The organism is Rubritalea tangerina (assembly GCF_042683245.1).
GTDB classification, from domain to species: domain Bacteria; phylum Verrucomicrobiota; class Verrucomicrobiia; order Verrucomicrobiales; family Akkermansiaceae; genus Rubritalea; species Rubritalea tangerina.
In genome coordinates this window covers 1-57,671 of the sequence record NZ_JBHUJB010000089.1, presented here as the reverse complement: position 1 = coordinate 57,671, position 57,671 = coordinate 1, and the positions used below count along the sequence as shown (strand labels likewise).

50 protein-coding genes and 2 tRNA genes (1 of these 52 running past the window's edge) are annotated in these 57,671 nt (G+C 49.5%); 26 read left to right on the top strand and 26 right to left on the bottom strand.

Annotation, left to right across the window (positions count from 1 at the left end):
- From ACFSW8_RS17365 to ACFSW8_RS17350, 4 genes are all read right to left on the bottom strand, one after another.
- Positions 1–56: the 5' end (the start) of a sodium:solute symporter family protein gene (locus ACFSW8_RS17365; protein ID WP_377091524.1), read on the bottom strand. 1,936 nt of this gene lie to the left of the window's left edge; the window shows 56 of its 1,992 coding nt (coding positions 1–56); it begins with the start codon at positions 54–56; its stop codon lies off the left edge, out of view.
- Positions 57–182: 126 nt separating this feature from the next.
- Positions 183–764, bottom strand: a complete 582-nt coding sequence (locus tag ACFSW8_RS17360; protein WP_377178885.1) for a thioredoxin family protein — start codon at positions 762–764, stop codon at positions 183–185.
- A gap of 103 nt (positions 765–867) precedes the next feature.
- On the bottom strand, positions 868–1,476 hold the full coding sequence (locus tag ACFSW8_RS17355) for an NUDIX hydrolase (RefSeq protein WP_377089805.1): 609 nt from the start codon (positions 1,474–1,476) through the stop codon (positions 868–870).
- Between the two features lie 17 nt (positions 1,477–1,493).
- Entirely contained in the window at positions 1,494–3,338 is a 1,845-nt protein-coding gene (locus ACFSW8_RS17350; protein ID WP_377085543.1) for a DNA topoisomerase IV subunit B, read from the bottom strand.
- 179 nt (positions 3,339–3,517) lie between these two features.
- Here ACFSW8_RS17350 and hisS point away from each other — a divergent pair, with 179 nt between their 5' ends.
- Genes hisS through aspS form a run of 3 tightly spaced genes read left to right on the top strand, consistent with a single transcriptional unit; the run spans position 3,518 to position 7,036 of the window.
- Positions 3,518–4,768 (top strand): histidine--tRNA ligase, encoded by a 1,251-nt coding sequence (gene hisS / locus ACFSW8_RS17345; RefSeq protein WP_377178883.1) that lies wholly within the window; start codon positions 3,518–3,520, stop codon positions 4,766–4,768.
- Positions 4,769–4,808: 40 nt separating this feature from the next.
- A complete protein-coding gene (locus ACFSW8_RS17340; protein WP_377085538.1) occupies positions 4,809–5,180 on the top strand; it encodes a four helix bundle protein in 372 nt (123 codons plus the stop codon).
- 26 nt (positions 5,181–5,206) lie between these two features.
- On the top strand, positions 5,207–7,036 hold the full coding sequence (gene aspS / locus ACFSW8_RS17335; protein ID WP_377085536.1) for an aspartate--tRNA ligase: 1,830 nt from the start codon (positions 5,207–5,209) through the stop codon (positions 7,034–7,036).
- A gap of 48 nt (positions 7,037–7,084) precedes the next feature.
- On the opposite strand, the gene ACFSW8_RS17330 is transcribed toward aspS, so the two are convergent.
- Positions 7,085–8,017, bottom strand: coding sequence for a hypothetical protein (locus tag ACFSW8_RS17330; RefSeq protein WP_377085534.1), 933 nt, complete (start codon positions 8,015–8,017; stop codon positions 7,085–7,087).
- Positions 8,014–8,592, bottom strand: a complete 579-nt coding sequence (locus tag ACFSW8_RS17325) for an aspartyl/asparaginyl beta-hydroxylase domain-containing protein (protein WP_377085532.1) — start codon at positions 8,590–8,592, stop codon at positions 8,014–8,016. The genes ACFSW8_RS17330 and ACFSW8_RS17325 overlap by 4 nt, the downstream gene beginning before the upstream one ends.
- Positions 8,593–8,746: 154 nt before the next feature.
- On the opposite strand from ACFSW8_RS17325, the gene ACFSW8_RS17320 reads away from it, so the two are divergent.
- The 5 genes from ACFSW8_RS17320 to ACFSW8_RS17300 are packed head-to-tail and all read left to right on the top strand — an operon-like array spanning position 8,747 to position 11,706.
- On the top strand, positions 8,747–9,505 hold the full coding sequence (locus tag ACFSW8_RS17320; protein ID WP_377085530.1) for a sulfotransferase: 759 nt from the start codon (positions 8,747–8,749) through the stop codon (positions 9,503–9,505).
- A complete protein-coding gene (locus ACFSW8_RS17315; RefSeq protein WP_377085528.1) occupies positions 9,502–10,008 on the top strand; it encodes a hypothetical protein in 507 nt (168 codons plus the stop codon). Before ACFSW8_RS17320 ends, ACFSW8_RS17315 begins: the two co-directional genes overlap by 4 nt.
- A 32-nt stretch (positions 10,009–10,040) precedes the next feature.
- Positions 10,041–10,604, top strand: coding sequence for a phage tail protein (locus ACFSW8_RS17310; protein WP_377085527.1), 564 nt, complete (start codon positions 10,041–10,043; stop codon positions 10,602–10,604).
- A gap of 31 nt (positions 10,605–10,635) precedes the next feature.
- On the top strand, positions 10,636–11,376 hold the full coding sequence (locus ACFSW8_RS17305) for a PEP-CTERM sorting domain-containing protein (protein ID WP_377178881.1): 741 nt from the start codon (positions 10,636–10,638) through the stop codon (positions 11,374–11,376).
- 18 nt (positions 11,377–11,394) lie between these two features.
- The gene (locus tag ACFSW8_RS17300) at positions 11,395–11,706 is read left to right on the top strand and encodes a hypothetical protein (protein WP_377085521.1); all 312 of its coding nucleotides are present in this window, start codon (positions 11,395–11,397) and stop codon (positions 11,704–11,706) included.
- Between the two features lie 294 nt (positions 11,707–12,000).
- Here the strand turns inward: ACFSW8_RS17300 and ACFSW8_RS17295 are convergent, their stop codons facing one another.
- A complete protein-coding gene (locus tag ACFSW8_RS17295; protein ID WP_377089804.1) occupies positions 12,001–13,485 on the bottom strand; it encodes a TrkH family potassium uptake protein in 1,485 nt (494 codons plus the stop codon).
- 12 nt (positions 13,486–13,497) lie between these two features.
- Complete coding sequence (gene trkA, locus ACFSW8_RS17290) at positions 13,498–14,844, bottom strand: Trk system potassium transporter TrkA (RefSeq protein WP_377085515.1); 1,347 nt, start codon at positions 14,842–14,844, stop codon at positions 13,498–13,500.
- Positions 14,845–14,994: 150 nt separating this feature from the next.
- On the opposite strand from trkA, the gene hprK reads away from it, so the two are divergent.
- The 5 genes from hprK (at position 14,995) to ACFSW8_RS17265 (ending at position 20,721) form a co-directional block, all read left to right on the top strand.
- Complete coding sequence (gene hprK, locus ACFSW8_RS17285) at positions 14,995–15,975, top strand: HPr(Ser) kinase/phosphatase (protein WP_377178879.1); 981 nt, start codon at positions 14,995–14,997, stop codon at positions 15,973–15,975.
- 100 nt (positions 15,976–16,075) lie between these two features.
- Entirely contained in the window at positions 16,076–16,339 is a 264-nt protein-coding gene (locus tag ACFSW8_RS17280) for an HPr family phosphocarrier protein (RefSeq protein WP_377085512.1), read from the top strand.
- Positions 16,340–16,419: 80 nt separating this feature from the next.
- Positions 16,420–18,189, top strand: a complete 1,770-nt coding sequence (ptsP, locus tag ACFSW8_RS17275) for a phosphoenolpyruvate--protein phosphotransferase (RefSeq protein ID WP_377178877.1) — start codon at positions 16,420–16,422, stop codon at positions 18,187–18,189.
- 90 nt (positions 18,190–18,279) lie between these two features.
- Entirely contained in the window at positions 18,280–19,761 is a 1,482-nt protein-coding gene (locus ACFSW8_RS17270) for a carboxypeptidase M32 (protein ID WP_377085506.1), read from the top strand.
- 51 nt (positions 19,762–19,812) lie between these two features.
- Positions 19,813–20,721: a sugar phosphate isomerase/epimerase family protein gene (locus tag ACFSW8_RS17265; RefSeq protein ID WP_377089801.1), complete on the top strand. Its 909-nt coding sequence runs from the start codon at positions 19,813–19,815 to the stop codon at positions 20,719–20,721.
- Between the two features lie 83 nt (positions 20,722–20,804).
- Here ACFSW8_RS17265 and ACFSW8_RS17260 read toward each other — a convergent pair whose 3' ends face one another.
- Genes ACFSW8_RS17260 through eda form a run of 4 tightly spaced genes read right to left on the bottom strand, consistent with a single transcriptional unit; the run spans position 20,805 to position 24,503 of the window.
- The gene (locus ACFSW8_RS17260; protein WP_377178875.1) at positions 20,805–21,356 is read right to left on the bottom strand and encodes a hypothetical protein; all 552 of its coding nucleotides are present in this window, start codon (positions 21,354–21,356) and stop codon (positions 20,805–20,807) included.
- A gap of 12 nt (positions 21,357–21,368) precedes the next feature.
- Positions 21,369–22,781 carry a sulfatase family protein gene (locus ACFSW8_RS17255; protein WP_377178873.1) on the bottom strand — a complete coding sequence of 471 codons (1,413 nt, stop codon included), beginning with the start codon at positions 22,779–22,781 and terminating at the stop codon, positions 21,369–21,371.
- A 7-nt stretch (positions 22,782–22,788) separates the two neighbouring features.
- Entirely contained in the window at positions 22,789–23,883 is a 1,095-nt protein-coding gene (locus ACFSW8_RS17250; RefSeq protein WP_377089798.1) for a PfkB family carbohydrate kinase, read from the bottom strand.
- 14 nt (positions 23,884–23,897) lie between these two features.
- Positions 23,898–24,503, bottom strand: coding sequence for a bifunctional 4-hydroxy-2-oxoglutarate aldolase/2-dehydro-3-deoxy-phosphogluconate aldolase (eda, locus tag ACFSW8_RS17245; RefSeq protein ID WP_377178871.1), 606 nt, complete (start codon positions 24,501–24,503; stop codon positions 23,898–23,900).
- 337 nt (positions 24,504–24,840) lie between these two features.
- Between eda and ACFSW8_RS17240 the strand changes: the two genes are divergently transcribed.
- From ACFSW8_RS17240 to ACFSW8_RS17190, 11 genes are all read left to right on the top strand, one after another.
- A complete protein-coding gene (locus tag ACFSW8_RS17240; protein WP_377089796.1) occupies positions 24,841–25,596 on the top strand; it encodes an IclR family transcriptional regulator in 756 nt (251 codons plus the stop codon).
- 19 nt (positions 25,597–25,615) lie between these two features.
- On the top strand, positions 25,616–27,856 hold the full coding sequence (locus ACFSW8_RS17235; protein WP_377089795.1) for a glycoside hydrolase family 88 protein: 2,241 nt from the start codon (positions 25,616–25,618) through the stop codon (positions 27,854–27,856).
- A gap of 10 nt (positions 27,857–27,866) precedes the next feature.
- A complete protein-coding gene (gene kduI / locus ACFSW8_RS17230) occupies positions 27,867–28,697 on the top strand; it encodes a 5-dehydro-4-deoxy-D-glucuronate isomerase (RefSeq protein WP_377178869.1) in 831 nt (276 codons plus the stop codon).
- A 24-nt stretch (positions 28,698–28,721) separates the two neighbouring features.
- Complete coding sequence (locus ACFSW8_RS17225; RefSeq protein WP_377178867.1) at positions 28,722–29,759, top strand: TRAP transporter substrate-binding protein; 1,038 nt, start codon at positions 28,722–28,724, stop codon at positions 29,757–29,759.
- Between the two features lie 21 nt (positions 29,760–29,780).
- Complete coding sequence (locus tag ACFSW8_RS17220) at positions 29,781–30,254, top strand: TRAP transporter small permease (RefSeq protein WP_377089793.1); 474 nt, start codon at positions 29,781–29,783, stop codon at positions 30,252–30,254.
- On the top strand, positions 30,251–31,546 hold the full coding sequence (locus ACFSW8_RS17215) for a TRAP transporter large permease (protein WP_377089792.1): 1,296 nt from the start codon (positions 30,251–30,253) through the stop codon (positions 31,544–31,546). Before ACFSW8_RS17220 ends, ACFSW8_RS17215 begins: the two co-directional genes overlap by 4 nt.
- A 22-nt stretch (positions 31,547–31,568) precedes the next feature.
- The gene (locus ACFSW8_RS17210) at positions 31,569–32,324 is read left to right on the top strand and encodes an SDR family oxidoreductase (protein ID WP_377089791.1); all 756 of its coding nucleotides are present in this window, start codon (positions 31,569–31,571) and stop codon (positions 32,322–32,324) included.
- A 35-nt stretch (positions 32,325–32,359) separates the two neighbouring features.
- Positions 32,360–35,356, top strand: a complete 2,997-nt coding sequence (locus ACFSW8_RS17205; RefSeq protein ID WP_377178865.1) for a chondroitinase family polysaccharide lyase — start codon at positions 32,360–32,362, stop codon at positions 35,354–35,356.
- Positions 35,357–35,372: 16 nt separating this feature from the next.
- Complete coding sequence (locus ACFSW8_RS17200; protein WP_377089789.1) at positions 35,373–38,396, top strand: chondroitinase family polysaccharide lyase; 3,024 nt, start codon at positions 35,373–35,375, stop codon at positions 38,394–38,396.
- A 175-nt stretch (positions 38,397–38,571) separates the two neighbouring features.
- Positions 38,572–38,862, top strand: a complete 291-nt coding sequence (locus tag ACFSW8_RS17195; protein ID WP_377089788.1) for a hypothetical protein — start codon at positions 38,572–38,574, stop codon at positions 38,860–38,862.
- Entirely contained in the window at positions 38,831–39,235 is a 405-nt protein-coding gene (locus tag ACFSW8_RS17190; RefSeq protein ID WP_377178863.1) for a PEP-CTERM sorting domain-containing protein, read from the top strand. Before ACFSW8_RS17195 ends, ACFSW8_RS17190 begins: the two co-directional genes overlap by 32 nt.
- 248 nt (positions 39,236–39,483) lie before the next feature.
- Here ACFSW8_RS17190 and ACFSW8_RS17185 read toward each other — a convergent pair whose 3' ends face one another.
- From ACFSW8_RS17185 to ACFSW8_RS17160, 6 genes are all read right to left on the bottom strand, one after another.
- Positions 39,484–40,176 carry a hypothetical protein gene (locus tag ACFSW8_RS17185; RefSeq protein WP_377089786.1) on the bottom strand — a complete coding sequence of 231 codons (693 nt, stop codon included), beginning with the start codon at positions 40,174–40,176 and terminating at the stop codon, positions 39,484–39,486.
- Positions 40,177–40,320: 144 nt separating this feature from the next.
- Positions 40,321–41,445 (bottom strand): RICIN domain-containing protein, encoded by a 1,125-nt coding sequence (locus ACFSW8_RS17180; protein ID WP_377089785.1) that lies wholly within the window; start codon positions 41,443–41,445, stop codon positions 40,321–40,323.
- Positions 41,446–41,936: 491 nt separating this feature from the next.
- On the bottom strand, positions 41,937–43,025 hold the full coding sequence (locus ACFSW8_RS17175; RefSeq protein WP_377089784.1) for a WD40 repeat domain-containing protein: 1,089 nt from the start codon (positions 43,023–43,025) through the stop codon (positions 41,937–41,939).
- Positions 42,985–44,247 carry a serine/threonine protein kinase gene (locus tag ACFSW8_RS17170; protein WP_377089783.1) on the bottom strand — a complete coding sequence of 421 codons (1,263 nt, stop codon included), beginning with the start codon at positions 44,245–44,247 and terminating at the stop codon, positions 42,985–42,987. The genes ACFSW8_RS17175 and ACFSW8_RS17170 overlap by 41 nt, the downstream gene beginning before the upstream one ends.
- Entirely contained in the window at positions 44,153–44,680 is a 528-nt protein-coding gene (locus ACFSW8_RS17165; RefSeq protein WP_377089782.1) for a protein kinase domain-containing protein, read from the bottom strand. Before ACFSW8_RS17165 ends, ACFSW8_RS17170 begins: the two co-directional genes overlap by 95 nt.
- Positions 44,670–45,380, bottom strand: a complete 711-nt coding sequence (locus ACFSW8_RS17160) for an RNA polymerase sigma factor (RefSeq protein ID WP_377089781.1) — start codon at positions 45,378–45,380, stop codon at positions 44,670–44,672. The genes ACFSW8_RS17165 and ACFSW8_RS17160 overlap by 11 nt, the downstream gene beginning before the upstream one ends.
- Before the next feature lie 207 nt (positions 45,381–45,587).
- On the opposite strand from ACFSW8_RS17160, the gene ACFSW8_RS17155 reads away from it, so the two are divergent.
- Positions 45,588–50,225: an immunoglobulin-like domain-containing protein gene (locus ACFSW8_RS17155; RefSeq protein WP_377178860.1), complete on the top strand. Its 4,638-nt coding sequence runs from the start codon at positions 45,588–45,590 to the stop codon at positions 50,223–50,225.
- Positions 50,226–50,486: 261 nt separating this feature from the next.
- Here the strand turns inward: ACFSW8_RS17155 and ACFSW8_RS17150 are convergent.
- From ACFSW8_RS17150 to nusA, 8 genes are all read right to left on the bottom strand, one after another.
- Positions 50,487–50,561: transfer RNA gene (locus tag ACFSW8_RS17150), tRNA-Asn, on the bottom strand.
- Positions 50,562–50,657: 96 nt separating this feature from the next.
- Positions 50,658–51,044 (bottom strand): holo-ACP synthase, encoded by a 387-nt coding sequence (acpS, locus tag ACFSW8_RS17145; RefSeq protein WP_377089778.1) that lies wholly within the window; start codon positions 51,042–51,044, stop codon positions 50,658–50,660.
- A gap of 6 nt (positions 51,045–51,050) precedes the next feature.
- Positions 51,051–51,797, bottom strand: coding sequence for a pyridoxine 5'-phosphate synthase (locus tag ACFSW8_RS17140; RefSeq protein WP_377089777.1), 747 nt, complete (start codon positions 51,795–51,797; stop codon positions 51,051–51,053).
- Positions 51,798–51,886: 89 nt separating this feature from the next.
- Positions 51,887–52,546: a phosphatase PAP2 family protein gene (locus ACFSW8_RS17135; RefSeq protein ID WP_377178858.1), complete on the bottom strand. Its 660-nt coding sequence runs from the start codon at positions 52,544–52,546 to the stop codon at positions 51,887–51,889.
- A gap of 158 nt (positions 52,547–52,704) precedes the next feature.
- The gene (locus ACFSW8_RS17130) at positions 52,705–53,214 is read right to left on the bottom strand and encodes a DUF3592 domain-containing protein (protein ID WP_377178856.1); all 510 of its coding nucleotides are present in this window, start codon (positions 53,212–53,214) and stop codon (positions 52,705–52,707) included.
- A gap of 71 nt (positions 53,215–53,285) precedes the next feature.
- A complete protein-coding gene (rbfA, locus tag ACFSW8_RS17125; RefSeq protein WP_377089774.1) occupies positions 53,286–53,654 on the bottom strand; it encodes a 30S ribosome-binding factor RbfA in 369 nt (122 codons plus the stop codon).
- Positions 53,655–53,719: 65 nt separating this feature from the next.
- Positions 53,720–55,834 (bottom strand): translation initiation factor IF-2, encoded by a 2,115-nt coding sequence (gene infB / locus ACFSW8_RS17120; RefSeq protein ID WP_377089773.1) that lies wholly within the window; start codon positions 55,832–55,834, stop codon positions 53,720–53,722.
- 65 nt (positions 55,835–55,899) lie between these two features.
- Positions 55,900–57,168, bottom strand: a complete 1,269-nt coding sequence (gene nusA, locus ACFSW8_RS17115) for a transcription termination factor NusA (RefSeq protein ID WP_377089772.1) — start codon at positions 57,166–57,168, stop codon at positions 55,900–55,902.
- Positions 57,169–57,490: 322 nt separating this feature from the next.
- Here nusA and ACFSW8_RS17110 point away from each other — a divergent pair.
- A tRNA-Lys gene (locus ACFSW8_RS17110) sits at positions 57,491–57,563 on the top strand.
- The last annotated feature ends 108 nt before the right edge of the window (positions 57,564–57,671 follow it).

Sequence of the window (57,671 nt, the reverse complement as noted above, 5' to 3'; positions counted from 1 at the left end):
CCGAGTATTGCCATATCGATGCCAGCTAGACTTCTTACTGCTGCTAATACATTCATGAGTGTGTTGTAGATAATGTGAGTCGGCAAACTAGGAAACCCACTAGCCGCCGACAATCAAATTTATAAAAAAGTGATAGATATCAGCCGAAATGATCAAATAGTGATCATTATTGTGTCACGACTCTAGCCAAAGTAGGCTGGCTCATTGCCAGGCTTCCACTTGATGTTACAACCCGTCGCTGGCTTCGTCTCCAAAATCGGGCTCCCACCTTCTATCAGTTGTCGAATGGCAATCTTCAAATCACGCCCATCAATCGCGAGATCATTCTTCGGCCGAGAATCATCAAATTGCCCAGCATAAAATAAACAACCATCCTTATCCAATAGGAAGAAGTCAGGCGTACAGGCGGCATGGTACGACTTAGCAACCTCCTGGCTTTCATCATACAAATATGGAAAGTTCCAGCCGTACTCTTGCGCAAACTTCACCATTTTCTCAGGACTATCCTGAGGGTACTTTTCAATATCGTTAGAGCTAATCGCCACCGTATTGACCCCCCATGCCTCCATCTCTGCAGCCATCTCCCCAACCTGCTTCGCCAAATGCACTACAAAAGGACAATGGTTGCAAACAAACATCACCATAGTTCCCTTCTTTCCTAGAAGGTCCCCTAATGAATACTCCTCACCTGCTGGATTGGGTAACGTAAACTCAGGAGCTTTGTCTCCTGCCTGCAAAGTGAATGTTGATGGAACCTCAGCCATGCCGCGTATTCTAGCACCCACAGCTGGGGGTCAAGACCCTTCTTATCTCCCTTCTCCCGAAATACAGATTTATCCCCCCCTCGCTGACATCCATAGGCCCCCTCTAGTCAATAAGCGTGGCTTTACCTTCATTCTTAAAATAAACATAGCCATCTATAATATCGCGGGCTAATACCCTATCCTCGGATAACTCAGGTAGTGCATCGATACCAAAGAACCCAATCTCAGAAACCTCCTTGTTCAGCTCAGCCACACCTCCAACCACTACCCCAGTAAAAAACATCTTATAAATACTCACCGGATACTTCGGCTCATAAGCATGCCTATCCCGGTCTCGCACTGCATATAGCGACTGAATTTCAACATCAAAACCAGACTCCTCCTTCACCTCACGTAATACCCCCTCACGGGGTGATTCATTCTGATCCGCCCATCCCCCCGGCAGAGTCCAGAGCCCATCAGATCGCTCTCTGACTAGAAGAACTTCTTCACCTCTGAAAATACAAGCCCGCAAATCAACCTTAGGCGTTGCATAGCCAGTCTCAGGAAAGAAAAACTTTTCAACCCCCGCTAGATCCACATCGCTCAATTCCGCATAGAGTGCATTTGAGATCTCTATGAGCCTCTCGAATCGCTCCCTATCATATGGATCCTTCGTGTACTGCAAAGCCGATTGAGACAACGCTCGCATCTCTCTAATCAACTCATGCATCACTTCCGCATTAAATTTTAAACCTCGTCACGCACAACCTCCTCACGAAGGTTATCGATGATGTAGAGCTGTCGGTCAGGCGTATTCTTGCCCATGTAAAAGGCTAACATCTCTTTGAGTGTCTTACCTTCCTCCATGGTCACTGGATCGAGACGCATGTCATCCCCAATCATGAATGCAAACTCGTCTGGTGAAATCTCACCCAAACCTTTGAATCGCGTAATCTCAGCGGTCTTACCACACTTTTTGAGAGCTTCTTCACGCTCCTCGTCATCGTAGCAATAAAATGTGTGCTTCTTATTTCTAACTCGGAACAATGGCGTCTGAAGAATATGCACGTGTCCCTCTCTAACGACTTCAGGGAAGAACTGTAGGAAAAATGTCAGTAACAAAAGGCGAATGTGCATACCGTCTACATCGGCATCCGTCGCAACCACAATCTTGTTATATCGCAAGCCCTCGAGGCCGTCTTCAATGTTCAGAGCGTGCTGTAATAAGTTGAACTCCTCGTTCTCGTACACAATCTTCTTAGTCAAACCAAAGCTATTCAATGGCTTGCCTCGTAAGGAAAAGACTGCCTGAGTCTCAACGTCACGACACTTCGTAATCGATCCTGATGCAGAGTCACCCTCAGTGAGAAAGATCGTCGTTTCCTCTCGACGCTTGTGTTTAGTGTCGAGGTGCGCCCGACAATCGCGCAACTTCTTATTATGTACCTTCGCTTTCCGTGCACGCTCCCGTGCTAACTTCTTCACCCCAGATAGCTCTTTGCGTTCCTTTTCTGAGAGCAAGATACGCTTCTGCAAAGCTTCAGCCACGGCTGTATGCTTATGCAGGTAGTTGTCGAGATGCTCTTTCAAGAAATTGAGCACAAATGTACGAACGGTCTCCCCATCCGGTGACACCGTGGTGGATCCTAACTTCGTCTTCGTCTGAGACTCAAATACTGGTTCCTCCACCCTGATTGAAATGGCAGCCTCTATCCCAGCTCGAATATCCGATGGGTCATATTGCTTCTTAAAAAAGTCCCTTAGGACTTTCACCACGGCTTCACGAAAAGCCGCCAAATGTGTCCCACCCTGAGTCGTGTGCTGACCGTTGACAAAGGTGTAATAGTCCTCAGCACTGCTCGCCGTGTGAGTGAAACAAATATCTAAATCCTTCCCACTCAACATGATTGGCTCATATATCGCCTCTTCATCCATCTCCTCCCTAAGAAGGTCTAATACCCCGTACTTCGATTTAAATTTCTTCCCATTGTAGATGACACTCAAGCCTGGGTTCAGATAGGCGTAATAACGACACATCTTCTCCACATATTGCTCTCGGTACTTTGTCTTCTTCGGGAAAATCTCTCTATCAATATCAAAGCAGATCCGTGTCCCATTCGGTGCCTCGTCCTTGCGGGAACGCTTCATCTCCTGCACCACTTCACCACGGCTAAACTCAATAGCCTTGGTCTGACCATCACGCCAGGCTTGTATCTCAAAGAAAATCGACAAGGCGTTCACCGCCTTGATACCTACCCCGTTCAAGCCCACGGACTTCTTGAATGCTTCCGAATCATACTTCGCACCCGTGTTGATCTTCGCCGCACAATCCATCAGCTTGCCCAGGGGTATCCCACGACCATAATCACGTACTTCGACACGACCTTCCTCATCAATGTTCACGTGAATCTCCGTGCCGTGCCCCATCACAAACTCATCAATCGAGTTGTCCATCACCTCCTTGAGGAGAATATAAATACCATCCTCAGGATTCGACCCGTCAGCTAACTTCCCGATGTACATCCCAGGTCGGAGGCGAATGTGCTCCTTCCAATCCAAACTCTTGATATCGTCTTCTGTGTAACTTGCCATGGGTGCGTCTAATCTGCTGCTCTAATGCTTAACTTGCCTAAAATATCAGCATCACGCAACATCAATTAGAGGGGAATCCTCCCCAACAGATTCTCACCACCTTCAAGAATCCACAGAGTCAGCGTGGATCGCGACAGTTGAACCTTGAAAATCTCGATAGATCATGCAACCACACGCGCATGGCCGACAAGCGCTTCAACTCACTTCCTGGATTCCGTGACTTTGCTCCCAATGACTGTGCAATTCGTAATTACCTTTTTACGACCTGGCGCAAAGTAGCACATCGCTATGGCTTCCTTGAATACGAAGCTCCCATCCTAGAGGAAACTGCCCTCTACCAGAAAAAAACTGGCGACGAGCTCAACACACAGCTTTTCCGCTTTGAAGACCAAGGTGGCCGCGATGTCACCATGCGCCCAGAACTCACAGCGTCGCTTGCGCGTATCGTTTCTGGTAACCAGCGCAACTACCCGAAGCCGATGAAGTGGTTCGAGATTGGCCCCTGCTTCCGCTACGAGCGCCAACAAAAAGGCCGCACCCGCGAATTTATCCAGTTCAATGCCGACATCATCGGCGAGAACAACCCAGCAGCTGATGCAGAGCTCATCGCTGTTGCGATCGACACCATGCTCGAACTCGGTTTCACCGAAAAGGATTTCGTCATCCGCGCCTCCGACCGACAATCCTGGCTCACCTACTGTGAAGACAAAGGCATTGAGGATATCACAGGCTTCCTCGGTATCATCGACAAGATCGAGCGTATGAAGCCAGAAGTCCTCGCTGAAAACCTCCAGAAGTACAATCTCACTGAGGAAGAAGTCCGCGGCTTCATCGAAGATCCTGCCAATGCGTCCGAGTCCTTCCAGCAAATCCAGCAAAACCTCGAAGCGCGTGGCCTCGGTAAGTACCTCAAGCTCGACCTCACCATCGTCCGTGGTCTCGCTTACTACACTGGCACCGTGTTCGAAATTTTCGACACATCCCACAGCATGCGCGCCATCGCAGGTGGTGGTCGCTACGACGACCTTCTCAAGGTCCTCTCCGACGGAGTCGTCGACCTTCCCTGCACCGGCTTCGCCATGGGAGACGTCGTCATCCGTAACTTCGTCGAAGAAACTCCACACGCGAAAGCCAAAATGGATGCCTGGCTCAAGACCCAAGCGCCATGCGACATCTATGTCGTCATTGCCGATGAAGATCAGCGCCTCAACGCACTCGGCGTCATCAGCGCACTCCGTAACGCGGGCCACAAAGTCGACTACTCCATGGTCGAAGCGAAATTTAACAAACAATTCAAGACCGCTGAAAAGCTCGGCGCCACTCACACCGTCATCGTCGGCTCCGAGTTCCCACAACTCCAGCTCAAAAACCTCGCAGTGAGATCCGAAGAAACAAAAGAAAACGTCGAAGAGCTAATCGCAGCTCTTTAACGTGTTATGTTTTAGGTTTTATGTGTTATGCATAAAAGCTATGTCGTTTCACAGTTTTGAAGACCTAGAGGTCTGGAAAAAGTCATGTCAGCAATCGGTAGCCACTATAGAAGCACTGAAAGGATTTAAAAATCGTACTTTGCTTGACCAAATGACGCGATCTTGTATCTCAGTCCCATCAAATATCGCTGAGGGTCAAGGCAGAGACGCCCCAAGAGACTTCATCCGATTTCTAAATATTGCACAAGGCTCCAACTATGAACTGCGTACTCAGTTCTACATCAGCCAGAAAGCAGGACTCTTAGATAAGGAAACAAGTTGCTCTCTCATCGAGGAAAATAAGAAAATTTCATCCATGCTCCACGGGCTCATCCAGTCGGTGAAACGGCGGACCAAGGAACATAACACCTAACACTTAAAACATAACACTACGTAGCCATGCGCAGTCACACTTGTAACGGCATCAGCCGCTCAGATATCGGTAACACAGTCACCCTCATTGGTTGGGTGAAGTCCAAGCGCGACCAAGGCGCTGGCCTCATTTTCATCGACCTTCGCGACCGTGAAGGCGTCACTCAGGTAGTGTTCAAGCCAGAGATCAACAAAGAAAACTCTGAGCTCGCTGAGTCCTTCCGCTCCGAAGACGTGATCCAGGTCACAGGGACTGTCGAAGAACGTCCAGAAATTGACGGCCAGTCCACATTCAACACCGAGATCGCGACTGGTGAAGTCGAACTTATCGTTTCCGAAGTCAAGGTGATCAACCGTGCAGAAGTTCTCCCCTTCCCACTCGATAAGCCAGTAAGCAACGAAGACCTCCGTCTCAAGTACCGCTTCCTCGACCTGCGTCGCCCAGCAATGGCACGCAACATGCAGCTTCGTCACCGCATCACTAAGACCACACGTGACGTGCTCGATGAAGATGGTTTCCTCGAAATCGAAACACCAATTCTTTCCAAGTCCACTCCTGAAGGGGCACGCGACTTCCTCGTTCCGGCACGTCTTCACCCAGGTGGTTTCTACGCACTTCCTCAGGCGCCGCAGCAGTACAAGCAGCTCCTTATGTGTGGCGGTGTAGAAAAGTACTTCCAGATCGCACGTTGTTTCCGTGATGAAGATCTCCGCGCTGACCGTCAGCCAGAATTCACACAGATCGACATCGAAGCATCCTTCGTTGAACAAGACGACATCATCGGCCTCATCGAGAAACTTCTCGGCCGCGTATTCAAAGAGTCCATCGGCGCAGACGTTCCTGCATCTTTCGACCGCATCACTTACCAAGAGGCAATGGACACCTTCGGTTCTGACAAGCCAGACCGTCGTTTCGGGCTTCACCTCACTGACATCGGTGACGTGTTCGCTAACTCCGAGTTCAAGGTATTCTCCGGCGCACTCAAGTCCGGTGGCGTGATCAAGGCAATCAACGCAAAGGGCCTCTGCGGCGCTTCTGTTGGTCAGATCGACAAAATGACCAAGGCTGCTATCGAAGCTGGTGCTAAGGGCCTTGCATACATCCAAGCACGTGGTCCTGAGCCAGCTGACTGGCGCTCCCCAATCACGAAGTTCCTCTCCGAAGAAGAACTTCAGGGTCTTAAGTCCAAGCTCAACATCGAAGAAGGCGACCTCGTTCTCTTCGGTGCTGGCGACTGGGACACCGTATGTGACGTACTCGGCCGCGTTCGCCTCATGTGTGCAGACTACCTCAACCTTCTCGAAGGCAACGAGGAACTCAACTTCCTCTGGGTCACTGATTTCCCACTCCTTCACTTCGACAAGGAAGAAGGCCGCTGGCACGCAGTGCACCACCCGTTCACACGCCCAGTCCCAGAAGACGAAGCAAAGCTCAAAGCTGGTGAATACGCAGGTCTCCGTGCACAAGCATACGATGTGGTTCTCAACGGTTACGAGCTCGGCGGTGGTTCCATCCGAATCCACGAAGCTGACCTTCAGGACGCGATGTTCACCGCTCTCGGTGTCACAGAAGAAGAGAAGAAGACCATGTTCGGTCACATCCTCGATGCCTTCTCCTTCGGCGCACCTCCACACGGCGGCGTAGCTCTCGGTCTCGACCGCGTTGCAATGCTCGTTTGTGGTGTCGACTCCATCCGTGAAGTCATCGCTTTCCCGAAAAACAACAAGGGCTCCGACCTCATGTCCGATTCCCCAGCTGAAGTCGACTTCAAGCAACTCCGCGAACTCTACATCCAGAGCACAGCGAAGAAGGACAAAGATAAAAAAGGCCAACCACAACCAGCCCAAACGAAGTAAAAATCACTCCTATCTAGAAGCGCTTCCAGATCACTGGAGGTGCTTTTTTTATGCCCATTCACCTATCCCGTGCTCTCTCCGTAATTCTTCTAACTGAAGAAATTGTTCATACAATTTCCCTTCCCTCACAGCTTTTCTCCCCTCACCACCAAAGAACTCCTGAGGCCGCTTGGAATGCCGCATCGCTCTCTCCCCCATTGCTAGAACTTCCCCAGCACTCAAGTCGAGGGATAGAAAGTCGATTAAATCACGCCACACAAGCTCCGGAAGCTGGTCGTATTGTAATAACTTCAATCGCCCCTCACTCGCAAATTCGATGGCTCGACCGTACAGTGCCTCTAACACCTCTCTGCAATAAGCATCTAAGTCGTGGTATACCACCTCTAATTCCACTCCCATTGCAGCATAATCCACAACACCCGGAACCATCTGCCCCCCGCGTTGAATCTTGTGAGACTCCATGATGGCACCGGGCTCCCGATACAGAAACAACATAGGCACATCTGGGTAAGTCTTCTGAATCACTGGCAGATGAAACAAATGCCAAGAATCCAACTTTACAAACAGATGACGCTCCCTCCCCCCTCGCCTCTGACCGAGAGCTCGAATCACTCTCTTAAAGATCCACTCTTCACTACTTGCATAGCCCAAAGCTGCATCAATCACCGGAGCCTCAGAAACTACAATATGCTTTTCAGATTCACCTAACAATTGCCCCATCAAGGTAGATCCACAACGCGAGGCATGGAAAATAAATGCCCTAGGCTCCAAACAATCTAAATCATCAACCTCAGAGATCGCAGCTACTTCCAATTCCCTCTTTTCTGGACCCATTCCCGCTGTGGCTACCAAAGAATCGGCAAAAAATGGCTCAACGAAACGGTGTGCTCCTACATACTGCCACCCCATAACCAAACCTCTCACAGAAGCCCGAATATCTGTGGGAGCCCACTGCCACAATGATGGTGAGCTCTGCTTCACACCACACTCTCAGTTCCCATAAATGCATGCACAGCAGGAGTCACGGGTGCATCAACCACTAAATGCACACGCCGTATGTCACTGCCATTCTCCACTGAGTGTGGGTCACTCAGACGGAGATACCAACATTCCCCCTCACGCATCATCACCCTCTCACCATTAAGTATAAACTTCACCCGCTCATCCGTACGCACAGGAATATGCAAACGCACCGCACCATCCTCAATCGATAAATCGTGATCACAATGCTCCTTAATACGTGACCCTGCCGAGAGCGCCATCAATCGCACAGAATGCAACTCAAAGGGAAATGACTCTAATACTTCCCTAAAATAAGGACACTCAGCCAAAAATGGCGTGTCCTCAAATTGCCGACAACCCGGATCCGAATACGCCATCATCACCGGATGCTCTGCCCCCTTCGGCCCCCTCAATGGTAAAACATCCCATTCCCCCTCATAGTTTTGCCTCACAAAATGCTCAATCCATTCCAATTTCTCCAAGCTCTCTAAATCCCTCACCAAGCCTTCCTTCGAGAATTTTACTGGAAGTTTCACCCTGTCTACCTTTCGCATACCCACCTAATACTGAAGCTAACAGATAAAATAAACAGAAAAAAGGTTAGACTAACAAAAAGAAAAACTCTAGTGGTGTTTTCCAGCATCCCCTCACTTACCTCTCCCAACAAAAAATACCTACTCTCAAATCACACAAAACTCACAACCTAACATGTTTCCTGTTATCGTACTATCTCCCATTGTGAGATCGGGCTCAACTTTGCTGCAGAGATTGCTCTGCTCAGCTCCGAACACTCTAATCTATGGAGATACCGTAGGACAGGAAATCGAATTTCTAGCAAATTACGCCACGACGAGGGAACTCATGCTTCGCACCCAACAAGCAACCATAGAACCTGTGAGGTCAAAGGTTCTTCAGGGCGACGTTTCAGAATTCATCACCCCGCTATCACCAAGCCTCGCGGGCAGTCTCAAAGGCTTCCAAGACGCGGCCAAAACCTGGATCGAGGTTTGCCGAAAAGAATCTCTGGATCACGGACGTGATGTCTGGGGCTGGAAAATGGCCGGAGCTGAAGCAAGTACACTTGCAAGGATCGCTCAGTGGTACCCAGATGCAAAATTTATCTGGATCGAAAGAAACCTCAAAGACTGCCTCACATCCGCTAAAGCTGCCGGAATGGTCGCAGGAAAAGAACAAGCTAGCGCAATGATTCAGAGAGCTCAGGCCTGCAAACAAGCATTCACAAACCTCCAAGCAAACAAACTCAGCTTGAGCTTTGAGACCATCTTGCAAAACCCGGCTTCCACTATCCAACAATTAGAACAATTTACGGGCGCCATGGGCATTGACCCCAGCGTCTTCGACGAACGCATTAACCAATTTGGTAGCAAATCCTACCTCCCCCCCACCCCTTTAACCCATGAGGAGGAGGCAGTTCTCACAACCTCCCCACAACCACTCACCGTATGAACCAGCAGCCTATTCTTGATACCATCCTCGCCTTCCTTAAAAACAAGGGAATCCCACACAAGCTCTCGCCCATTGCCGATGACTGCTTCCTTCCCGGCATCATGATCGTCGACGGCACGCTCATCATCGACCAAGACAAACTCTCCTACCCCGGAGACATTCTCCACGAAGCCGGCCACATTGCAGTCACCGCCCCCTCAGAACGCAACACCCTCTCCGGTAAAATCACAGGCTCACCCGCTGAAGAAATGGCCGCCATGGCGTGGTCCTACGCCGCCGCTATAGCCCTCGATATCGACCCTCATATCGTCTTCCACCCCGATGGCTACAAAGGCGGAGGAGCACATCTCGCCGAGCAATATGCAGCAGAAGCCGCCGGCCACAATGTCTGCGCACCTGGCGTCCCCATGCTCCAATGGTTCTGCATGACACAGTCCTTCCCTAATATGGACCAATGGCTCAGGACACTCGATGACCCAACTCAAGCTCTCCCCAACACCTAAAAATAAGAAACAAAAAACCATATATTAATATTATGTCTACTCCACTAATCGGCACTGTCATCATGTTTGCAGGCAACTTTGCCCCACGCGGCTGGGCACTCTGCCAAGGCCAGCTCCTACCTATCGCTTCTAACACAGCGCTCTTTTCCATCCTCGGAACCACCTACGGTGGTGACGGCCGTACCACATTCGGACTGCCAGACCTCCAAGGCAGATTTCCACTCCAACAAGGCCGTGGCGCAGGCCTCCCGACATATAAACTAGGACAAAAAGGTGGGAATTACCAAACACAACTAACAGTTAATAACATTCCATCACACACTCACATCGCCACAGCCACTGTTTCGAGCCTCAATCTTCACGTTTCAGACCAAGGTGGCTCATCAGATGACCCAAGCGGCCTCGTTCCAGCACAAGCAAATGAAGATATTTATGGACCAAAATCTACTGCAACCATGGAAGCGGGCGCTATCTCCGGCACAGTCACCGTCCAGAACCAAAACACAGGCGGAAGTCAAGCCTTCAGCAACATGCCTCCATTCCTAGGCCTAAACTTCATCATCGCCCTCCAAGGCATCTTCCCGTCAAGAAACTAACTATCAATACATTATGAAACAGAAGATTCCCATGACACTAGGTTCTCTCCTACTGTTCTCTTCTACAGCTATAGCTGTCACCACCTCGATCAGTGTATCGACACCTACCGGCGTTTTTAATTCGGACGGTGGTAGAGATTACTTTGGTATTGTCGCTAACGGTGGAACCACGCTTAATTCTGGTGACTTTGACGAAGGAAATGCATTATTATCAGCACCAGTTGGTGCATTGACTGGCCGCGATCAAGATGGAGGCTCGGATGGGTTCCCCAATCCCGCCACTGCAAGCTGGTTACTTCAACTTCCAGGTAATGCTGCAATAGGCACAGGACTTACAAACATCGTGTTTGATGCTACCGTCGCTGCGACTGAAGGTGAATGGCACGCTAATGACACTGGCGGGGCTAATATCAACCCTGACTTTATTATTTTTGAACTGTATTTAAATGGAGCCCTCACAGCATCCTCGGCTTATTATTCCACAGGTAGTGGCACTACTACGGGCACTTTGGGACTCGATACCAATAATGATCAAGTGGGAGATCAAGAGTTCTTAACACCTAGCGGTATTGATATTACTGACATAATCAGTGCTGGTGGCGCCAGTATCAACAGCGTCGAGCTACGTGCCACATACGCTGCTGATGGAGGCGATACAGAACACTGGACCCTCGGAACACTATCAGCAGATTACGAACTCGTTCCAGAGCCAAGCACCACGACACTCATGGGGCTGGGCTCTCTCTGCCTTCTCCTCAGAAGAAAACGCTAAAAACCATCTTCCAAATTTATGATCAAAAAAAGTTTAGAAGAAAACCAAGAGCACATTCTTTCCGAGCTACCAGAAAAGTTCCATGACGCCTTCAAGGCAGAAGTGGCGGCAGCTCCAGAAACAATCGATGTGACTCAAGGCGACACCCTAGAAAACATCACTCAGGAGCTCAACCAGCACCCGCATGTAGATGCGAGTGCTGTGCCCACGATTGATCCTAACTCCCATAAGCCAGCCCCCACCCCCAGTGAAGCTGAGCAGAAGGCTGCCATGGATCAAGAACTCCAAAGAACACTCGCCGAGATCAAAAAGCAAAGCTCAGAATCCTAGAGATTCTTTTTATCCCATTGAACGACACGGAATGGACGAAATTTCGGACTCAACTTACAGAACATCAAGGAATTGAGAAGAAAAACCGCGCACGCTGGACATCCGAATGACCACAATAACATGATGTAAGTTAATCCGATGGACTCTAAAATCGCGTAGCGCAAAATCACAAGACCTAACCACACTCCATTCGTCTATTACGAGTCGAGAAATGGTATTATCCCAGCCACTCAGTGCCCGTCGCTGAGTGGCTTTTTTACGCCCGCGAACTAACGAGTCTCCTTTAACTTGGCATCAGTACTTCCTCCACAGAGAGGGAATAAACAGCACTAAGACAGCATAGAGCTCCAAACGCCCTAATATCATTAACAAGCTCAAAAATACTTTCGTGCCGGGCAAAAAATGCGCGAAGTTTTTAGTCGGCCCCACCTCACCAAATCCCGGACCGATGTTCGGCAATGTGGCAAAAACAGCTCCCACACAGGTTACCAAATCAATGTCGTTAACAAACTCCAATACCCCCATCAGAAATGAAGCTAAAACAACCAAAAAACAATAGAGGCAAATAAAAATCACTGTCTGCGCCCTCGCATGCGGGTCGATAGAATTCCCGTTCACCTGCATCTTGAACACCTTGTGCGGACGAAATGCCTTCACTACCTCAAAGCGCGCCGTACGTAACATCACCAATAAGCGCGAGACTTTCATCCCTCCTGCTGTAGATCCAGAACAGCCGCCTAACAACATAAGCATAGCTATTAACACCAAGGCAAAACCTGGCCATTGCTCATAGTCCACAGTGCCAAACCCAGTCGTCGAACCAATCGATACGACAATAAACCAAGCGTGACGCAATGCCGGCCAAAAACCCTCCATGTCTTTCGCTGCAATGCCAATCGCGATCATCAAGGCTGCTGAAAAACAGATAAGAAAGAACCATTTTCCCTCTTCTTCCGAACGTAATCGCTTCCACCTCTTCCGAACGATCACCACCCAAATCAAGAAACTTACCGAACAAATCAACATGAATAAGCTCAACCACAGCTCGATCAACCATCCATTCCCCCAGTTAGAATAATACCCGATGCTCGCATTATGCGGGCTAAATCCACCAGTAGAGACTGCCGTAAACCCGTGACAAACAGCATTGTACCAAGTCAGCCCCATAGCCTTTAACCCCAATATACACACGGTCGTGATCAATAAATACACCCTCCACAGACTCAATGCCGTGTCCCGAATCCGCGCAGTGCTCGCTTCACCAGTCTGAAATGATGATTCATTTCGGAAAAGCGATTTCGTCCCAACTCCCAAATAGGAAAGCAAGGCCACGAATAAAACAAGAATCCCTAAGCCACCTAACCACTGAGTCACCGAACGCCACATCAAAATCCCTCTGGGCCACGCTTCTATGTTCGTCATTACCGTGGACCCCGTCGTCGTAAATCCTGAAACCGACTCAAATAACGCATCCGCAGGATGCATCGCTGGTTCAGATAACAAATAGGGTAAACCACCAAAAACCCCAGATAAAATCCATCCTAAGCCAACAATAACAACCCCCTCACGCCTTGGGATCTTATGAATCTTTCGCCACCCTAAAAGCATTAAACCTCCACCAAAACCTGCAGTCACCGCAGCTGATTGCATGAGGGCCGCCATCGACCACTCACAATCACAGCCAGGGTCAAAGGCCGTAAACACCCCACACAAAAACATCGCCACGCTTTCCAACAAAAGCAATGCCCCTAAAATCTTAGCTAGTATTCGCAGGTTCATTCTATCAGCAACTTAGCGGACAAGCTTCAAAAACTTCTTCTTCGCCTTCGGTGTAACCATCGCGTAAACCAAGTCACTTGGCTCAAGCACATCCTCAGGCCCAGGAACCGAGGCATGCAAACCATGGATGCGCGCCACTAACACACAGCCTTCTGGCCACTCCACTTCTCCCACCATTTTCTCAGCCACTATCGACCCTCGCTCCACCGATGTCTCTATCACTTCACCCGCACCGAGCTTCTTCACCGTGTGAAACTTGTCAGAAGTAATAAACTTCTCTAAATCCCGGCGCGTAGCTTCCCGCGGACTCACCGCTGCTAACATGCCAAAGTGACGTCCAGACCCTGAAATCGCCTGCGCGTAGTCCGCCCGGTGAATCAATGTTAAACAATTGCGAGCTCCCAAGTTGTTCGCCTGCAAACAAGTCATCACATTATCCTCGTCCGAACCTGAGGTCGCTACAAAGAAATCCACTTCGCCAACCTGCTCTTCCTCCAGTTCGGCTAAGACCGTACCATCGGTGTGAATCACTGTCGTGTTCGAGAGCCTGTCCGTAAGCTCCTGAGCTCGCTTTTCATTCTTCTCAAAAATGCGCACCCTACAATTCCAGCTCTCCAACATCTGAGCCAGTGTAAACCCGTACTCACCACCACCAAAAATAACCACCTTCAACTCCACATCGCTGCTGTGCCCTTTCTGTAAGCGGTCAGCCAATGTGCGCAATTTTCTAGGCTCACCAAATATGGTCACCACATCCCCCACTTCCAATGTCGCATTCGCTGTCGGAACAAAACTCTCCCCACCTCTAGTGATCGAAGCGATACGTGTCCGCTCCGGCGCCTTCAAATCTATCAATTTCTTGCCAGGCACATCACTCTTGTCGCTCACCCGTACTTGCTGCAACTCAATCCGACCACGCGCAATCTCCTCAACCACCAATGAGTCAGGATTGCGAATGAACTTCGCTAACTCAATAGCCGAAAGCCTCTCAGAGCTAAATATGTGGTCGATCCCAAAATGGCTCCTGTAATCAAATAACCATTCTTCACGCTGAACCTCCGGGTGCACACGTGCAATCACCTTCTTTGCCTGTAACTTCTTGGCCACTGATGAAGCCATCACATTGATGGTATTCTCACTCGTAAGGGCCAAAAATAAATCACACTCACCCACTCCTGCCTCCAACAAGGTAGTCACAGAAGTACCATCCTCACACATGATACGAGCATCCAATGACTGCTCAAGCTCGGCAGCCAACTCCGGATTACTCTCAATCACAGTAATACTATGCGCTTCGCGTGAGAGCGATGTTGCCAAATGACGCCCCACTTCTCCAGCTCCAATGATGATGATATTCATAAACACGCACTACCTAGCGCGAAATCATCTTTACTGTTTCACTCCAGCTTTCCAGCAAAAAATAGCCTCCACTCACTCCCCCTAGCACATGCTAACAAGCCATCTGATTTTTGTTGTTTAAGATCATCACTACCCATTACCATGCTCGCCATGGCACGTAAGGTTAAATCGGTTTCACATATCACTGTCGGTGAATTCTTCGAACGACACGGAGAAAACCTCAAACTCGACCCCATTAACTCCACCAGCGGCTTCGAACGTAAAATTGTCGAACCCTCCGTCAACCGACCAGGCCTCGCACTCGCCGGCTTCATGGAGCACTTCGCCTACCTCCGAATCCAAGTCCTCGGAAACTCAGAAGTCGAATACCTCAATACCCTCGAACCCGAAACACGCCAACAACGCATCCGTACACTCTGTGAAGCTCAGCCACCCTGTATCGTCATCTCCAGAGACGCTCGCGTCCACCAAGACATGCTCGATATCTGCGAAGAATTCTCTATCAGCCTCTTTCGCACCCCACTCAATACCATGCGCTTCATTAACTCGGCCACCTTCCACCTCGAACACGATTTCGCCGACACCACTACCGCACATGGCTGTATGCTAGACTTTCGCGGAATCGGCGTGCTAATCAAAGGTAAATCCGGCTCAGGTAAAAGTGAGACCGCCATCGGTCTCGTCGAGCGCGGTGGCGCGCTGATCGCCGACGACCACGTCAAAATACGCAACGTCAACGGCGAACTCACCGCCTTCACCGATGACTTTTCCAGAGGCTTCATCGAAATGCGCGGCATCGGTATCATCAACGTCACCAACATCTACGGCCTCGGCTCGATCCGCCCAGACGCCCCCCTCGACCTCATCGTCAACCTCCGCCCCTACTCCGACCTCAACCAAGTCGACCGACTCGGAATCACCCGTGAAACCGAAAATATCCTCGGAGTCGATGTCCCCTGCGTCGATATCCCAGTCGCCCCCGGTCGCGACACCGCCAGACTCGTCGCAGTCACCGCCCTCGAACTCCAACTCCGCCGCCTAGGCTATGACATGGCCGCCGAGTTCAATAACCGACTCAGCGAAAAACTAGCAGGCAAAGACTTCTCCTCACCATTCACAACAAACTACTAACCAACCACTTTCAACATTCTTTGAAATTTTCCCTTCCACTCTACGATTTCAGCCACTAGAGTCCCATAAATCCCGACTTCATACGTACACGACAAAGCCAATGCCAACACAGGAATTCACCATCACCAATAAGCTCGGAATTCACGCCCGACCTGCTGCTCAATTCGTAAAAACAGCCAACGGATTTGATGCGGAAATCACTGTGGAAAAAGATGGTGAAGAAGTTGATGGCAAAAGCATTATGGGCCTCATGATGCTCGCCGCAGGTCACGGGTCCGTCCTGACCATCACCACCGAAGGCAATGACGCAGATGAGTCACTCAAAGCTATCGGCGACCTCATCGCCCGTAACTTCGAAGAATAACCCCCACCCCACCCAATACTCCAATGACTTAGGAAGCAGTTTACTACTTCCTAATTTTGTTTTTAGTTGTTTCCTCTCCCATGCCCGTCATCCCGTCCAATAAAGAAGTCGTCATTCAAGGCACCGCCGTGTCACCAGGACTCTCTTTCGGACCTGCCCACGTCATCTCCAGAGGACTCCAAGCACCTGAACTCTACAGCATCCACGCAAAACAGGTCGAAAAGGAAATCCAGCGCGTCCACGACGCCCTCGATAATACAAAAAAAGAAATCGGTGAGCTCCAAAAGCACATCGAGGAAATTACCAACGATACCGAAGGCCAAATCTTCGAGGCCCACATCATGCTGCTCTCAGACCGCACCATGATCAAACGAGTCGATGCTCGTATCCGCGAACGCCTCCAAAATGCCGAATTTTGCTTCTACGCAGTCATCCAAAACTACGCTGAAGCCATGCGCCGGGTCAATGACCCCTACCTCTCCGAGCGCGCAGCCGATATCGACGATATTGCACAGCGCGTCCTCCGAAACTTTAGCTCAGATGATGAGTCTCCCAGAGAAGACACTCCAGAGCACAACCACATCGTCATCGCTCACGACCTCTCCCCCTCCGACACAGCCATGCTCGACCGCGACCGCTGTGAAGGTTTCGCCACCGAACAAGGCAGTGTCAATTCCCACACCGCTATCCTCGCGCGCTCACTCGGTATCCCAGCCGTCGTAGGCCTCCAAGGCCTGATCATCGAAATCCAAGAGCGCAGCCAAACCATTCTCGATGGCTACGATGGTAAACTCATCATCAACCCTAAACCTTCAACCATCGCGCACTACCACACAATCAAGCGCGAAAAAGAAGCCAGGGAAAGGCTCCTAGACAATTTACGCGACCGCCAAACTGCCACCACAGATGGTAGAGACATCACCCTCTCAGCAAATGTCGAATTCAACCACGAATTCCCACTTGTTGAATCCAGTGGCGCGGCTGGCATCGGCCTCTTCCGTACTGAGTTCTACCTCCTTGGCAAAGGTGAAATTCCCTCCGAGGAAAGCCAATACCAAGTCTACTCTGAAGCCGCACGTATTACCGCCCCCCACCAGGCAATTATCCGCACGCTCGACGCTGGCGGTGACAAACTCCCAGCTGAACCACTCCCTGAGCCTGAACCTAACCCCTTCCTAGGCTGGCGAGGCATCCGAGTCTCACTCACCCGCCGCGGCATGTTCAAAGAACAACTCAGGGCCATCCTGCGCGCCAGCGCCCACGGCCGTCTGGGCGTCATGTTCCCACTCGTCTCCGGCGTCGGTGAAATCATGCAGGCAAAAAGCATCCTTCAGGAATGCATGGATGAACTCGACCGTGAACAAACCCCCTACGATCCCGGCATCGAAGTAGGTGTCATGATCGAAGTGCCCTCCGCTGCTATGATGGCCGATGAAATTGCCAAAGAAGTCGACTTCTTCTCCATCGGTACGAACGACCTCATCCAGTACACAGTGGCTGTCGACCGTGTCAATAAACACGTATCCAACCTCTACAAGCCCACCAACCCAGCTGTCATTCGCCTGATCAAAATGACTGTCGAAGCCGCTAACAATAACGGCATTTGGACAGGCGTCTGTGGGGAAATGGCAAGCGACCTCCTGCTTACCCCCCTCTTGATTGGTCTCGGAGTTGACGAACTCTCCGTCGGTACCCACCAACTCCCAAAAATTAAAAAAGCGATCCGCTCACTCTCTCATGCAGAGTGCGCAACCCTAGCTGACGAAGCCCTACGCTGCAGATTCAGTAGCGATATCCTCGCACTTACCGAAAAGCTTGCACACCGAACATACGGGAGCCTTTTTGATTAAAATCACATTGCCCACCTTTGGGACACACTCGATCACACCATTACCCACTCGGGCACTTGCCCCAGCACAAAAACCTGCTAAGTCATGGGTATGTCTTCAGCCTACGCTGCTCTAGCAGATCGCCACAGAGAAATTGCCCTCCTCCATTCTTGTTCCTCCACATTAGGATGGGATCAAGAAACCCACCTCCCGCCATCCGCACTCACATACCGCGCGGATCAACTCTCTTATCTATCAGGTAAGGCGTATGCTCTCTCTTCTGGCAAAGATTACCACAACCTGCTCACCGCTGCCGAAGATTCCCAACCAACTTCAATTCTCGAAAAAGCAAACCTGCGTGAGTGGCGCTACCAATACCAACGCGCCACCTGCCTCAACCAAAGCATCGTCGAACGTGAGTCTCAAATCACTTCACACGCCAAAGCTGCTTGGATCAAAGCCAGAGAAGATAACAACTTCTCTCACTTTGCCCCTCACATGCAGCAACTCCTCGACCTTGCCAAAGAAAAAGCCGAGCTTTGGGGTTACGAAAACGAGGCCTATGACGCCCTCCTAGCAAACTTCGAACGCGGAGCCACCACCAAAGATGTCGAAAGTATCTTCTCCCGTTATGAACCACAAATTAAAGATCTAGCCGCCTCTGCCGTAAACCGCAGCACCCAGGCATCCCCACGCCAGTTCGAAGGTTCCTTCCCCGTAGAAGCACAAAAGCAACTCAACCGTGAAGTCGCTGAGTCACTCGGATTTGATTTCAGCTCTGGCCGCATCGACACCACAACACATCCCTTCTGCACTACCCTCGGCCCAAAAGATGTGCGTCTAACAACACGCTACTATGATCACGACTTCACTGCTTCCCTCTTCGGTGTGATGCATGAAGCCGGACATGGACTCTACGAACAAGGCCTCCCAGATAGTGAGTATGGATTGCCTAGTGGCTCCTCAGTATCACTCGGTATCCACGAATCCCAGTCTCTGCTCTGGGAAGCGCATGTCGGTCGCTCACCTGAATTCTGGCACCATTGGTTCCCACGCGCCCAAGAACTCTTCCCCCAACTCAATGACTGGAATACCCAGGAATTTCTCCAACGCATCAACCAAGCAACCTTCTCACCCATCCGCGTCGATGCCGATGAGGCCACATACGACCTTCACATCCTATTGCGCTTCAATATCGAGCGACAATTGCTCAAAGGTGAACTCCAAGTCCAAGACATCCCCGCTGCTTGGAATGAACTCTTCGCTAGCTATTTCGGTTTCACCCCTGAAAATGACACGCAAGGCTGCCTCCAAGACATCCATTGGTCCATGGGGGGACTCGGATACTTCGCCACCTACACACTCGGCAACCTCAATGCCTCACAACTCTTCCACATAGCTATCCAGTCAGATGCAATTAAAAATGCCTATGATAACGCCAACTTCACTCCGTTGTTAGAATGGATGCGTACCCACATCCACCAAAAAGCTAGCCTCGAATTACCTCAGGACCTAATGGCCTCAGCGACCGGACAAACCACAAACCCAGACTTCCATATCCAACACCTCAATAAACGCTTCCTGAATACTTAATTTTCCCCATTATATCTGATAACTTATAAACCCAAATCACGTAACCAGCCCATGACTTCTAGACGCACTTTCCTATCCACGTCCTTCCTCGCAGCCGCAGGCCTCAGCACACGCAGCTTCGCTCAAGAAACTGCCGCCCCAAGCTTCACTACCGACCAAATTAAACTTTCCCTCAAAATCGGAATGGTCGGCTTCGGTAAAACTCCTGATGAGAAATTTAAAGGCATCAAAGACCTCGGATACGACGGCATGGAGCTCAACTCTCCAGGTGGACTCGATAAAAAAGCCTGCCTTGCCGCTTCCCAGAAATATAATTTCCCAATCCACGGTGTGGTGAACTCCACCCACTGGCGCACACAACTCTCTAACCCTTCCGCTGAAATTCGCGAAAAGGCACTCCAAGACCTACTCACTGCTATCGATGACTCAGCACTCTGTGGCGGCCACGCGGTCCTTCTCGTTCCCGCTGTGGTAAATAAAAAAGTCAGCACCCAAGAAGCTTGGGACCGCTCCATCGAGGTCATTCACAAAGCCCTCCCACATGCCGCACAAAAAGGACAACACATCCTCATCGAAAATGTCTGGAACAACTTCCTCTACGACCCGAAAGGCGGAAATGCCCAGTCAGCGGACCAACTCAAAAAATACCTCGATGAAATCAATAGCCCATGGGTCGGTAGCTACTTCGATATTGGTAACCACCAACGCTTCGGAAAACCCGCCGATTGGATCCGCACCCTCGGAAAACGTATCGTAAAACTCGATGTCAAAGACTGGGGAATCAAAAATGGCTTCTGCAAAATCGGTGAAGGCGATGTCGACTGGGCCGATGTCCGTCGAGCTCTCAAAGAAATTAATTACTCAGGCTGGGCAACAGCTGAGGTTCGTGGCGGAAATCAAGAGCGCTGCGCCGAAATCCTCAAAAATATGCAAACCCACCTCCTCGGACAAAAAGCTTAGTTCCCACCCAACACTCTCTAATAAAAATGACCTCACAGCTACCACTGTGAGGTCATTTATTTAAAGGCCTGTAGCATTCTTTTCTATGGCTTCTTCACCTCAACCTTCACGTTGTCGATAAAAATATCTCTGGCCGTGCTGTCGTTAGAAACCTGAACCCAACGCAGCTCAACCTTGTCACCTTTATCATTTTCCGTCGTAACGTAATCGAGAGTCATCTTTTCCTCTGGATGCTTTTTCACATCCAAAGCCTTCGCTGGTGATTGCGCAAGCACGCGATCATCAGTGACGTTGTAGAGAACAAGCGTATACTTCACATAAGAACTATTCTTGTTGTACACGTGCGTAGATACGGAGATCTTCTTTCCCGGAGTACCGACTTCCCCTAAGTCCAAATACGCTCCAAATGAACCGTTGATGTCTTTACTATCCACCTTGACCGAACCGTCGCGCTCACCGTCTCCCCCGTCCGGGTCAGCGCTCACACCTACAATCACAGGTTTCTCAGCACTCCCACTGAAGACCTTCGCCTGAATTTTCTCCTCGAGATCCTTGCGTTTCTTGAGGTTATAATACTTTATCTTAGCCTCCGCTGCTGCAACTGCCAGCACAGAGACCCCTATCACTATGTTCATGGTTTTCATTTTTTATTCTTCGGGTTGTTTGAGTTCGTAAGTTCTATCGTAGAGCGCGTCATTGTAGCCAGCCCACTGCGGCGATGAAATCCACATCGGGTTGCGCTCAAAGCCTTCACACCAATCGTGGTATTCTCGATACAGCGCCTTTACCAATGCCGGCCGACGCATTGATACGTTCGTCAATTCAGATGGGTCATTTGCTAGATTAAATAACATAGGTGGCCGATGAGGCGCCATGATGAGTTTCCAGTCCCCCTTGCGAATCGCCCCCCCTCTTAAACTCATCCTCCAGTACAAACTCCGATCTTCTAACTTCGCATCACCTAACAAAATAGGAACTAAGTTAACGCCGTCCTTTGGCCTCACCACCTCCCTTCCCCCTACTTGAACCTTTTCTTCAGTAACTTCACCACCAGCTGCTGCCACCAGACTGTGCATAATATCAAAAACAATAACCGGCTCAGTATAACGCAGACCAGCCGATAACACTTTAGGCCAATGCCAAATCATCGGAACGCGGATCCCACCTTCGTACCAAGTTCCCTTCGTACCATTGAATGGTGCATTCAGAGCATGACTCACCTCGACACTGCCTCCATTGTCATTGAGGAAAATAATGAGCGTACTCTCTAATTGCCCCTTGTCCTCCAAATACCCGAGGATTTTCCCCACATTATCATCTAGGCATTTCTGCATCGCACAATACACTCTGCGTTCAGGACTCTCGATATGTGCATAGGCCTCTAAATCACTCTTCTTAGCCTGCATAGGTGAATGCGGCGTGTTATACGCTAAGTACAGAAACCATGGGTCTACCCCCTCTGATTCACGCTCCATAAAGTCTATAGCCTCCATGGTAAACCAATCAGTGAGATACGGAGTGCGTATCTGCTTCACCTTCTCATTCCCCCAACTTAGTTCATTGTGCTCCTTACTAGGAAAATAATCGTGGTCGCCACCTAACATCCCAAAGAAGAAATCAAAACCTCTCTGCAATGGGTGGAAGGCTGGGACTGATTCCCCAACATGCCACTTGCCAATCGCTCCAGTCCGATACCCCAGTTGCTTGAGACGATCAGAAATCAATTTCTCATCCACTGGGATGCCCACCATCTCAGGTTTTAGGTGGTCTTGTATGGACAGGTTATGCTCAAAACCAAACCGCTCTTGATAACGGCCAGTCAGGATGCCAGCCCTTGAGGGAGCACACACGTTGGCCGAGACATAGGCCTGCGTAAACCTCACTCCCCCACTGGCTAAACGATCGATATTCGGCGTCTTAATTTGAGTAGAACCATAGCAACCTAAGTCTCCCCACCCCATGTCGTCAGTAAGGATGAATAAAATGTTCGGCTGCGCTCGTTCAGCTCGCAATGCCCCCACTAACAAAAGAGGGTAAAGTAAATAGTGTAAGTACTTCATAAGACATTCATCGATCAACTCTAGCTGAACCACCAGCTACTAACTTCTTAACTTCATCTAGCCTAGCCATCGTCGTGTCGCCAGCGGTAGTCATAGCCAGAGCGCCATGCGCAGCTCCATACTCCACCGCAAGTGCTGGATCACCTAACTCCATCAAGCCATAGATCAATCCCGATGCAAAGGAGTCACCTCCCCCCACCCGGTCAAAAATCTCCAAGCCAGGTCGGTGGGTTGCGGAATAAAAACTTCCCTCGTACCACAAAATCGCACCCCAATCATTGATGCTCGCAGTCACCACATCGCGCATCGTTGTGGCAACGGCCTTAAAGTTTGGATAAGCTGCCACCACCTTCTCGATCATAGATTTGAAATGACTTTCATCTAAACCTGTGACATTCGCGTGATCCACCCCCTCAACCTCAAATCCTAAACAGGCTGTAAAATCTTCCTCATTACCAATCATCACATCCACATAAGGTGCGATCGCTTGGTTCACCTCCTGCGCCTTCTGCTTTCCTCCAATCGCATCCCACAAACTAGGGCGATAGTTAAGATCATAAGAAACACAAACTCCATACTCCTTCGCCTTGCGACATGCCTCAATAGTCAACTCCGCAGTACTCTCAGAGAGTGCAGCAAAAATCCCTCCTGTGTGAAACCATCGAGTCCCACGCTCACCAAAGAGTGCATCCCAGTCGACATCTCCAACCTTAAGCTGTGACACCGCAGTGTTTGCCCTATCAGAACACCCCTTCGCCGCTCGCATGCCAAACCCCCGTTCAGTAAAATTCAGACCATTGCGAGCTTCCCGACCAATCCCATCAAAATCCCTCCATTTCACCTCTGAACTGTCAACCCCTCCTTGGTAGATTAAATCCTCTAACAGTAGTCCAACTTCGTTTCTTACCAGACTCGTAACAATGGATGTCCTCAGCCCGAAGCAACGCTTTAAGCCCCTAGCCACATTGTATTCACCTCCACCTTCCCACGCTCTAAATTGACGTGTCGTACGCACTCGTCCATCACCAGGGTCAAGCCGTAGCATCACTTCTCCCATGGAAATACAGTCAAACTCCACTTCTTCTCTTCTTCTTGTATTCATAATTATAAAATTTGTTATTTCACTAGCTCAACTACCTCACGAGTAAGCTTCGCTATCTCTTCGAATTTACCGTCATTGACCAAAGAACGCTCAACCATCCACGAGCCACCACAGGCGAGCACCGAATCTAAGGACAAATAATCCCTAACATTCCCTGCGTGAATCCCCCCAGTCGGCACAAACTTAACACTTTGATAAGGTGCTGATAGTGCTTTGAGTAAACCTACCCCTCCACTAGCTTCCGCTGGAAAAAACTTCACATTCTTCAGCCCGTATTCCATCGCTAAGGCAATATCTGATGCACTAGAAACACCCGGCAGCACCAACATCTCATTGGCTAAACAGTACTCAACAACCTCGCGGTGAAACCCAGGACTGACCACAAATTTAGCACCAGATTCCCTTGCCTCCTTCACTTGGTCTACTGTCGTGACCGTCCCCGCCCCAACTAGAATATCGCCTCTTGAGGCTAAGACTTCCATCGCACCCATTGCCGCATCAGTGCGGAATGTCACCTCCGCAATCGGAAGCCCCCCTGCCACTAAAGCTTCTCCTAAGGACTGCGCTAATTCCACCTCATCTACTACAACTACAGGAACAACCCTTAAACTACTTATCATATCAACCAAATATCTTTGATCACATACATCTATCATATCCATAACGTTTATAAAAAATTCACAGGTAGCATTCCCAAGCAAACCATACACTGTCCACAATAAAATATAACCGTTCAAATATGAAACGTTTAGCAATTTATTGGATCGACCATTCTCACCCCACCAGACATCAATAATGAAGCAAGCCTCCCCCGACAACCTGCAAAAATGAATTTTCTCACAACTTCTACAAAACCGACACAACCTCATAATCCACTGATAATTAATCCTCTTTATATTGACACCTTCCACCTAGGAGCAAGGATAGACAATAGAACCTGAACCTCATGTTTCACATATGAACAAATACCACATCCCCAGTATTGCCAACACTTGCTCAATCTTCCAATTATTAACCACCAGCAAGAAAGCAATGAGCTCTAGCGCAATTGCCAACGAGCTCAATCTCCCCCGCACTTCAGTCTATAGAATATTACAAACACTCGAGTCTGAAGGCATGGTCCAAAAGATTAACAATGCATATATCATGGGACACCGACTTATTAACTTAGGATTTCAAGTCACATCCCATATTCCAGAACGTCAACTATGTGTTCCAATACTCCAAGAACTCACAAACCAAACCCAAGAATCTTCCCATTTTGCGGTACTCTCGGATACAAACTCTCTCCTCATCGAAGTCTGTGATAGTCCACAAGCTCTCCGCGTAGCAAGCCGCCCCGGCACACTCGCCGACATCCATTGCTCAGCCTCAGGAAAATGCTTCCTCGCTTTCGCCCCAGAACAAGTTGCAAGCGACCTCATGGACAGAATTACCTTCACCCAAAGAACCAACAACACCCATATCAATAAAGCCTCCCTCATGAACGAGCTCCCCACCGTCCGACGCCTCGGCTACGCACTTGATAACATTGAATACCACGAAAATGTACGCTGCATCGCAGCCCCAGTATTCAATGGTCTAGGCCAAGTTTCTGGAGCTATCGGCATCACAGCCTCCACTAACAGATTCCCCAAATCAAGAATCCCTGAAATGTCAAAGCAAGTTCTAGCTGCTGCAGAACAGCTCTCACAGAGATTCGGCAAACACTAAGACCCACACATTCTCACCTATGACACATTCCCTAACATGTTGCGCACTTATCGCGCTCAGTTCACTCACTCTGGTCGCCCAAAACACCCCTCCCGCTGCGGAGCACAATGACCAACACTTTTCAGCAGACCTCAGTAGCGCATCCATCCTCAAAGTTACTGAAGCCGCAGCAAAATGGCAGTTAGCAAACCCAGCCAAACACCCACTATGGGATTGGACAAGTGGTGCCCTTTGGACCGGCTACATGGCCCACGCCCACACCACCGGTGATGAAACCTACTACGAGGCGCTTCGTCAGATGGCCATAGAAAACCAATACAAACTAGGCCCAAGAAAAGATTTTGCCGATGACCACTGTGTCGGCCAAGCCTACCTCTGGCTCTACCTGCGCGATGAAATACCACATCAAATCGCACACACAAAAGACACGCTCACAGACTTCATTAGCCGCCCTCACGACGAGCCACTGCTTTGGAAAAATAAAATCTACCTCCGAGAACCCGCTTGGTGCGATTCGCTCTATATGTCGCCACCTACCCTCGCCATGCTCTATGCCGCCACTGGCGAAAGAAAGTTTCTCGACTCTATGGATACTCTTTGGTGGCGAACCACAGACTACCTCTACGATCCAGAAAGTTCCCTATTTTGGCGTGACTCTAACTACTTTGACCGAAAGGAGAAAAATGGCCAAAAGGTCTTTTGGTCCCGCGGCAATGGCTGGGTCTTTGCTGGCCTCTGCCACATTCTTCAGTACATGCCCGCTGATTACCCATCACGCCCGCGCTACGTAAAACTCTTCAAGGAAATGGCGGCCAAACTTAAAGAGATCCAACACCCCGACGGATCCTGGCACGCCGCTCTCCTCGACCCTGACAGCTTCCCAGCTCCTGAGTCAAGCGGCACTGCCTTCTACGTCTACGGCATGGCTTGGGGCATTAATAATGGCATCCTTAGTAAGTCAGACTACCTACCAGTCTGCCAAAAAGCTTGGAATAGGCTCGTTAAAAACATGCACCCCTCGGGCAAACTCGGTTACGTCCAAGCCATTGGCAAAGACCCGCAATCAGTCTCACTCAATGAAACCGATGTCTACGGAGTCGGTGGCCTTCTATCAGCTGGCCATGAGCTATTTAAAATGCAGTTGTTAGCAGGTTCCAAACAACACCCAATTACCCTAACAAACCCGAGTTCATCATTGCGCCTCAACAAAGTGCTCGAACTACCATGGTCAGAAATCAAGGCTCACCTCCCAGATGCTACCCCCAATAATATTGCCATCCTCGACACCATCAGCGGCTACTTCTTACCCATCCAAAATGATGGCAAGCTCTTGCTCACACAGGTGAGCCTAATGCCAAAAGAATCACGCTCCCTCAAACTCTGCATTCTCAATGACGAACAACCAAAATTCTTCCCTTCCAGACTCCATGCCCGCTTCGTTCCCGAACGTCTGGATGACTTCGCTTGGGAAAATGACCGTATGGCCTTCAGAATGTATGGCCCAGCTCTAGCAGCTGAAAATGCACGTGGGGGTATCGACGTCTGGACTAAATGTGTCCGCTACCCCATCGTCGACAAATGGTATGCCGCCGGCCCTAGCAAATACCACGATGATCACGGCGAAGGTATGGACGCATACAAAGTCGGCCAGACCCTAGGCTGCGGCGGATTGGGATACCTCGGTAAATCTAACAAACTCACTCCAAGCCCCGTCTACGATAAGTCAGAAGTCCTCGCCACTGGACCATTGCGCCTTAAGTTCAAACTAAACTACCCACCTCTGAGTGTCGATAAGGCTACTATCAGCGAAACTCGCACACTCACCATGGATGCCGGAGAACACTTCTTCCACATCAACTCAAGCTTCCAAGTCTCAGGTGACACCCGTGGAATCACACCAGTCACTGGCATCTATGTGAACGAAAAATCTAAGTTAGCAGAAACTCCAGACGAAGCAGCTCAGTCAATCTTCCAAACAAACCATGCCATCGCAACTTGGGAACTACTCGGGAAACCCGAACAAAATTACGGTTTTATCGGCACTGCTATCCTCACCCCCAAAGAAGGCCTCACAGATTCTATCCATTGGGATAACAATCATCCCTTGATCACCCTCAACAAGGACCTCAGCAAGCCAGCTCAATGGTTTGCCGGAGCCGCCTGGAGTGAAGTCGACACCCCACGCGACACTGACTTCGAACACCGCGCCATGCAGTTCACTCACGATAACTTTATTCACCCAATCCAAGTGCAATTCTAACACAAATATTATGCAGAACCACCGTACAGCAGACGCTCTCAGCTACAAATCGCTCGACACCACCGGACTTCGAGAACGGTTTCTCCTTGAAGACAGTTTCAACATAGGAGAACTCACCCTCACCTACACCGATATTGACCGCGCCATCACTGGCTCAGCAGTCCCAACCAACTCCCCACTCAAACTCGAAGCTGCCGACGCACTGCGCTCCGACTTCTTCTGCCAACGCAGAGAACTCGGAATCCTCAATATCGGCCAAGCTGGCTCAGTCAATGTCGATGGCCAACAATTCCAGCTTAACAAGCTCGAGTGCCTCTACGTCAGCCGTGGCAGTAAAGAAATTACCTTCGAAAGCAAAGACCCGTCTCAACCAGCCGAGTTCTTCTTACTCAGTTACCCCGCCCACCACGCATACCCTACCACCCATGCCACTCTCGATCAGGCTAACAAACTAGAACTTGGTGGGTCCTCCACAGCGAATGAACGCCACCTCTACCAGTTCATTCACCCAAATGGTATCCAATCCTGCCAACTTGTCATGGGCTTCACCGTCATTCAGACTGGTAGCACATGGAATACCATGCCTCCCCATACCCACGACAGACGCTCAGAGGTCTATTGCTACTTCGATATCGCAGACGGCCATAGAGTCGCACACTTTATGGGGCACCCAGATGAAACGCGTGTCCTCTGGATGAGTGAAAAAAATATCGCTCTCTCTCCATCTTGGTCAGTCCATTGTGGTGCCGGTACGGGTAAGTATGCCTTCATTTGGGGCATGGGTGGCGAAAACCAAGATTTCGATGACATGGACGGCTTCCCCCTCTCAACTCTACGCTAATTCTATTACAGCTACCCACTCACCATGCAGCGCTCTAACATTATTCTCGGCATCCTACTTGGAACCCTCGCCAGCACGATCTGTTTCAGCTTTATCAGCCGAAACCAACACGCCGATGCCCACAGTGGAGCTGCCAATGCAACACTCAATCGCAAAATCAAGGTCGCTCATGCCCTCCCATTAACGCATCCAGTCCATCTCGGAATTGAACACTTCGCAGAACGACTAGAAGCACTCTCCGGCGGTGCCATCGTCTGCCAAATCTACCCAAGCGGCCAACTTGGATCAGAAACTGAGTACATCGAAAAACTACAATCCGGCACACTCGACATCGCTAAAACCTCCGCAGCCCCCCTGGCCAATTTTGTGCCGCGAATGAAAGTATTCTCGCTCCCCTACCTCTTTCGCGACCGCTCACACTATTGGGATGTCCTCGATGGCGAAATTGGAAATGAGCTCTTGGCCGCTCTGGCCACCCGCCAAAATAACCAAGCCTCAGGGTTCCGCGGCATTTGCTACTACGATGCAGGAAGCCGTAACTTTTATACTACGACTCCTGTCACCAAACCATCCGACCTAAGTGGACTCAACATTCGGGTCATGAAAGATTCCGTTGCCATAGCCATGACAGAAGCTCTCTCTGCGAGCCCCGTCCCAATGCCCGGAGGCGAAATCTACTCAGCCCTCCAAAAAGGGGATATCAATGGAGCCGAAAATAACCCTCCAACATTCGTCGCCCAACGCCACTTCGAAGTCTGTAAGCACTTCACCTTCGACCACCACTCACGCATCCCCGATGTGCTCAATATTAGCTCCTCCCTCTGGACCAAATTGAGTGACCAAGAAAAAGAATGGGTCCGTACTGCCGCCCGTGAATCAAGCCGCTTCCAACGCACTCTATGGAAAAAACGCTCAGACGCTGCTGTCGCTGAAATGCAAGCAGCTGGAGTCACCATCCACCGCCCCGATCCAATAACTTTTCAACAAGCTCTCGGGAATGCCATGTCTCCCTTCCTCGTAGGTGAGGTGAAATCCTATGCCAAAAAAATTCAAGCCCAGTAAATGTTCTCTACCCTAAAAAAAATGATGCGCTTCACTGCGGCGAGCTGCCTCCTCGCCCTCTTGCTCATTGTCATTCTCGGTATCCTCTCGAAACGCCTCACATTGCATATCACCTGGACCGTCGAACTGGCCGAATTCCTCTTAGCTTGGCTTGTGATGTTAGGTGGCGCGCTCGCCTACATCGAACACGCACACCTCGGGGTCGACCTCTTGTCAAACCACCTCGACTCAAAAGCTAAAACCCTTGCGCGTGGCACCAGCCACCTCCTCATTGCTGGATTTTCCATCGCCGTATTAATCATCGGAGGATCACAACTTTTTTTCGAACGCTGGAATGCAGGACAGATGCTCCCAGCCTTGGGTATCCATAAAGCATGGTTCTATCTCAGTGGCCCCATCGTTGGCCTCATTATTGCAATTACCGCTCTCTATTACACATGGGATGCTCTGAACCAATTCAGAAACCACCCAAACACCACTAAGTCTACCCCATGAGTCTCGGTATCTCCATCTTGCTGATTGCCTTTATCTGCATGTTGCTTCTCGAAGTACCTGTAGCCTTCGTCGTGGGCATTTCTACCCTCCTAACAGTGATCGCCCTCGGTTACCCACAAACCTTACAAACCGTTGCAGGCGATATGCTCAATGGTGTGGACAACTTCTCCCTACTTGCCATCCCATTCTTTATTCTAGCTGGTGACCTGATGGGCGCCGGAGGCCTAGCTTCTCGACTCATCCAGTTTGCCTCTGTCCTCGTAGGTAGAGTGCCCGGCGGACTCTCCTTAGTAAATACTCTCACATGCATGCTCTTCGGCTCGATTTCAGGTTCAGCCGCAGCAGCGGTCTCTTCCATCGGTAACACACTCATTCCTGAAATGAACCAGCGAGGCTATGACAAAGATTTTAACGTCGCCGTCACAACATCGGGGTCTATCACCGGACTGTTAATCCCACCTAGCAATGTGATGATTGTCTATGCTGTCGTCGCATCCGGCATCTCAGTGTCTAAACTCTTCATGGCCGGTATCTTTCCAGGCCTACTCCTCGGCGCGACAATCATGCTCGTCTGTATCGCCGTCTGTTATAAACGTGGATACGGAAAAAACACCACGCAGCAGTCCCTCCCCAACTTCTTTCCTGCTCTCTTCAGCGCTCTTCCAAGCTTGCTTCTCATTGTTATCGTCCTAGGTGGTATTTTCTCCGGCTGGTTTACCGCCACAGAAGCATCAGCTGTCGCAGTCATCTGGTCGTTCTTCCTCGCTGTAATTTGCTACAAACAAGTACAGCTCAAACACCTCCCAGCCCTCCTAGCTCGCTCAGCTCGCACCACAGGTGTCGTACTTTTCCTCGTAGCCACAAGCTCCGCTATGAGCCAAGTGCTCACCCTAGAGCAAATCCCTCAGCTCATTAGCCAGTCACTAATAGCCCTATCTAACAACCCTATTGCCATTCTCCTTCTCATCAATGTCATCTTGCTGCTTGTTGGGACATTTATGGATATCACACCTGCTATCCTTATCTTCACACCCATCTTTCTACCTGTAACTACAGAGCTGGGGATGGACCCAATCCACTTTGGTATCGTCATGATCGCAAACCTTTCCATTGGTCTATGCACCCCTCCCGTTGGAACTTGCCTATTCGTCGGCTGTTCAGTCGGAAAAACCAGTATCGCAGGGGTCTCACGCCAAATGCTCCCCTTCTACTTCGCGATGCTTCTCGCCCTCCTTCTTATCACTTTCGTGCCAGAAATCAGCCTCTGGCTCCCCTCACTTCTTGACTCCTAACATCTACTGAAACCTATCAAATATGTTCGATCTCACTGGAAAAACAGCTCTCGTTACTGGATGCAAACGCGGAATCGGCCTCGCCATGGCTAGGGGCCTCGCACAAGCAGGTGCTGATATCATTGGCGTCTCAGCTTCCCTGGAAAACCATGGCTCAGATGCCGAACATGCCGTCACTAAACTTGGCCGTAAATTCTTCGCATACCAATGCGATTTTTCAGAGAGAGAATCACTCTACAACTTCATTGCCAAAATCAAAGACGCCCATGGCACCCCCGATATTCTAGTCAATAACGCTGGCACTATCCGCAGAGCGGCTGCAGTTGAACATAATGATGCCATCTGGGATGAAGTCATTAATGTAAACCTCAATGCCCAATTCATTCTCTCTCGCGAAATGGGGGCTGGCATGGTTGAGCGCGGCAGCGGAAAAATTATTTTCACCGCCTCCCTCCTCACTTTCCAGGGAGGCATCACAGTACCAAGTTATGCTGCCTCCAAAGGTGCCGTTGGCCAACTCGCAAAAGCTCTCTCTAACGAATGGGCCGCAAAAGGGGTCAATATCAACACTATCGCCCCAGGTTACATCGCTACCGATAACACCCAGGCACTCCAACAAGACCCAGTCAGATCAGAACAAATTCTGGCCAGAATTCCAGCTGGCCGGTGGGGACAGCCAGATGACTTCATCGGTCCAGTCGTATTTCTCGCCTCAGATGCCTCAAACTACGTCAATGGGGAGACTCTCGTCGTCGATGGCGGATGGATGGGACGCTGAAAACCTGCCTAACAACCCACACCATCACTCACACCGTGACTACCGCCTTCACCATCTGCTCAGTACTCCTGCTGGCTTTCACCAAGCTATCCGTTGCGAACAGCCCGATAGTTTTCGATTTCGAAAACACACTTCCTCCATTTGAAAATTCCGAAGGGGTCGATATCAAACGCAGCTCCATAGAGGCCGTACACGGCCATCACTCGCTCTCCATCCAATGGAATGGAAAGGGTGGCACCCTCAAACTCACCCACCCAATTGAGGCTTCAAATCAAATTATCAAGCAACGCAAACACGCTGCAGTCTTCCACCTCTGGATCTTCTCTGACTCCCCTCAAAACCATCAAAAACTTCGCTTTGAATTCGGTAGAAATGGCAGCAACACACCAGACGCATGGTTCGACTACACACTCAACTTTTCAGGCTGGAGAACCATGATGGTGCCGTTCAATAGAATGCAGGGCACGCCTCCTGCACAATTCGATTGGATGCAAATTCGCACCCCCAATGGCAAGCCCGGAAAGGTCGCCATCGACCTCCTCCTGCCCTCCACTCAATTCGATAGACGCCACCCAAGCCACGACCAATCCTACCAATTCACCAAAGATGATCCCCACTCTAGAATCCGTGAAGGTAAACCGCTCGACCTCTACCACCAATCCATCCGTCAGATCCCCAATCCCCCCATCTCCCCTCAACAAAGTCATACTCTAAAATTGTTAGAAGACACACTCGAGGCCACGCTACTAAAATCTAACACTAGCCCAAACCTCCAAGCCATCAGAAACAAATACGCACAATACCAAATCACTATAAAGCCTGATGGTAGCGTCAATGGCAGACACATTTTTTACCTCCACACAACAGACATCTACAAAGGACTCGAAATAGAAGAATCCATCCGCCTAGAATTACAATACGATCTAAAAAATACTGGCAAGCTCCTCCTCCAATTAGCCAAAGCTTGGCATTTCTACCAAGCAAACCAAAGCGAGAAACAAGAACTTGCTGAGATGATCATCAACCTCAACAAGCTCCTGCTGAAATCGGGTTGGCACTTAGGCCACGGCCAAGGAACCCTCCACCACTTCGGCTATTCTTCCCGCGAATACTACACTGCAGGATTCCTCACCAGAGTACTCTTAGAGAAGCACCACTTGAGAGACAAAGTCGCACGATCACTACAGTGGTTCAATGACGCTCATTATTGCTTCGCCCCATTTGCAAGTACTCACTACGCAAATCTAGATTACTTCAACACTCTCGCTAAGCCACAGCTCCAAGCCATTCTCATGACCCACAATGAGGGTGAACGATTCTATGCCCTCAAACAATGGAGAACCATGCTCTGCGCGACCATCACGAATGACCGCCATGGTAATAACGGTGGCTTCAAAGAAGACGGCACAGCATTCCACCACTGGGGCCACTACCCAGCCTATGAAACTGGAGCCCTCAATGCCCTCGCCTCACTCTTCAGAGTCTTTTCACAAACCGAACTTCGACTCTCAGAAGAGGCCTACAGAAGCTTTCATAAAGCCCTTCTCTCTATGCGTGTGATGAGCAACCTCTACAGCTGGCCACGCTCCATTAGTGGACGTCACCCCTACCCGCAAGATGGTCTAAAAGCTATTCGCAGCGCCTTCCTAGATTTTGCCCACGCCGGAAACCCTGACAACACACTCACTATCGATCCAGATGTTGCCTCTGCGGCCCTCCGTCTCTTCCCTGAACTAAAAGACGAGCTGCCTCAATGCTCCCCCGAATCAAGCCCAAACGGCCACTGGACATTTCCCTACGCCCACATGAATGCTCATCGCCGAGCCGACTGGCTGGCCCTTGCTCGTGGTCACAGCCGCTACGTTTGGGCCAGCGAAATCTATGGGCCAGTCAATCACTATGGTAGATACCAAAGCCATGGCACCCTCGAAATCCTGCCCCTCGACGGGCTTGCTGGCTCTGGAGTGAGTGAAGACGGCTGGGATTGGTCACGCCCACCAGGTGCCACCATCACACACCTGCCAATAGATCAACTCCCATTTGAAAAAGTCATCATGATGCCCACCACTGAGGAGACTTTCGTTGGCAGCACGCACCTCAACAACACAAACGGACTCTTCGCCATGCGTCTCAGGGAAAAAGTCGAACAAGGAAATCCTAACAGCGGCCTTCACGCCCTGAAATCATACAGCTTCTTTGATGATACCATTATCTGCCTTGGTTCCGCCATTTCAGGGCCTAGCCCGTCCTACCCCGTTGAAACAGTCCTCTTCCAACAAGCTCTCCCTGATAGAAAGTCTCACACTCAGCTAAACACATCTCAAATCACAAAGTTCCCCTATTCGGAAACAACCAATGCCCCTTGTGAGATCATAGACATCATGGGGAACTACTACTTCGTCCCCTCGCAAGATGCTCTGAACATCAAACGACAGACTCAGAAATCACGCTACCACTACCCATCACGTAAAGGCTACCCCGTGAGCTCCACCCAAGGAAACCCTCACACTCAAGGTGATTACCAAGTCGCCTACCTCAATCACGGAATCACCCCCACCAATGCCAAGTACCACTACTCCATCCTCGTCAACCCCACCAAAGAACGCGCAAACGCATTCCGCAATAATTCGAACATCAAGATCCTCCAACACGATGACAAAGCACATGTCGTCCAACACAAACAATCGACAACTTACGCCCTCTTCACCCCCCACCCACCAAAAGCTAAATCTCCCATCCTCAAAATTTCAGCGCCTTGTCTAATCATGACGCATGAGACCGATGCCTCCCTCCAGTTAAACCTCTGTGACCCAGACCTTCGCATGCCAGGCAATGAAGGGGGCATGATTCCTGGTGAGATATTCGTGAAACCAGGCAATGGCAACGAACAAGCCACATTCTCTATCACCCTAAAAGGGATCTACTCCCTCTCCCAAGGTGATGCTGCCGAAATAAGCCACACTTCCGACACAACGACCCTGCGTTGCACGACCCGCAGAGGCAGAACACTCAGCTGGACACTCAATAAATAAGACATCCTCTACCACCATGCCTGCCACTAAAACAACCCGCGCACTGCCAATCATTGCACTTCTCATCTTACTGGGCTACCTAGCCTACACAAGCTTCTTTCAGACACACACTCCACCGCCAGCCCCACAGCCCAGCACCTCAAAAAACCTCCCCACTCGCACAGCTCCCTCCACACTCTACAATGATGGCCAGTCCTCTCAATACGTAACCAGCGAGGACTCTGACCCACAGCATATCGCCTATACTTCCACACATCTCCCTGCTGGAATGAGCTGGACAAACGCCTCACTGTCCATCGATCCCAACCACTATGTCTGGAGCAATGGCTCCCTCCTCTGGAAGTGGCAAGGGCAATCCACCATCACCATACAGCGCCCCATTCCTTGGATGCCTCCCAAGGCTGCCCGAGCAAAATTTAAGTTCTCACAGCCAACCCAAAATTGCTTCGTCGTCTGGATCTATAACAAAACACCACATACCGACGCTCAGCTGCGCTTCAACTTCTACTCCCATCAAAAAACTGACCCAGTCTGCTTCTTCAACTTCGGACTCAATTTCACCGGCTGGCGTATGGCCACCGTCTCCTATGACCGAGATATGCAGGGCACCCCCACCCAACCACTCCAATCGCTTACTATAGAATCACCACCTAATATACCTAATGGTTCTGTTAGAATTGGAGATCTTGTCATGCATAAATTCATCGACGCCAGACACCAACACGGTGACTACCAAGTGCCATTCGTGCGCAATGCCGACCAACTAACCTCAGGCCACTGGGACCCCATCATGCATTGGTATGATCTTGCTGCCACTAATGCTAAGCCAATCCCTCTTACTGATTCCCACAAAGCCGCATTCCAAAAGCTGAAGTCGCTCTACACACCACCAAAATCCACCCCTCTATCAGATAAGAGACTCGAGCAAATTGAGGAGCGATTCGCAGAATACAACATCACAAAAGATAGCAATGGTATCAGAGGAGCCCATATATACATGCTCCATCATCTGGAAGCAGCCCCCTCCTCAATCAACAAAAACCCCATTCACACCCTCAAATATTATACAAACTTCATGAAGTCCATTGCTGATACCTACGCAGCATTGCCAGCTTCACAAAAAGAATCCCCATCCACAAAGCGGTTAGAAACAATCTTCTGCCTCTTGACAGAACATCTACTAGATCAAGGCTTTGCTGCGGGTAGTTCACTAGGCACCATGCACCACTTTGGCTACAACACGCGTGCTTGGGTGCCCGCTATCCAGCGCATGCAGGAACCATTGGCTAAAGCTGGACTCCTCTCACCAGCACGTGAAGCACTTGTTTGGTTCTATAATAGCAATCAGATGTACGCCCCTCCACCAGACCATGCCAACATGGACTACCTCAATACTCTATCAAAGTCAGACTTCACCATCCAAAGCCTGGGTGCTGATGACGCCTCTAAAGCCGGACGACTTCAGCGCTATTCAGATTGGCTCTCGGCTTCTATCGCCGCACCTGCTAGCGGCAAATCCGGTGGTATCAAACCAGATGGCTCACTCTTCCACCATGCCATGCACTACCATGGATACGGAGTGCCAGCCCTACGCACTGTGGTAGATTCCGTCGTCGGCCCACTCGACAACACACCCTTTGAAATATCACCAGCTGCCTACGCCAGACTCAAATCAGCCTTCTTAAGCTCTCAGTTCTGGGCATTCCCGTATTCAGGTTTCAATGCCTGCGGTAGACACCCTATCACCCACGGCATCGAATCGTGGCGCTCACCCATGCTCACACTCGCTCTATCACCTCCAGGATCCGACTCATTTGACCGCGAACTTGCCGCCGCCTACCTTGCCATGTTTGGTGGCAATAGCCAAAAACTCTTCAACGAAGAAATCCACCCAACACAAGCACTCGGGTTTTACCCAATGAACTACAATGCCGGCGCCACCTATAAGTGCGGTGAAACCACCCTACATCTCAAAGGCTATGGCAATGGCATCAAATCGCATGAAACATACGGTAAAGATAACCGCTATGGTCGCTACCTCAGCCACGGCACAATCCAAATCTATAAAAACACCACAGCCCACACGAGTGGACAAACACAAGACGGATACGATTGGTCACGCCTCCCAGGTGCCACAACACTCAAACTGCCACTCGAAACCCTTGAGGGCAGCACTGGATTTTATGGAGCCTCACCAAAACAACAAACACATCCATCAGGAGCCGGCCACCTCAAATCTACTTTCGGAGCCTTCCTCTTCCAGCTTGACCCATCAAATGCAGAACAATCCCTCAAAGTCAGAAAAAGTGTCTTTGCTGTCGACAACGTCGTCGTCTGCCTTGGGTCAAACATCTCTAATAAATCAGATCAGTTCCCCACGCAAACTACCCTCTTCCAAGCAAGCATCCCAAGCTCAAACAACCTGAGCAACAAGGGGAAGAATTGGTACATCGATCCATACGGAACAGCCTACTTCATTCCTAACACACAAAACCACCAAAGCTATTCTGGCCCCCAACAATCCAGACACAATAAAACAAAAGCTACCACCAAGGGTGACTTCTCACTCGCCTGGATCGATCACGGAACCAACCCCAGTAATGCACAGTACATTTATTATATCCTACCAGATTCCAATGAAGAAAAACTGCGCGAGTGGGCAACCACTAACCCAATCACAGTCGTCCAACAAGATGATGTCGCTCACACCATTCGTTGTAAGAAAAATAAATTGGAAGCCACTACTGTTTTCCGTCCATTCTCACAACCAAGCGTCGCGAATGCCTACCTCCAATCCATCGACCGTACCGCAATTGTTCTCACACAAAAAATATCCTCTAACAAGCTAGATATCAGCATCACTGATATCAACTTGCCCGATATCGGAACCGCCCCCTCTCCCCCTGAGACATCCATTTGTATTCGAGGCCATTGGACCCCCAATAACTCCTCTATCACACATGAACACCGAAATGGGAATACCCACCTCAATGTCCCCACACACCGCGGCCAATCGCTTAATTTCTCACTCCAAAAATAACCACTAACATCCCACCTCTCGATCAGCCATTGGATGCTTTCCAATGGCTTTTTTGATCCTCATATGAAACACAACAAATATTTCATAACTCATTGTTTCATATCAGAATACAAACACACAAACCAACACTTCAAACATTGACCAGATATCCTGTCCAACTGACAATATCAGGGACATGAAAAAGAACAAATTACTCACCCTAACAGCGTCATTCTTGATCCTTCACTCCTCAGCCTCTGCTGCACTCACAGCTCACACTGAACTCTTCACTTCTGGGAATGGAGTCCCATCTGGTTGGACACCTTTTGGTACAGCATTTCTAGCAATCAATACAGGCAATGTCCAAACTGATGATGATGGTTCAACCAATGTTTCTGGTGCCAGCTTAGACGGTAATCTAGATGGTGCCATGGTTGTTAATTCAACTTCATCTGATGGAAATGATATCTATCGGTGTCACATTTAACTTCGCTGGCACTATGGAGGCTGGTGAAGAATACACCCTAACAACCCGCGTATTTAACCCAAACTCATCCTTCATCAACGTCAATGTGGAGCTCTTCAACCTCAGTGATAATAGCTCCCTTATCCTAAGTAGCTCCGAAACTCTCAATGCCGGCAACGGCAATTACCGAACATTCACACTCAACTACACTGCACAAGCCACAGACGCAGGTGACACATTACAAGTTGTCTACCGTGGCCTTAATGTAAACAGTACAGCCAGAGACTTCTCAATTGATAATGTAGGACTCTCCGTCGTAGCCGTACCTGAACCCACAACTACAGCATTGCTTGGACTCGGAGGTGTCGCCCTCCTCATGCGTAGAAGGTACTAAGCCATCACACTATCCCCAAAAAACAAACTTTGCAGAGCGAGTGAAGTAATTCACCCACTCAACCTAACAATATACCCCAACATTAGCTATGTGTGGTGTCAGTAACTCCACTTATTATGAGCGTCACTGACACCACACGCCACCGAAGAGATGAGACAAACGTCTCCCTCTCTATCTAAAGAAAGCCCCACTCTAACCCAGAGTCGGGGCTTTCTTCTTACTGGCTCACTACTTCCAGTAAATCTTTCTCAATCAAGTGTGGTGTGATGACCATGCAGACTGCAGCCACACTTTTTGTCACTTGCTACCCTCGCTTCATCGACCTCACGTAAAATGACCACTTCGTCCTCGAGTGCATCAATAAATAGCAAACTTCCGTCCTTATCAACCCTTGCTGTCATCTCACCATTGTGAAACCCAATCACCGCACTCGCTTGAGAATCTCCCACTAACACTCCCCACATCGCCCCACTCTCCGGCCCTTGTAAGCTCAAGTGCGTAACTTTTACTTGCTCAACCCCACCGTCAAACGATGGTAAATCAATCACAAATGGAATAGCCTCTGATGAAATCTTCTCTGACTGATAGCTTAATACATCAGATCGTACCACTTCAGCCCGGTGAATGTGCTTAAGGTCTAACATACGCTGCTGCTTTTCATAGTCATTCCTGGATAAGTCCTCAGCCCAATCCATAAACTCGGCCTCATCAGTATAACGGACCGAGCGCCCTACATGCTTTACAAATGGGTTTTCGCTTCCTTTGCGCTCTATCGCATGCTCTATCGTCTGAATCATACGGTTCTTCTCCACCATTCTCTTCGCTCCCGTAACCGAACCACCATTCTCATGATCGATATTTCCAGCCCTTACTACAAAATATCCAGCCATACCAACCGCCCCGATGACGATCAATAAAGGAATACCGTTACGCGTCTTCATAAGATAACATAATCATTTTTTTAGAGTGCCCCTCGGGGCCTATCTCCATTTGCATTCACACAATAGCGCTAAAAAGTGATAAATCTCTTTGCCTCCCACATGGACCTCAACGCCTATGACGTTGAGGCCAGTAGGGACGCTTCCTTACTTAAGATTCGAAATCACACGAAAAAGCATGTTGTCATAGTTGAGCTCACCAAACTGAATCAACTGACCTCCGTCATTCCATCCCCAGAGACAACTACGTGAATCATCCCTGAAGATCTTGAAGTAACCATTCGATTGTTCCTCTAACACATACCTTTGCTTGCCCGCTCCCCAAGTTTCCAGAGTCACTCCAGCATAGTTGCGATTCTCTCTGAGTGTCAAAAAGCGAGAAGCATTCTTGTTGTCAGCGAGTTCAATCGTACAAGCATTCCCTCCAAAATGGTTGAAGCGCCATTGTTGGTTATTCCCATAGTGTAAGCCATAAGTACCCACTACTGAGCCAGCTGTACTCCCATAGGCATCTACCGCCTTTCCTGTTACTTTGTTTACTAAGAAATATTCAGTGTAGTAATCACGATTCAACTGAAGTCTACCACGAGACGCCACACTCCCCATATACGTCTCAATTTCTTGTTTGTTTGTGAACCCCTGAGCATTAGCCATCAGCTCACCATAGAAGTTGATCGATCGCGAGCTGTAGTATGGAAGTCTGTGTGGTCCAGTGAAACTACGCATCACCGTTGCAGCTAGACCGTCACGACTCAGAAAACCTTTGTCGTGGTCTGCTCCAAAACAATGCGCAGCCTCATGCCTCAGAACATCATTGCCCACCCCACTGCAAAAAGTCACAGGATTATGCGGCCCCCATGCCACTCCAGAACCATGGTCTACAGAATCAAAATACACGATCAAATCAGCCCCCTGATCAACAAACTCCTGATAGACACCTTGCTTGTTGCCCAAAATGTCCTCATCCAAATCAGGGTAACTAAATGGATTATCACTGTACGGCTTCACTTGCTTGGGAAACACAGGAACAAGCTCCAAACTAATGCCCGTATTCTTACAAGCCTCATTGAACAATGCAAATGAGGTATGTACTCCAGCCATCATCTGGTCATACCCCCCCTCCGTCGCCAGCTGCCTATCAGTATAAACGACCTTCGCCGTTGCTATCACTTGAGGGTTCGCAACTTTTGCGTAGCCCGGGTCGGAACCGTGTGCCACCCCCGCTCCCGCGAGCACGGCCATCGCCATCTTTATCAGGTTTTGTTTCTTCATTTCTGTCTATTGGTTTTACAGATTAACACTTTACATAAAGTGCGTGCTCCATTGCACAACCCAAGCTCTACACACATATTCAAACGCCCCAAAAACACAAAAAATAAACACCCGTTCATAAAGACTTATCCATCAAAACCCACTACTACACAATGGGTAGCAAACCATGCGTTAACATTTATTTTTCACCCAAAAATCAGTAGGACAGCTAAACGTTAACATCAATTTTTCTTACACCTCTCGCTCCCCCATCACCACTCAATTAAAAATGCCCACTACCACTTAAAACACACTCTCAGCATTCTGAAAAAATTTCCTATCATACAAATCAACACGGATCTACACGCAGCTAGATCGCCTCTAACAGCCCATTTTCGGAGAGCTAATTTTTTTTCAGAATCTCCCCACAATTCGCAAAACCATGCTGAACGAATCAGCTCCTAAAAATCTAAATTAAGGAGACGATGTGAACTTCATAGCCATGAGCTTGGCTACTCACGAAACTCCATATTCATCGAATTTTGATGCCGTATCCAATGCTGAACCTCTTGCTCATTCAGCGGCTCCCGAATATGCCCTTCTCCTCTTGTGAGTAAACCGATGACATTATCGAGTTCTTCAAGACTACGCCCCTCTGCCTGTACTTTCCATACGGGTAAGTAGCCTTCTGTCACTACCGCCATATGACCAATTTCTGAATTCAAACGAATATCTTGAACTGGAAAAAGATTCTTCAATGTGGGCGATATCGCTTGTCCGCTCGCTGCCTCCCAAAGTCGCACCTCCCCCTTTCTGCTTCCTGTTACCACCACCATTCCATCGTATAACAAATCAACAAAGTTAACTTCACTCAATGGACCAATCACTGCCATTTCATCTCCAACCTCAACCCTAACACTCTGGCCATTATTCTCCACATACACCCTACGCACCCAACCAGCATAGGACTCTGCGACAACAAGCTGCTCGCCCCTAACAGGCTTCCAGTTGATTTCAGTTAACTCTTTCTCCCTTGCCTCCTTGTTCGCTTTGTAGTCCACCCAAACCTTCTTACCATTGGAAGCTTTCATCCCAAAAACTCCATTGCCATTCTTCCTCTGCGTAAGCATGAAAAATTCATGCTTCATCGATGTCGCATTGTTAAAGCCATAAACAGGTAACGAAGCATACTGCCACCTTTGTTCCCGCTGACCACCTACCACTTTGATGACCCCATCCTTCAGAAAGTCCAGCGCATCTACCTTGCTGGAAATTTGGATCCACGGCCCAACTGGCCGCAAATGATTCATCCCCCACATGACAACCTCACCCGATTCATTCCCAGAAACAAACAAAGCACCAGATTCGTGCACAGCCAAACTTGTAATCGCTGAGTCACGCCACACGAATGTCTTCAGTAAGGCTCCATCCTTTGAATCTAATACTTCAATATGACCATTCTCTGTACCAAGAAAAATCCGTGTCCCATCCGCTGATAAGCACACACTGCTACTATGCGTAGATGCCTGTCGCCAGTTTCGCCATAACACCTTCCCAGACTCATTCAGATCTAACATCACTAATGAATCCCCACGGTGCATGAGTGCGCGTGAGTTTATAGCATCTATCAAAAAAATCATCATAAAGCTCATCCGACTTAAGTATCCAACCCAAGCGATACCCCTTACTCCTGTCAGGTGCAGCATAGTGCGTAGTGCTTCCCCCGCGTAATTTTTCCATATCCTCCGGACTTGGCTCCGGAAGATCAACCTCACCTACTACCTGATGCGCAGCACCTTCATTGCCTTTGAGTCCCCATCGGAATGTGCGACCCTCCACAAGCTCCCCCCACACGCTTCCTTGGTACTTAATCCTGTTATCACCCACACCACTGTACAGCGTATCACTCAGTAAACGCGGACATTGAGCCAATAACATCCCAATCCTAAGCCTGTGCATGAACTCACGCTCCGCGTCACCTTGTTCCAATTTCAACAACTCTAACCAGTGAGACAATGAACCAATATAGTTCCCCTCGTTCATCGCTGAAATCCCTGCCACTTCCTGAGCCTTAATATAGCGTTGCTTCTCATCACGACGCACATTTACCAGATCTTGATAGGTAGCTTTGAGCTCAACACTCTGGACCTGAATCATCGCGTTCTTTCGAGAAATGCGTACAGAATGCACTACAATATTGCTCACAGCAATGATCAGAAGCATAACCGATAACGCGCTCATACCCGCCACTAGGGGCTTTCTAACCGCAAACTTCTTGAACCTTTCCAAATATCCAGCTTGCCGCGCCACAATGGGATACCCACGCATCCAAAGATCAACATCATCGATTAACTTTTGAACCGACGTGTATCTATCTTCTGGTCGCTTCTCTAAACATTTCCCCACAACCGTGTCTAAATCACGGTCAATACCCCGTTCGATACTCGAAGGCTTCGCTGGAATTACATCTAGAATGCTCCTGTAGATACTCTTGCCCCTAGCCGTGATGGGACACTGTCCTGTCAGCATCTCATGCAACAATGCTCCGAGACCATAAACATCCACCAGGACTGTTGCCCCGCTGCTATCCGCCTCCAGCATCTCAGGTGCCATGTAGGCTGGAGTACCAACCACTGCCCCGCTTCGCGTCAAATTAACATCAGCATGTGACGACTTTGCTATCCCAAAATCTACAAGGTAAGGTTGCCCCGACCGATCGACCAAGAGATTAGACGGCTTCAAATCCCGGTGGATCACACCACGCTGATGCGCATAACTCACAGCTACTGCTACCCGCATAAACATACCCACCTTGTCTTGCATACTGTAATCCCCCCCACAACTTCCTACGCATGAATACATCTAGGGCGTCTCCGTCTATTAAGCGCATTGCCATGAAGGGCAAACCATCTACCTCCCCAACGGCGTAAATGGGTACAATAGATCGATGCTCAAGCTGAGCCACCGTCCTATACTCTAACAAAAACCTCTGCCGCAGCTCTCTTGAAGAGAATCTGCCGGCTACCAAAACCTTAAGCGCCACTTCTCGGTCAATATCTTTCTCCCTAGCGCGATAGACCACTCCCATCCCGCCACTCCCGAGTTCCCCCAATATCTGATAGTCACCAAAGCTAGCGCCTTCTCCTAGCCCCTCATGCTCTCCAAGAGCAAGGGCCATGAGCTGCAGCGCATCATCGTCAGTCACACCCAGCTCCCCCGCGTGCCCTTCCACACTATGACTATTTTCATCCCTCATGCTCTAAGACTTTCATCAAGTAACGGACCTCCTCTTCCACTGATTCTTCTTCTCCTAATGTCTGTTCGATCTGAGCTGTGAGAATGTCGCGAAACCTTTTTTTCATCCGGTGCAGCTGCATAGTGAGTGTTGAGCGCTTTACTCCCAACTTCTCTGCCAATGCCTGCTGAGATTCCGCCCCCCCACTGAACTGTGATCGAAAATACGCTAAAAGCTCAGCTTTCCCTCCCACTGCAAATTCCTTCTCGAGTTGATCAAGCGTGTTGTTCAGCACATTTTTCGCCCAAGCTTTATCGTAAAAACCATCACATGTTTCCCCATCCGACCCCATCAACCAATTCGGGTCAATCGCTTCATAACTAACAAAATCAAATTGACCACCACGCTTCAGCCTCGTCGCGTGCTCATGCTGGTTCAGCACATAGTTCTTGAGTGAAACTAATAAAAAGGAACGAAACTTCCCACTCTCCCCACTTGGCTTGAAAAAAAGCTGGGTATCAATTGCCATCATGAAAAAACCCTGCAAGAGGTCCTCCGCATTGTGCCGGGATTGCCCAGATGTGAGTAAATACACATACAGTGGCTTCCAGTAGGCTTGGCAAAGGTATGACGTAACAATACTCTCATCCTGCAATCCATTTTCACCTGATCCTAGCAATAGACTCCATTTCGTAGTTGGGAATGATGAGCTCTCAGACATTTTCCCGAATATAGAAGAAGGATCCTAATAATTGAAAAACAAATCTTTTTCATTTTTCTGCGTGTCACCCATCCCCCAGAAACTGTGCTTTCCCTGAAGATGTTTTACACCCATCCAAACGAACGTTTGCCAAAACGTATTTCAAAAATCCCACTACCAGTCAACACACCTCATTGAAGCATAGAGCTATCTACCACTCTCTCAACCATGTTCAGAATCCATCCATTTCAGATAAAAAACCTCTACACTGTAGCTCTGTCGCTAGTTCTTAGCCTCCAATGCTTCGCTCTCGACCCAGCTGATGGCAACATCCCCACTCCAGCACAACTGAAGCTTACAGAAACCGGCTCATCCTCACGTACTAGTAGCAATGTCTATACCTATAATATTCCGATCACAAACTATCCCTCTTCTATCGAAATAGAAGTCCAAGGCGGTGACGGCGGTTATGCTCAATCAGGTACAAACAATAATCCAACGAACCAAGCGAGCAAAGGCGGCGGTGGCATCAACGGCAAAGCAACCTTTAACATCCACCCGACAAATCCCGGAGCACTTCGCCCTGGTGGCCAAATTCGCCTTATCCCTGGTAGCAAAGGATTTAACAGACAATCTGGTCTTTACGCCCACGCGGTAAGTGGAGGCGGTGGTGGCAGTGGGCTCCTCTATCATGGCCCTCTCAATAGCGACGACTGGCGCCCACTTATCATCGCGGGCGGAGGCGGAGGCGCCTACGCTTCCACAGTCACAGGAAAACGTGCGTCCAATCGAAATGGTGGTGGCGGTGTAGCCACTGAAAATGGAGGAAGAGCCCCAAACACAGGCTACAATGGCGGCACAGGAGGAAACGGAGGCACAGCAGGCTATCTCCATGGCGGCGGCGGCGGTGGCTGGATCTCGGCTGGACAACAATCTGGCGGTGGAGCGGGGTACCCCAGTGGTGGTGACGGTGGAGTACTAAACGTAAACACTTCCAGGGGCGCAGCAGGTGGCTTCGGATGTGGCGGTGGCGGCGATGGCGGTAAACTCACTAATATTAATGGCGCCACTCTCAGCGGCGGCGGCGGTGGTGGCTACTCAGGTGGTGGAGGTGGCAAACTTTTCTATGGCGGTGGCGGTGGAGGTAGCTTTGTCGCCACAGGACAAACCCTCAATGGGATCGTTCTTCCGTCTGCCACAGCTAATGCTAACAGATGGACTGCTCGTGTAGCGGGTCAACTCCAGAACGGATTTGTGTCAATCCAAACCTTTGGCGACCTCCTCAGTGAAGCTTTACCAACCATTACAGCGCAGGATATCACCATCGATTTTGCTACCACCGCTCCCTACATAAATACTGGAGTGTCAGCACAAGACATCTATGGAAGATCGATTAACTACAGCCTTGTCTCTAGCAATGTAAACGTCAACGCGAGCGGCACCTATACGATGACCTACAAAGCCACTGACCAATATGGTCAAGAAGCTACAGAGTCACGAACAGTTACAGTAAGAGCGGGCAGTCTTATACCGACCTTTGATCTCGCTGATTCGCTCGATATTACCCAAGCTGGCCAACAAACCCCACAGATCATCAGTGCGTTCAGCGCCAACTCGCTTGGTGACGGAGACAACTCCGAAAGCCTAGTTAGTTTCGACATCAAAAACGTCACTAACTCATCCTTACTTGCAACAACTCCAACGATCGCAAATAACGGCAGACTAACTCTCACCCCTAGCGCCAATGCTACGGGAGTCACAACGCTCACAATTGTCGCCACCGATAATGGCCCCGACCCCACTGTGCGTGAATCAGTGGAGCAAACCATTGATCTTCGTTTCAACCTCGCTCCTAGCGCAGGACAATTCCTCCTGAGTTCAAACCCTGATGTGTTCTCCTCATCCGTCAACTTTAGCGAGGATGCATCTAGTCTCGTTGTTGGTACCATCAAATCCATCGACCCAGATAACCCGCAGAACTTGACCTACACCCTAAGTGGTCCAGACAAAGACCTATTCTCTCTCGGATCTAACAATGGTGTCCTAACGTTTCTTAACCAGCCCAATTACGAAACACCAAATGACTCAGGTGGGAATCGTACATACGATCTCATCATTCTCTCCAAAGACCCCAGTGCCTCCGCAGGATTTGAAAATCAAACCATCTCAGCTGTAACCGTCGATCTTATTGATGTCAATGAGCCCCCCTCTCAACCCACATTGTCCAACACATCTGTGAATGAAAACACAACTGTTGTGGGAATACTCAATGCAACAGACCCTGACCTTAACGACAATTCTGTGAACTTCGAAGTTGCTGACCACCCAAGTACCGATGGACAGTTCTTTAAAATAACCACGTTCAACAACCAACATCAACTGGAATTCAAAACAGCTCCTGATTTCGAAGACGCCCAAGACTTTGGAAATAACAACACTTACACGGTATCTGTCATAGCCTCTTCCAATGGCCAATCCACATCTAAACTTTTCATTATCACCGTCAATAATGTCGAAGAACCTCTATCTTCACCGGTACTTACTCTTACCAATGACCCTGTCTATGAGAATCAAACTGTCATAGGCACCGTCTCGTCTACTGACTCCGATGATACTCCAATAAGCTACGCAATCGCTCAAACTCCTGTTACCGACTGGGAACGTGTCGATATCGACCCCACTACTGGCGTTCTCAGTTTCAAAACTGCCCCCGACTACGAAAACCCAGATGACGTAAACTCAAATCATGTCTACGACATTAACATAACCGTCACTTCTGGTCCCGAATCTCTCACTCGTGGATTCTCCATTCCGATAGCCAATGTAGATGAAGCTCCAACAAAACCAACACTCCAAAATAATAGAACAAGCATCCCTGAAAACACACAAGTCGTGGATGTGTTAGAATCCACCGACCCTGAAGATGATGCCATCACCTTTGAAATCTCCCAAACCGAAGGGCTTGATTCCTACCTCTTCAGCGTTAACCCAGCCACAAACGAGCTCTACTTTACCAATGCTCCCGATTTCGAAAACCTTGTGTTCAATGACGAAGTCGAGGTCTTCACCGTCTGCGTCATCGCTCGCTCTGGAGACAAGACTTCAAAGGAGTTCTTTGAGATCACCGTCAGCAATGTCGATGAAGCACCATTCGCTCCAGACTTCGCAAACCCTTCAGATAGCAACGTAGTCGAAAATACGACCACTGTCGGCACTATCGTCGCGCTAGACCCAGATGAAGGCGATTCAGTGACCTATGCCATCTCACTACCTGACGCCACCGATTCAAAATTATTCGATATCGACGAGAACTCTGGTCTACTGAGCTTTAAGCAAGCACCAAACTTTGAAGCCCCGCTCGATGAAGGCAGCGATAACACCTACGATGTCGCCATCACAGCCACCGATGCTGGGGGCAAAACCACCATGGCTATCCTATATGTGACTGTCACTAATGTCTCCGAGCCACAAATTCTCCCAAGTATCACCAACCAAACGATTCCTGAAGATGAAACTGAAGTCGGCTCAGTACAATCAAATGCAGGCGCAACCTTCAAGCTCTCAACTGATTCAGGTGCAGACACCTCCCTCTTTACCATCGATGAAACCACTGGCCTCTTGAGCTTCCTTTCCGCTCCGGATTTCGAAAACCCATCAGATCAAAATCAGAATAATGTCTACGAAGTGGATGTCATCGCAAGCTTCGAAGGCATCGATCAAACCGCCTCTTTCTCAATCACCGTTACAGACGATCGTGAACGACCAACTCCCCCAAAATTAGAAAACTATCTCGTACCAGAAAATCGACACTCCTTAGGTTATCTCATCTCCACAGATGCTGACAGCCCAGAGGTCACTTTTTCCATCTCGCCCGATGAAGGAGCCGATAGCGACTTGTTCACTATTTATAATCACACAAGCCCTGGCACACTTAATTTCAAGGTGCAGTATAACCCTAACTACGAATTCCCCATCGATCATAACCAAGACAATGTCTACGAAGTCGTTGTCATTGCCACCGCAGATGGAGACTCCACAAAAGCCACACTCTATATCACTGTTCTGAATGTAGAAGAGGGCCCTAATGCAATTAATTTAAGCAACAACTCCATCGAAGAAAACCAAACCTATATTGGTATCCTAAATGCAACTGATGACGATGGCACCGCTCTCACATACCACCTCGTTGAACCATCCAACACCAATGACAACACCCTCTTTTATCTAGACCCCAATACTGGAGACCTGAGCTTCATTACCCCCCCTGACTATGAGTCACCTCAAGATTATAATGCGGACAACCGATTTGCTATAGAGTACCGAGTCATCCCAGAGGACAATATTGGAATAAGTACGGGCACAGTTTTCATCAGCGTCACTGATATCAACCCCTACTCCAACCGAAACAACTTCCGCGCAGAATTCAAACTCGCTGCAGATGGCTCCGAGGACTGGCTGGATCGCTCAGGTAATGGCATCCCTAACATTGGATATATGATGCTAGGACTGGGAGCCCCCTCAAACCCCGCTCTCGCTAAAGTCACCAATGACACCCCAGGACTGCCATATGCTAAGAAAATCGACGGCTACGATAAAATTGTCTCTTTCACCTACTCCATTCATAGTGCCCCATTCTTCGACAGTGGTCCTGAAGTGAGCGAGAACCTCCAGGATTGGTACCGACCGTTCAATCCCGCGTTGCATGGTGACACCGTTCTTACGCCACTTTCCGTAGAAACCTCTGCTATCAATGAGCACTTCAATAAAGTCACTCTCTATTACCTGACATCTGAGGATCCGAATGCCCCCCCCGAGACTGTCGTCTACCCTCAGCTCTATTTAAGAATGAAACTAGCCGAAGACTGATCCCCCGTCACCTCCTTAGAAAAAGAGACGATACGCGCTCTACAGGGCTTGAGATGCAGCCAGCATAGTCCATCCCCCCTTCCCAGCTTCCCCTTGTGCTCAGGACTGTGATGACATCTTCATCCACTTAGGTCTCCGACTGACTCTATCCAAAGCATATGTGTAACAGCGTATGCTATGAGCCGCTCTGCTTAGTAGCACAAAATTCCCAATCAACAAAAAAAGGAAAGCCTCACTTCCTATTCGGAAATGAGGCTTAGATGGCTCCGGCACTTGGGATCGAACCAAGGACCTAGTGATTAACAGTCACCCGCTCTACCGCTGAGCTATGCCGGAGTTACTTGCCGATCACCCTAGGGGCTCGCGACGGCGGGAAACTGCACGATTCCACGACTCTGTGCAAGAAAAAACTATAAGCTTTTTCGACTTTTTTTAGCTCTCACTCAAAGCAATCGCATTGGCTGCAGCGTAGAGCTTTGCATGTGTGAGGCTTATCTTAATTTGTACGATTTTGTGGCTCTCAGCAAAATCTTTGCCCGCCCCACTCAACTCAACACGAGGCTCCCCGCTAGCTGCTCTAAGAATCGTCATATCAAGCCATGAAAGCTCTTTGCCGATTCCAGTTCCAAATGCCTTGGACACTGCCTCCTTCACCGCAAAGCGCGCTGCATAATTCACATGCGGACGTTTCTGCGCATCGCAGTAGGCACGCTCAGTTGGCGTGAAAATGCGATCGAGAAACTTGTCTCCAAACTTCTCAATCGATTCCTCGATGCGATCAATCTCAACCACATCAATGCCTATCCCAAAAACCTGCATAGAAAACTACCCTCGATACCCTTTCATCAGCTCCACCATCTCTGCAACCGCTTGTTGAAAACCGACCTTGATAGAGCGAGCCACGATCGAGTGACCAATGTTAAATTCTTTGAAATGTGGCACATCATAAAGATCCACAATGTTAGTGTAGTTGATGCCGTGCCCCGCATTGACCTGCAATCCCAATTGGTGGCCATAGACTGAGGCATCACAAAGTCGCTGAACTTCCCCCCTGCGTTCTTCCCCAAAGGCATTCGCAAAACAACCTGTATGCAACTCCACCATCTCAGCGCCAATTTTTGCCGATGCTTCCACTTGCTCCTGATCTGGGTCAATAAACATACTTATCTTAATACCCGCCGCCTGTAACTTCTCCACTGTCGGCTTTAAGCTATCAAACAATCCTGCCACATCGAGCCCCCCCTCGGTCGTCACTTCCTCCCGAGTCTCAGGCACCAAACATACAAACTCTGGTTGTAACTTGAGCGCCAACTCCAACATCTCCTCGGTGTTGCCCATTTCCAAATTGATGGGAATATCACAATGCTCTCTCACAGCAAATGCGTCAGCATCCTGCATGTGACGTCTGTCAACTCGCACGTGAATCGTTATGGAGTCAGCTCCACCAGACTTCGCATCAGCAACCACATCTACTGGAGAGGGTTCTGCATTCGGAGAATCAGGTAACAGCGCATAGCGGGCCTGGCGCAATGTCGCCACATGATCAATATTAACTCCCAATAGTAAACTCATGCCCTCGATATGCCTCACTCAACCCCATCTGTCAAAGAATTGTAATCCTGCCAGCCACCGCCACACCTAGCTCATCAATGACGTAACACTCAACTCACCACCCCATCCCGCATCTGCTCAATCTCAGCCCTGTGAAACCAACCCACAAAAATCCACGCTCCCACCGCCACCGCGGCCCCACCCAACAAATCCACCAATACATGCTGGCGTAACGCTATCGTCGACCAAAAAATCCCCAACACCCAACACCACACCAACACACGCGCCACCGGATGGTAACGACAGCAACGATTGACGGCCAAGCCCGCAATCACAGCCAAAGCCGCATGCAAGGACGGAAACGCATTGCGCGGCGCATCATAGGCTAAAATAACCTCATAGAAAAAAGGTGCCCCCTCACCTGGTATCTCCTCGCGCGATACCCCATTTGGAAAAAATAAAAATACCATGTGGGCTACCAATACCGTCCAACCCACCGTCAGTAAAAATCGCATGTACACCGGCTTTCTGACACTTAACCCAACAACCCCTAACAATATATAATAGGTGAAGTAAAACCACAGGCCATAGAAGTTAATAGGTATCGATCTGTCCCAAACCGTAGGCTCTAACCAATACACGTCTCGAATAGCAAATTGTTGCAGAAGCAGATAGGGAGCCATAATCCAGATGACTAGAATCACTCCTGAATACACACGCACCAGTAGCTCTTTGCCCCCCTGTTTGATAGCTTGTATCGGCTTGCTCATACCATCATTGTCTGAATCATCGATGATTACCTCGGCATCCAATAGCAGCACTTGACCCCATTCTTAGATGCTCATCTATCTGACCATCTCACAGAAAAATATCAAGCTCCCCTTTAGCCAGCTCCAGCCTCATCACCAACGCTGGTGAAAAGATACACTCACTTTTTTGCAGCCCCGCGCACCGCACCAACCATCATTCCTATCCCACCAATAGAGAACAGTGCTGGGAACCATATCGAATAGCCTGCCGCCTTGGTATCATGTTCTAACACCGCTAGCTCAGGCTCATCAGGATTTACGTAACAAGTCGTCTGCAAATCTATAGGATATTCTTCGATCCTCTTCTTTACCTTCTCAATCGACTTCCCCCATCGTTGACCACGTTCTTCGTCAATTGGTTTGAAAAGCGCACTGGTATAGTGCTTCCCCTCATATTGATACGTGTACGTAACCAACCAACGATACTCAGGTGCTATATGCTTCGCTGATCTCTTCTCGACCTCAGATTGCACTACCAGACAGGGCGTCTCAACCCACTTGCGCGTGTCCACTGCGTTGCGAAAACTCTTCGCTAACAACCAACAAAATCCAGCCCCAAGGAAAAATAAAAAGAGACCAATGCCAAACAAGTAAATCGCGCCAGCTTTGCTCGTTGATTCCTTCTTCATATCCCCCCTCGTTAGTTCGTAAAACTGAATGCTCAGCTCTAGCCCTCGGCTCCTGAGCTAAGCATCCTCCATCAGGAATTTTCCTCTTCGTCTTCTGGTGGCGCAGTGGGAAGCTTTGCCACTTCATCCAGAAGGTTAACCATATCAACCCCGCGCTCTGCAGAGGTGTCAGGTCGGAACATCAACACCGGAGTACAACGCAAATTCGTGCGCTTGTTGATATACTTCTGAATCGGTCCTTTGTGCTGAGTCAGCTTCTCGAGCACTTGCTCCAGGTTCCCCCCAAGCACACTCACAAACACCTTGCCCTCGCGCAAATCATCAGTGATCTGCACATCGCTAATGGTAACTAGCGCATTCTTAAATTCGAACTCCTTTTGTACGAAGCTGCTGATCTCGCGCTTCATCAGCTCATTTATCTTATCGAGTCGTTGTGACATAGTCTTAGTTAGCTATCAATTGACATAAAAAAAGCCCCGGGTGACTCCCGAGGCTCTTGTTTAAATTAGAGTGTCTGCGGGATCTTCTCCAAGTTGTAACACTGGATGATATCACCTTCTTCGTAATCATTGAAATCACCAAGTTTGATACCACATTCGATTCCTTGCTTCACTTCCTTCACTTCGTCCTGGAAGCGGCGCAGAGTAGACATCTTACCGTCAAATACCGGCGTACCACCACGCAGCACACGTGCGTGCGCCACTCGAGTAACCTTGCCATCTTTGACAATACAGCCTGCAGCCTTGCCCTTCTGAACCTTGAACACCTGCTTGATCTCAGCATGGCCAATGATGGTTTCACGTGTCTCAGGCTCAAGGAGCCCAAGCATCGCATCACGAACCGTGTCAATCAACTCATAGACGATCGAGTAGAGCTTAATCTCAACCCCCTCGCGCTTAGCAGCCTGTACCGCTTTGCCTTCCACCTTCGTGTTGAAACCAATCACTACTGCGTTGGCTGAGCTGGCTAACAAGATGTCGGACTCAGTGATCGATCCTGCTGCCGCATGGATGAATCGAGCTTCCACCTTGTCTGATTCAATCTCTTCAATGGCTCCTGTGATTGCCCCCACAGAACCTTGTACGTCAGTCTTAAGAATCAACTGAAGACGCGCTTTCTGTGGACCACCCTTAGCGAGTGCCATAAAGTCGTCCAAGCGGCTCTTCTGCGCACCACCGAGACGCTCATTGCGTTTCTCACCTTGGCGCTCAGATGCTAACTTCTTGGCTGCACGCTCAGATTCCATTTCGACAACTTCATCACCCACATTAGGTAACTCAGCAAAACCGAGTAACTCCACAGGAGTCGCAGGACCCGCTGTCTTCACTGGCTTACCATTGTCATCGAGCATCGATTTGATCTTGCCGCTGAATGGACCGCAAATGAATGGCATACCGACCTTGAGAGTCCCAGACTCCACAATCACAGTTGCCGTGGCTCCCTTGCCAGCCTGTACGCGCGCTTCAATCACTGCAGCACGTGCATTCGCTGTCGGGTTTGCACTCAGTTCTAACACCTCAGCTTGAAGTGCAAGGAGCTCTAGAAGGTCTTCCATGCCTGCGCCAGTCTTAGCGGAAACATCAACACATTCAATGTCACCACCAAAATCAACTGGTGTTAAGCCATGCTCCATGAGCTGGGTACGAACGCGCGTCGGATCTGCTCCCGCTACGTCACACTTGTTGACCGCCACAATGATGGTCTTTTCAGCTGCCTTTGCGTGGTCAATGGCTTCCTTTGTCTGGGGCATGATGCCGTCATCCGCAGCGACCACCAAAACGACAATGTCAGTGATGTCAGCACCGCGTGCACGCATCTTAGAGAAAATCGCGTGACCTGGTGTATCCAATAAAGTAATCGGACGCCCTTGGTCATCCTTCACACCATAGGCTCCAATGTGCTGGGTAATCCCACCTGCCTCACCTGCCGCAACGCGTGAATTGCGTACGTAGTCGAGAAGTGAAGTCTTACCGTGGTCAACGTGGCCCATGAAGGTGATAATCGGAGCGCGGAGCTCTAACTTATCTTCAGGCACATCTTCCTCTGGCTCTGGCTCCACAAACACTTCTTCAACCTTGTGCACACCAGCGCCCTTTTCACGCTTCTCACGCTCAAATTTGAAACCGTGTTGGTCACAAAGTTTCTCAGCAACCTCTGGCTCAATTGCCTGGTGTGGCGCCACAAATACCTGAAGCTTGATCAAGTCAGCCATCAATTGGAACGGCTTAAGACCCATCGCGTCTGCGAGGTCACTGACTACGATCGGTGGCTTGAGGTGAATGATCTTTTCGCCATCCACTTCTGCAGCCTCTGCTGTCGGTTCCGGAGCTGGGGCGTCTGCAGGCTCTGTCTTTACAAATTCCGCGTCTTCCTTCTGCTCGCTGAGCTTGGAAATACTTGGAAGCTTCGCATTGCCCTTCCCTTTCTTCACCACAGAGGTCTTCTTCTTGCCACCTTCTTCGAAGATGTCGAGAGCCTCGGCCTTCTTGTCGTCGAGAGTCTTTACCTTAGAGGCTTCTTCACGCTGGCGTTCACGGCGTGATTGCTTCTTCGGCTTGCTGTCGTCGAGCAGGTCGAGAACCTTTTTCTTTTCGTCTTTGTTATCTTTCTGATCAGCCATTGAGCTGTCTTTCGATGTTTAGTTTAAATCACAAACCTGATCACCCAGGTATGCTTTGGGTCGGGTTAGGCGTCAGCTCCTTGCTGAGCTTCTGCTTTGCTGAGGATCGCTTGCGCTTCTTCCTCGGAAATTTCTAGTGCTTGAGCAATATACTCTACAGGCATCTGAGTTACCAACTCAATGGTAGCACCACCTGCACGGAAAAGCTTGTCTGCAGTTTCATCGTCAATCCCAAGTTGATCACCAATGCCGTGTGATGCGTCTGAAATGCGTGCTTCAAATTGCTCCTGCTGACTCTCATCCTTGCGGACCTGAACGTCCCATCCAAGCAAACGCGAGGTGAGTCGTGCGTTCTGACCACGACGACCAATCGCCTTGGAAAGCTCAGCTTCATCTACAGTCACATTGACGACCTTGTTCTCTCGATCCAATGTCACGCTGCGCAAGACTGCTGGCTTCAGCGCTTCATGCACAAACTCAGCAGGATCATCACTCCAGCGAATGATGTCTACCTTCTCGTTGTTCAACTCGCGAACGATGTTCTTCACGCGTGCACCACGGAGACCTACACAGGCACCCACTGGATCCACATTCTCGTCAGAGCTAGATACCGCTACCTTCGTGCGATAGCCTGCCTCACGAGCAATGCCGCGCAACTCAACGGTGCGATCAGAAATCTCGCTCACCTCCGCTTCGAACAAACGACGTACGAAGTTTGGATGACTACGAGAAAGAATGATTTCAGGACCACGTTGCTCATTTTCAACTGCCACAACGTAGGCGCGAATACGGTCACCAATGTTGTATTCCTCAGTGGAAACGCGCTCGCGTGAGCTCATCTTACCTTCGAACTTACCAAGATCAATCCAGACATCGCTCTTCTCAAAGCGACGCACCGTACCGCTGACGATGTCCCCTGCACGGTCCTTGAACTCGTCGTAGATCATTTCCTTCTCAGCCTGACGCAAACGCTGCATCATGGTCTGCTTAGCTGTCTGTACCGCAATGCGACCAAAGTTCTTAGGAGTCACGTTCAGCTCAACCTTACCCTCGACTTCAATGTCAGACTGGATCTTACGTGCTGTAGATACTGGCACCTCATTCCATTGATCGACTTGCTCGCCGTCTTCCACCACATTCAATGTCGCATAAATGGTGGTATCCCCCTTCTTCGTGTCGATCGCGGCACGCAGTTCCTCAATTTTGTCGGATCCCGGTACCATCTTGCGGTAGGCGGAGAGGAAGGCATACTGCAGCGCGGCAAGCACCTTATCGCGATCAATGCCTTTTTCTTTCTCATAGTAATCAATGAGAGCGACGATATCGTTTGTCATGGTTTGAGTATTTCTGGCTAAAGTTTATCCGCTGTACAGGAGAGACCCTGATACGAAAAAGAGTGGGTAAGAACACCCACTCCTTCCTTGCGGCTGAAGTTGTATGCCCGTCATTTAGCAGAGATTCCTTAACTTGCAAGACTTATCTCGCTCTCCAAAATACACCAAACTCCCCCCACTAACACCCAATTCGCCCCCACATTTTCGCTCCCCAAACCACCGCCTCCCCCAAATATAAAAAAAATACAAAAACATCCTTGTCAAACCACGCGTCCCACACTAATCATCTGCCCGCCGCAAGGCACCACCTAAACCAACGAATGCGCAGATAGCTCAGTTGGTAGAGCAGTTGGCTTTTAACCAATTGGTCCTGGGTTCGAGTCCCAGTCTGCGTACTTTTTACAATAAAAGCCGCCTTAGAAATAAGGCGGCTTTTTTGTGTCCAGTTAACTGGGACGAGAACGCAGTTCGACTGCAAGCATTGTCACTCAATGCGCATCCCC

Coding starts and splice junctions, on each gene's coding strand:
- ACFSW8_RS17360 (WP_377178885.1), bottom strand. CDS start 764: ATGGCTGAGGTTCCATCAACATTCACTTTGCAGGCAGGAGACAAAGCT.
- ACFSW8_RS17355 (WP_377089805.1), bottom strand. CDS start 1,476: ATGCATGAGTTGATTAGAGAGATGCGAGCGTTGTCTCAATCGGCTTTG.
- ACFSW8_RS17350 (WP_377085543.1), bottom strand. CDS start 3,338: ATGGCAAGTTACACAGAAGACGATATCAAGAGTTTGGATTGGAAGGAG.
- hisS (WP_377178883.1), top strand. CDS start 3,518: ATGGCCGACAAGCGCTTCAACTCACTTCCTGGATTCCGTGACTTTGCT.
- ACFSW8_RS17340 (WP_377085538.1), top strand. CDS start 4,809: ATGTCGTTTCACAGTTTTGAAGACCTAGAGGTCTGGAAAAAGTCATGT.
- aspS (WP_377085536.1), top strand. CDS start 5,207: ATGCGCAGTCACACTTGTAACGGCATCAGCCGCTCAGATATCGGTAAC.
- ACFSW8_RS17325 (WP_377085532.1), bottom strand. CDS start 8,592: ATGCGAAAGGTAGACAGGGTGAAACTTCCAGTAAAATTCTCGAAGGAA.
- ACFSW8_RS17320 (WP_377085530.1), top strand. CDS start 8,747: ATGTTTCCTGTTATCGTACTATCTCCCATTGTGAGATCGGGCTCAACT.
- ACFSW8_RS17315 (WP_377085528.1), top strand. CDS start 9,502: ATGAACCAGCAGCCTATTCTTGATACCATCCTCGCCTTCCTTAAAAAC.
- ACFSW8_RS17310 (WP_377085527.1), top strand. CDS start 10,041: ATGTCTACTCCACTAATCGGCACTGTCATCATGTTTGCAGGCAACTTT.
- ACFSW8_RS17305 (WP_377178881.1), top strand. CDS start 10,636: ATGACACTAGGTTCTCTCCTACTGTTCTCTTCTACAGCTATAGCTGTC.
- ACFSW8_RS17300 (WP_377085521.1), top strand. CDS start 11,395: ATGATCAAAAAAAGTTTAGAAGAAAACCAAGAGCACATTCTTTCCGAG.
- ACFSW8_RS17295 (WP_377089804.1), bottom strand. CDS start 13,485: ATGAACCTGCGAATACTAGCTAAGATTTTAGGGGCATTGCTTTTGTTG.
- trkA (WP_377085515.1), bottom strand. CDS start 14,844: ATGAATATCATCATCATTGGAGCTGGAGAAGTGGGGCGTCATTTGGCA.
- hprK (WP_377178879.1), top strand. CDS start 14,995: ATGGCACGTAAGGTTAAATCGGTTTCACATATCACTGTCGGTGAATTC.
- ACFSW8_RS17280 (WP_377085512.1), top strand. CDS start 16,076: ATGCCAACACAGGAATTCACCATCACCAATAAGCTCGGAATTCACGCC.
- ptsP (WP_377178877.1), top strand. CDS start 16,420: ATGCCCGTCATCCCGTCCAATAAAGAAGTCGTCATTCAAGGCACCGCC.
- ACFSW8_RS17270 (WP_377085506.1), top strand. CDS start 18,280: ATGTCTTCAGCCTACGCTGCTCTAGCAGATCGCCACAGAGAAATTGCC.
- ACFSW8_RS17265 (WP_377089801.1), top strand. CDS start 19,813: ATGACTTCTAGACGCACTTTCCTATCCACGTCCTTCCTCGCAGCCGCA.
- ACFSW8_RS17260 (WP_377178875.1), bottom strand. CDS start 21,356: ATGAACATAGTGATAGGGGTCTCTGTGCTGGCAGTTGCAGCAGCGGAG.
- ACFSW8_RS17255 (WP_377178873.1), bottom strand. CDS start 22,781: ATGAAGTACTTACACTATTTACTTTACCCTCTTTTGTTAGTGGGGGCA.
- ACFSW8_RS17250 (WP_377089798.1), bottom strand. CDS start 23,883: ATGAATACAAGAAGAAGAGAAGAAGTGGAGTTTGACTGTATTTCCATG.
- eda (WP_377178871.1), bottom strand. CDS start 24,503: ATGATAAGTAGTTTAAGGGTTGTTCCTGTAGTTGTAGTAGATGAGGTG.
- ACFSW8_RS17240 (WP_377089796.1), top strand. CDS start 24,841: ATGAACAAATACCACATCCCCAGTATTGCCAACACTTGCTCAATCTTC.
- ACFSW8_RS17235 (WP_377089795.1), top strand. CDS start 25,616: ATGACACATTCCCTAACATGTTGCGCACTTATCGCGCTCAGTTCACTC.
- kduI (WP_377178869.1), top strand. CDS start 27,867: ATGCAGAACCACCGTACAGCAGACGCTCTCAGCTACAAATCGCTCGAC.
- ACFSW8_RS17225 (WP_377178867.1), top strand. CDS start 28,722: ATGCAGCGCTCTAACATTATTCTCGGCATCCTACTTGGAACCCTCGCC.
- ACFSW8_RS17220 (WP_377089793.1), top strand. CDS start 29,781: ATGATGCGCTTCACTGCGGCGAGCTGCCTCCTCGCCCTCTTGCTCATT.
- ACFSW8_RS17215 (WP_377089792.1), top strand. CDS start 30,251: ATGAGTCTCGGTATCTCCATCTTGCTGATTGCCTTTATCTGCATGTTG.
- ACFSW8_RS17210 (WP_377089791.1), top strand. CDS start 31,569: ATGTTCGATCTCACTGGAAAAACAGCTCTCGTTACTGGATGCAAACGC.
- ACFSW8_RS17200 (WP_377089789.1), top strand. CDS start 35,373: ATGCCTGCCACTAAAACAACCCGCGCACTGCCAATCATTGCACTTCTC.
- ACFSW8_RS17195 (WP_377089788.1), top strand. CDS start 38,572: ATGAAAAAGAACAAATTACTCACCCTAACAGCGTCATTCTTGATCCTT.
- ACFSW8_RS17190 (WP_377178863.1), top strand. CDS start 38,831: ATGGAAATGATATCTATCGGTGTCACATTTAACTTCGCTGGCACTATG.
- ACFSW8_RS17185 (WP_377089786.1), bottom strand. CDS start 40,176: ATGAAGACGCGTAACGGTATTCCTTTATTGATCGTCATCGGGGCGGTT.
- ACFSW8_RS17180 (WP_377089785.1), bottom strand. CDS start 41,445: ATGAAGAAACAAAACCTGATAAAGATGGCGATGGCCGTGCTCGCGGGA.
- ACFSW8_RS17175 (WP_377089784.1), bottom strand. CDS start 43,025: ATGCACCGTGGGGATTCATTAGTGATGTTAGATCTGAATGAGTCTGGG.
- ACFSW8_RS17170 (WP_377089783.1), bottom strand. CDS start 44,247: ATGCAAGACAAGGTGGGTATGTTTATGCGGGTAGCAGTAGCTGTGAGT.
- ACFSW8_RS17165 (WP_377089782.1), bottom strand. CDS start 44,680: ATGAGGGATGAAAATAGTCATAGTGTGGAAGGGCACGCGGGGGAGCTG.
- ACFSW8_RS17160 (WP_377089781.1), bottom strand. CDS start 45,380: ATGTCTGAGAGCTCATCATTCCCAACTACGAAATGGAGTCTATTGCTA.
- ACFSW8_RS17155 (WP_377178860.1), top strand. CDS start 45,588: ATGTTCAGAATCCATCCATTTCAGATAAAAAACCTCTACACTGTAGCT.
- acpS (WP_377089778.1), bottom strand. CDS start 51,044: ATGCAGGTTTTTGGGATAGGCATTGATGTGGTTGAGATTGATCGCATC.
- ACFSW8_RS17140 (WP_377089777.1), bottom strand. CDS start 51,797: ATGAGTTTACTATTGGGAGTTAATATTGATCATGTGGCGACATTGCGC.
- ACFSW8_RS17135 (WP_377178858.1), bottom strand. CDS start 52,546: ATGAGCAAGCCGATACAAGCTATCAAACAGGGGGGCAAAGAGCTACTG.
- ACFSW8_RS17130 (WP_377178856.1), bottom strand. CDS start 53,214: ATGAAGAAGGAATCAACGAGCAAAGCTGGCGCGATTTACTTGTTTGGC.
- rbfA (WP_377089774.1), bottom strand. CDS start 53,654: ATGTCACAACGACTCGATAAGATAAATGAGCTGATGAAGCGCGAGATC.
- infB (WP_377089773.1), bottom strand. CDS start 55,834: ATGGCTGATCAGAAAGATAACAAAGACGAAAAGAAAAAGGTTCTCGAC.
- nusA (WP_377089772.1), bottom strand. CDS start 57,168: ATGACAAACGATATCGTCGCTCTCATTGATTACTATGAGAAAGAAAAA.